The 57,671-nt window shown below is 46.4% G+C and carries 44 protein-coding genes and 3 pseudogenes (1 of these 47 running past the window's edge); 18 read left to right on the top strand and 29 right to left on the bottom strand.

The features are described 5' to 3' along the window. Positions 1 to 190: the 3' end of a molybdopterin-binding protein gene (locus QT973_RS10470; protein WP_333056175.1), read on the top strand. Its footprint begins 1,064 nt before the window's first position; only the last 190 of its 1,254 coding nucleotides appear in the window; its start codon lies beyond the left edge, outside the window; the stop codon is at positions 188 to 190. Between the two features lie 59 nt (positions 191 to 249). On the opposite strand, the gene QT973_RS10465 is transcribed toward QT973_RS10470, so the two are convergent. Beyond that, positions 250 to 378, bottom strand: a complete 129-nt coding sequence (locus QT973_RS10465; RefSeq protein ID WP_333232604.1) for a hypothetical protein — start codon at positions 376 to 378, stop codon at positions 250 to 252. A 25-nt stretch (positions 379 to 403) separates the two neighbouring features. Here QT973_RS10465 and QT973_RS10460 point away from each other — a divergent pair, with 25 nt between their 5' ends. Continuing rightward, positions 404 to 1,036, top strand: coding sequence for a response regulator transcription factor (locus tag QT973_RS10460; RefSeq protein ID WP_333056177.1), 633 nt, complete (start codon positions 404 to 406; stop codon positions 1,034 to 1,036). Between the two features lie 141 nt (positions 1,037 to 1,177). Then, positions 1,178 to 1,819 carry a ribosome maturation factor RimM gene (gene rimM / locus QT973_RS10455; RefSeq protein ID WP_333056199.1) on the top strand — a complete coding sequence of 214 codons (642 nt, stop codon included), beginning with the start codon at positions 1,178 to 1,180 and terminating at the stop codon, positions 1,817 to 1,819. A 76-nt stretch (positions 1,820 to 1,895) separates the two neighbouring features. Here the strand turns inward: rimM and QT973_RS10450 are convergent, their stop codons facing one another. From QT973_RS10450 to QT973_RS10410, 9 genes and pseudogenes are all read right to left on the bottom strand, one after another. Continuing rightward, positions 1,896 to 2,354 (bottom strand): phosphate-starvation-inducible PsiE family protein, encoded by a 459-nt coding sequence (locus QT973_RS10450; protein WP_333056178.1) that lies wholly within the window; start codon positions 2,352 to 2,354, stop codon positions 1,896 to 1,898. Between the two features lie 361 nt (positions 2,355 to 2,715). Next, complete coding sequence (locus QT973_RS10445; RefSeq protein ID WP_015179102.1) at positions 2,716 to 3,024, bottom strand: RNA recognition motif domain-containing protein; 309 nt, start codon at positions 3,022 to 3,024, stop codon at positions 2,716 to 2,718. 623 nt (positions 3,025 to 3,647) lie between these two features. Next, complete coding sequence (locus QT973_RS10440; RefSeq protein ID WP_333056179.1) at positions 3,648 to 5,819, bottom strand: nitrate reductase; 2,172 nt, start codon at positions 5,817 to 5,819, stop codon at positions 3,648 to 3,650. A 372-nt stretch (positions 5,820 to 6,191) separates the two neighbouring features. Next, positions 6,192 to 7,763 (bottom strand): nitrate ABC transporter ATP-binding protein, encoded by a 1,572-nt coding sequence (locus QT973_RS10435; protein ID WP_333232602.1) that lies wholly within the window; start codon positions 7,761 to 7,763, stop codon positions 6,192 to 6,194. A 104-nt stretch (positions 7,764 to 7,867) separates the two neighbouring features. Beyond that, complete coding sequence (locus QT973_RS10430; protein ID WP_333056181.1) at positions 7,868 to 9,892, bottom strand: nitrate ABC transporter ATP-binding protein; 2,025 nt, start codon at positions 9,890 to 9,892, stop codon at positions 7,868 to 7,870. Between the two features lie 178 nt (positions 9,893 to 10,070). Continuing rightward, positions 10,071 to 10,940: a nitrate ABC transporter permease gene (gene ntrB / locus QT973_RS10425; protein ID WP_333056182.1), complete on the bottom strand. Its 870-nt coding sequence runs from the start codon at positions 10,938 to 10,940 to the stop codon at positions 10,071 to 10,073. A gap of 156 nt (positions 10,941 to 11,096) precedes the next feature. Beyond that, the gene (locus QT973_RS10420) at positions 11,097 to 12,419 is read right to left on the bottom strand and encodes a CmpA/NrtA family ABC transporter substrate-binding protein (protein ID WP_333056183.1); all 1,323 of its coding nucleotides are present in this window, start codon (positions 12,417 to 12,419) and stop codon (positions 11,097 to 11,099) included. A 92-nt stretch (positions 12,420 to 12,511) separates the two neighbouring features. After that, the gene (locus QT973_RS10415) at positions 12,512 to 12,838 is read right to left on the bottom strand and encodes a 2Fe-2S iron-sulfur cluster-binding protein (protein ID WP_333056200.1); all 327 of its coding nucleotides are present in this window, start codon (positions 12,836 to 12,838) and stop codon (positions 12,512 to 12,514) included. Between the two features lie 18 nt (positions 12,839 to 12,856). Continuing rightward, a pseudogene (locus QT973_RS10410) lies at positions 12,857 to 14,395 on the bottom strand (ferredoxin--nitrite reductase); the annotation flags it as partial. Between the two features lie 611 nt (positions 14,396 to 15,006). Between QT973_RS10410 and QT973_RS10405 the strand changes: the two are divergent. Further along, positions 15,007 to 15,222: a hypothetical protein gene (locus QT973_RS10405; RefSeq protein ID WP_333056184.1), complete on the top strand. Its 216-nt coding sequence runs from the start codon at positions 15,007 to 15,009 to the stop codon at positions 15,220 to 15,222. A 617-nt stretch (positions 15,223 to 15,839) separates the two neighbouring features. Here QT973_RS10405 and QT973_RS10400 read toward each other — a convergent pair. Further along, positions 15,840 to 16,178, bottom strand: a complete 339-nt coding sequence (locus QT973_RS10400) for an XDD3 family exosortase-dependent surface protein (protein ID WP_333056185.1) — start codon at positions 16,176 to 16,178, stop codon at positions 15,840 to 15,842. A gap of 625 nt (positions 16,179 to 16,803) precedes the next feature. Between QT973_RS10400 and QT973_RS10395 the strand changes: the two genes are divergently transcribed. From QT973_RS10395 to QT973_RS10380, 4 genes are all read left to right on the top strand, one after another. After that, positions 16,804 to 17,316: a dihydrofolate reductase family protein gene (locus QT973_RS10395; protein ID WP_333056186.1), complete on the top strand. Its 513-nt coding sequence runs from the start codon at positions 16,804 to 16,806 to the stop codon at positions 17,314 to 17,316. 95 nt (positions 17,317 to 17,411) lie between these two features. After that, positions 17,412 to 17,831 (top strand): XisH family protein, encoded by a 420-nt coding sequence (locus QT973_RS10390; protein WP_333056187.1) that lies wholly within the window; start codon positions 17,412 to 17,414, stop codon positions 17,829 to 17,831. Beyond that, positions 17,819 to 18,154 carry a XisI protein gene (locus tag QT973_RS10385; RefSeq protein ID WP_333056188.1) on the top strand — a complete coding sequence of 112 codons (336 nt, stop codon included), beginning with the start codon at positions 17,819 to 17,821 and terminating at the stop codon, positions 18,152 to 18,154. The genes QT973_RS10390 and QT973_RS10385 overlap by 13 nt, the downstream gene beginning before the upstream one ends. After that, positions 18,141 to 18,455, top strand: coding sequence for a hypothetical protein (locus QT973_RS10380; RefSeq protein WP_333056189.1), 315 nt, complete (start codon positions 18,141 to 18,143; stop codon positions 18,453 to 18,455). Before QT973_RS10385 ends, QT973_RS10380 begins: the two co-directional genes overlap by 14 nt. A 290-nt stretch (positions 18,456 to 18,745) precedes the next feature. On the opposite strand, the gene ileS is transcribed toward QT973_RS10380, so the two are convergent. Both ileS and QT973_RS10370 read right to left on the bottom strand, forming a co-directional pair. After that, on the bottom strand, positions 18,746 to 22,336 hold the full coding sequence (ileS, locus tag QT973_RS10375; RefSeq protein ID WP_333269744.1) for an isoleucine--tRNA ligase: 3,591 nt from the start codon (positions 22,334 to 22,336) through the stop codon (positions 18,746 to 18,748). A 266-nt stretch (positions 22,337 to 22,602) separates the two neighbouring features. Beyond that, the gene (locus QT973_RS10370) at positions 22,603 to 23,166 is read right to left on the bottom strand and encodes a Uma2 family endonuclease (protein WP_333056191.1); all 564 of its coding nucleotides are present in this window, start codon (positions 23,164 to 23,166) and stop codon (positions 22,603 to 22,605) included. Between the two features lie 469 nt (positions 23,167 to 23,635). On the opposite strand from QT973_RS10370, the gene QT973_RS10365 reads away from it, so the two are divergent. Next, entirely contained in the window at positions 23,636 to 23,776 is a 141-nt protein-coding gene (locus tag QT973_RS10365; RefSeq protein ID WP_333391291.1) for a hypothetical protein, read from the top strand. A 4-nt stretch (positions 23,777 to 23,780) separates the two neighbouring features. Here the strand turns inward: QT973_RS10365 and QT973_RS10360 are convergent, their stop codons facing one another. Further along, entirely contained in the window at positions 23,781 to 24,191 is a 411-nt protein-coding gene (locus QT973_RS10360; RefSeq protein WP_333391290.1) for an Npun_F0494 family protein, read from the bottom strand. Positions 24,192 to 24,283: 92 nt separating this feature from the next. Here QT973_RS10360 and QT973_RS10355 point away from each other — a divergent pair, with 92 nt between their 5' ends. Beyond that, the gene (locus QT973_RS10355; protein ID WP_333391287.1) at positions 24,284 to 27,022 is read left to right on the top strand and encodes a DNA methyltransferase; all 2,739 of its coding nucleotides are present in this window, start codon (positions 24,284 to 24,286) and stop codon (positions 27,020 to 27,022) included. A 16-nt stretch (positions 27,023 to 27,038) separates the two neighbouring features. Here QT973_RS10355 and QT973_RS10350 read toward each other — a convergent pair whose 3' ends face one another. After that, on the bottom strand, positions 27,039 to 27,350 hold the full coding sequence (locus tag QT973_RS10350; RefSeq protein WP_333056195.1) for a DUF433 domain-containing protein: 312 nt from the start codon (positions 27,348 to 27,350) through the stop codon (positions 27,039 to 27,041). Between the two features lie 284 nt (positions 27,351 to 27,634). On the opposite strand from QT973_RS10350, the gene QT973_RS10345 reads away from it, so the two are divergent. The 4 genes and pseudogenes from QT973_RS10345 to tnpA form a co-directional block, all read left to right on the top strand. Next, positions 27,635 to 28,075, top strand: coding sequence for a peroxiredoxin (locus QT973_RS10345; RefSeq protein WP_172192900.1), 441 nt, complete (start codon positions 27,635 to 27,637; stop codon positions 28,073 to 28,075). Between the two features lie 675 nt (positions 28,076 to 28,750). After that, the gene (locus tag QT973_RS10340; protein ID WP_333208483.1) at positions 28,751 to 31,405 is read left to right on the top strand and encodes a C39 family peptidase; all 2,655 of its coding nucleotides are present in this window, start codon (positions 28,751 to 28,753) and stop codon (positions 31,403 to 31,405) included. Between the two features lie 470 nt (positions 31,406 to 31,875). Beyond that, positions 31,876 to 33,080: pseudogene (locus tag QT973_RS10335) on the top strand (transposase). A gap of 168 nt (positions 33,081 to 33,248) precedes the next feature. Continuing rightward, positions 33,249 to 33,479: pseudogene (gene tnpA / locus QT973_RS10330) on the top strand (IS200/IS605 family transposase); the annotation flags it as partial. Positions 33,480 to 33,498: 19 nt separating this feature from the next. On the opposite strand, the gene QT973_RS10325 reads toward tnpA, so the two are convergent. The 12 genes from QT973_RS10325 to QT973_RS10270 form a co-directional block, all read right to left on the bottom strand. Next, entirely contained in the window at positions 33,499 to 34,710 is a 1,212-nt protein-coding gene (locus QT973_RS10325; protein ID WP_333057836.1) for a glycosyltransferase family 4 protein, read from the bottom strand. Between the two features lie 423 nt (positions 34,711 to 35,133). Further along, entirely contained in the window at positions 35,134 to 35,358 is a 225-nt protein-coding gene (locus QT973_RS10320; protein ID WP_333057837.1) for a hypothetical protein, read from the bottom strand. 241 nt (positions 35,359 to 35,599) lie between these two features. Further along, entirely contained in the window at positions 35,600 to 36,313 is a 714-nt protein-coding gene (locus QT973_RS10315; RefSeq protein WP_333057838.1) for a low-complexity tail membrane protein, read from the bottom strand. A gap of 449 nt (positions 36,314 to 36,762) precedes the next feature. Beyond that, the gene (gene infB, locus QT973_RS10310; RefSeq protein ID WP_333057839.1) at positions 36,763 to 39,927 is read right to left on the bottom strand and encodes a translation initiation factor IF-2; all 3,165 of its coding nucleotides are present in this window, start codon (positions 39,925 to 39,927) and stop codon (positions 36,763 to 36,765) included. A gap of 382 nt (positions 39,928 to 40,309) precedes the next feature. Further along, complete coding sequence (locus QT973_RS10305) at positions 40,310 to 40,624, bottom strand: YlxR family protein (protein WP_333057840.1); 315 nt, start codon at positions 40,622 to 40,624, stop codon at positions 40,310 to 40,312. 255 nt (positions 40,625 to 40,879) lie between these two features. Then, complete coding sequence (gene nusA / locus QT973_RS10300) at positions 40,880 to 42,157, bottom strand: transcription termination factor NusA (protein WP_333057841.1); 1,278 nt, start codon at positions 42,155 to 42,157, stop codon at positions 40,880 to 40,882. A 292-nt stretch (positions 42,158 to 42,449) separates the two neighbouring features. Beyond that, the gene (gene rimP / locus QT973_RS10295) at positions 42,450 to 42,917 is read right to left on the bottom strand and encodes a ribosome maturation factor RimP (protein ID WP_333057842.1); all 468 of its coding nucleotides are present in this window, start codon (positions 42,915 to 42,917) and stop codon (positions 42,450 to 42,452) included. A 324-nt stretch (positions 42,918 to 43,241) separates the two neighbouring features. Next, positions 43,242 to 43,457 carry a MoaD/ThiS family protein gene (locus tag QT973_RS27035; RefSeq protein WP_445243017.1) on the bottom strand — a complete coding sequence of 72 codons (216 nt, stop codon included), beginning with the start codon at positions 43,455 to 43,457 and terminating at the stop codon, positions 43,242 to 43,244. Beyond that, positions 43,430 to 43,690, bottom strand: a complete 261-nt coding sequence (locus tag QT973_RS10285) for a hypothetical protein (protein WP_333057843.1) — start codon at positions 43,688 to 43,690, stop codon at positions 43,430 to 43,432. Before QT973_RS10285 ends, QT973_RS27035 begins: the two co-directional genes overlap by 28 nt. Positions 43,691 to 43,762: 72 nt before the next feature. Then, on the bottom strand, positions 43,763 to 45,154 hold the full coding sequence (locus QT973_RS10280; protein WP_333057844.1) for a response regulator: 1,392 nt from the start codon (positions 45,152 to 45,154) through the stop codon (positions 43,763 to 43,765). After that, positions 45,151 to 47,979: an ATP-binding protein gene (locus tag QT973_RS10275; RefSeq protein WP_333057845.1), complete on the bottom strand. Its 2,829-nt coding sequence runs from the start codon at positions 47,977 to 47,979 to the stop codon at positions 45,151 to 45,153. Before QT973_RS10275 ends, QT973_RS10280 begins: the two co-directional genes overlap by 4 nt. Positions 47,980 to 49,051: 1,072 nt before the next feature. Beyond that, a complete protein-coding gene (locus QT973_RS10270) occupies positions 49,052 to 50,503 on the bottom strand; it encodes a hypothetical protein (RefSeq protein WP_445243016.1) in 1,452 nt (483 codons plus the stop codon). Between the two features lie 613 nt (positions 50,504 to 51,116). Here QT973_RS10270 and QT973_RS10265 point away from each other — a divergent pair. Both QT973_RS10265 and QT973_RS10260 read left to right on the top strand, forming a co-directional pair. After that, entirely contained in the window at positions 51,117 to 52,616 is a 1,500-nt protein-coding gene (locus QT973_RS10265; RefSeq protein ID WP_333057846.1) for a GUN4 domain-containing protein, read from the top strand. Between the two features lie 349 nt (positions 52,617 to 52,965). Further along, positions 52,966 to 53,229 carry a hypothetical protein gene (locus QT973_RS10260; protein ID WP_333212631.1) on the top strand — a complete coding sequence of 88 codons (264 nt, stop codon included), beginning with the start codon at positions 52,966 to 52,968 and terminating at the stop codon, positions 53,227 to 53,229. A 129-nt stretch (positions 53,230 to 53,358) separates the two neighbouring features. Here the strand turns inward: QT973_RS10260 and QT973_RS10255 are convergent, their stop codons facing one another. Beyond that, the gene (locus QT973_RS10255; RefSeq protein WP_333057848.1) at positions 53,359 to 53,886 is read right to left on the bottom strand and encodes a P-loop NTPase family protein; all 528 of its coding nucleotides are present in this window, start codon (positions 53,884 to 53,886) and stop codon (positions 53,359 to 53,361) included. A 428-nt stretch (positions 53,887 to 54,314) separates the two neighbouring features. On the opposite strand from QT973_RS10255, the gene QT973_RS10250 reads away from it, so the two are divergent. Continuing rightward, complete coding sequence (locus QT973_RS10250) at positions 54,315 to 54,881, top strand: nucleoside monophosphate kinase (RefSeq protein ID WP_333233939.1); 567 nt, start codon at positions 54,315 to 54,317, stop codon at positions 54,879 to 54,881. 126 nt (positions 54,882 to 55,007) lie between these two features. Continuing rightward, complete coding sequence (gene rph / locus QT973_RS10245; protein ID WP_333391285.1) at positions 55,008 to 55,727, top strand: ribonuclease PH; 720 nt, start codon at positions 55,008 to 55,010, stop codon at positions 55,725 to 55,727. Between the two features lie 391 nt (positions 55,728 to 56,118). Here rph and QT973_RS10240 read toward each other — a convergent pair. Further along, the coding region (locus tag QT973_RS10240; protein ID WP_333391282.1) for a CHAT domain-containing protein at positions 56,119 to 57,671 on the bottom strand (1,553 nt) is incomplete at its 5' end.

The following is a 57,671-nucleotide window of genomic DNA, read 5'->3' as shown; positions in this document are numbered from 1 at the left end:
ACGCGAAACTTATGTTTGGGGTAAACTACATTTAGTTGCCGGAGTCTGGGAATTTGAACCTGCTAGCGGCACCCAAAATTCAGCTAATTTAATTAATCTCGCAAATACGAGTGGTTTAGCAGTTTTGCCACCAGGGGACACCTGGATTGTACCGGGCGAATTCGTGGAGGTTTTAAAAGTTAGTCAGTAGTTAGTGGTTATTGGTTATTGGTTATTGGTTCGGTATAAGTTCATGTAAAATATTAACAACTAAGTAATCTTCCTTCTTCCGACTTCCATCGGACTGACATCCGTTACATCCGTTACATCCGTTACATCCGTTACACAATCCGTTGCCGAACTTCCTTCTTCCTGACATCCGTTACATCCGTTACACAATCCGTTGCCGAACTTTCTTCGTATTATGAAAATTTTAATTGTTGAAGATGACCCGATGATGCAACTGGGATTAGAGCAAGTTTTAGCCGATTCCCCAGACATAGAAATAGTAGGACAAGCAGAAGACGGCTATTTAGGCGTAGCAGCAGCACTGAAACTCAAACCTGATATCATTGTGATGGATATAGGTTTGCCACGGCTCGACGGCATAGCAGCGACGCAGCAAATTAAAGCACAATTGCCAGAAGTTAGAGTAGTAATGTTAACTTCTCACACGGCAGAAACTGAAATTATTGCTGCCCTTTCTAGCGGGGCTGATGCTTATTGCATTAAAGGTGCTTCTGTAGACAGGCTGTTAGCAGCGATTGCAGCCGCCGCAGAGGGGGCTACATATCTTGACCCTCAAATTGCCCGGACTGTCATCGAACACCTCAAACCCCCCATACCTGCCTCTACAACTACTTTTGGTCAGTTGTCGCAGCGGGAATTGGAGGTGTTAAAATTAATGGTGGAAGGTAACAGCAATCCTGAGATAGCAGCGGCGCTTTACTTGAGTCCAAATACTATTAAAACTCACGTTCGCGGTATTATGAATAAGTTGGCAGTGGATGACCGCGTGCAAGCCGCAGTTGTAGCGCTGAGAACTGGATTGGTGTAAAGAAGTAAGTAGTCATTAGTCATTAGTCAGTAGTCATTAGTTATTTGTTGTTTGCTACCAAGGCTTTTCTGCTACCAATGCCCCATGCCCAATTCCCAATTCCCAATTGCCAATTCCCAATTCCCAATTCCCAAAAAGTTTATGTCTGAATGGATAGAAATCGGTAAAATTGTAGCAGCTCAAGGTTTGGACGGGGAAGTGCGAGTCTATCCCGATTCTGATTTCCCGGAAAGGTTTATCGAACCGGGGAAGCGGTGGATTTTGCGCCCTAACAAAAGTGAACCGGAACCGATCGAGTTTTTGGGCGGTCGCTATATTCCGGGCAAAGGGCTGTATGCTGTAGAGGTAGAGGGTGTGGAAGACCGCGATAGTGCTGAGGCGCTGCGGGGCTGTAAGTTGTTTGTTGAAAAGACCGATCGACCTTACCTCGAATCTGATGAGTTTTACGTCCAAGATTTGATCGGTATGGAAGTTTTTAACCAGTTAACCGGGGAAATCCTAGGCAAGGTAAGTGATATTATTCCCGCAGGTAACGACCTTTTAGAAGTAGAAACGAATCTAACTGCGCCGGAAACTGTCGCCGCAGAATTAGAAAAGCCAAAACAGCCTGAAACTCCCCAAGCAAACGCTGACCCCAGAAATACCCGCAAACCACGGAAAATTCGTGTTAAAGAGCCTAAATCCACAAAAATATTGATTCCTTTTGTGGAAGAGATTGTGCCAGTGGTTGACTTAGAACAAGGCAGAATTGAAATTGTGCCTCCTCCTGGTTTGTTGGAATAATATCATGTCCGGTCGCTCGACCGGATATGATATTAGTTATTAACAATGCCCAATCCCCAATTCCCAATTTCCAATATTAATCATTTCCTTTATTTGTATACCGCACTATCAAGTAGCTGATGGAAAGCGCGAAAATTGCAGTCGCCAAACCAATCAAGTCGGCTGCGGTTTTTTTTTCCAAGTCAAGAATAATGATTTTTCTAGATACTGCTATCAAAGAAGTTACAATAACCAGCTCAACTTGAATTACGTGCTTTTTCAGATAAGCTGTAATATTTTCCAATATTTCCAATGCAATTAAAACATTTAAAAATAACCCAAATATCACAAACAACGTGTCTTTTAAAAAATTATCAGTGTGGTTTGCCAATTCTTGTGCTAAAAAAATCACCAAATCGGCAACGCTGACGATAATTACCAAAATCATCGCCAGTGATAAAACTTTCGATATTATTACTTCTACACTTTCTGTAAAATGCAGAAAATTTTCATCATTGCTTAACTTCGCAATTTGCCTAAATATTTTTTTCAGCATACCAGTGATTTAGTCATCATTTTTGATGATTTTGTCATTTTTCGGTACGCTTTGCAAGCGCAAAACTCTCTGATTGCCTGGTTTCACGGTGGCAACCCGGGCACTGGGGAAGGCGACTCTCTCTGCCTGTTATATTTTATAGTTTTTCGTGTCAGCTAGGAATCGATCGCACGCGATGAACTCCTGCTTAATAAATTTTTGCCATAAAAAAGCCTCAAACTATTGTCTAGCAATATTTTGAGGCTTTTAAGGCGCGGTGCTAATACTGAACTAACTATCTATTCTCAACAGAGAATGATGGTTGACTCCCAGCTTGCTCCGACGCAATATAGAAGATAGCTAAAAATTTAGCTCGGGTGGTTTAGTAGCGACGAGAATTGCCACCGCGATCGTTGTTACCCCAGTTACCGCCGCCACTAGGACGTTCTTCACGGGGTTTTGCTTTGTTGACTTTGAGGTCGCGACCCATCCACTCAGCACCGTCAAGAGCCTCAATGGCTGCGGCTTCTTCGGCTTCAGTAGACATTTCTACAAAAGCGAAGCCCCGCATCCGACCTGTTTCCCGGTCAGCAGGCAACTGAACGCGCTTTACTGTACCGTACTCTCCAAAAGTTTGGTTGAGGTGCTCCTGCGTTACTTCGTAGGATAAATTGCCGACATAGATTGACATTGAACATTCTCCAGAATCAGAGGGTGTAGAGATTTAAATCCGGAGGAACGCCGATCGAACGAACTGTACTGCCGAAAATAAAGCCTTGTAAAAAAATCATAGCACCTATAGGTGCAAACTGCAATTGTCTGACTCAATTAATTAAAAATAAGGTAGAAGGCCTTCGCCAGAAGGCATTCTGCGGAAGGAAAAACTCCCAATCAAGAAGGAACAACTCAGAATAAATAAATTTAATATAAATTTAATTTTCCTTGTTTCCGGGCTCTGCCGGGGAAACGCTGTTTTTAGGCTGCGTAATGGCATAACGATTTTAGGTTTTAGATATGGGATTTGGGATTTAAGATTTATGTGTAGGGTATGTCCGGGTTCAAAATTGCTCGATCGAGAGAGGTTGTTATCCTAAAAACGGATACAAGCCCCGGACTCCTGTCGCCAAGAGTGCAAAATTTTAGACTCTTGTTCAAGATCCCAGATTCATCTGTGGAGTAAATCTCCAATCTTTCAACTGAGGGCGATTGACTCAGAGATCCCCGAACGTCAACCACGTTCTTCCCCATGTCGATCGCCCGCTGGTTCCCGCTCGTTCGGCGGTGATGTGTAGCATCCCGTCGTTCGATGGCAGCTCAAGAAGTGACGGCGAGGGTGGATTTTTGCCAATTAAATTCCTCAACTTCTGCGACAGTTTCTGCCCCAACCAGCACCAACTGCACCGCACAAGCTTTTAACTCAGGCTGTTTGGAATCTGGACAGCTTGCAGCATGAGTCATGGCATTGGCTTCAGCGCCTTCGGCCCACAGAGAACCCCAGTGCATCGGTACAAATAGCGTACCTGGGGCGATCGCCTTTGTGACTTTTGCCGGAAACTGCGCCTTGCCGCGGCGCGATCGAACTTCCAGCAAATCCCCCTCCTTAATCTGCAATTTGGCAGCATCACGGGGGTGAATTTCCAAAAACGGATCGGGGTGCAATTGATTAATTTTCTCTGTTCTCCCCGTCCGCGTCATCGTGTGCCAGTGTCCGTAAAGTCTCCCTGTCGTCAACACAAACGGATAATTCGGATCGGGAGGTTCTGCCAGTCCCCGCGAGTGATAGGCCGAAAATCTTGCCCGCGCGTCAGGAGTGTGAAAACGCCTGTCTGTATACAGCCGTTTCGCTTCGTTCGCTGGATGCACAGGCTCGTTTTCCCGGCAAGGCCACTGCTGCGGCCCTTCTTGGCGGATGTATTCGTGGCTCAGGCCGGTCATATCGCAAGGCTGGCCCCGCGTCAACTGCACGTACTCATTAAAAACCTCCGCACTGTTCTCGAAAGCAAAGTGTTGGGCAAAACCCAACCGCCGTCCCACCTCGGCGAAAATGCTCCAGTCGTCGCGGGCTTCCCCGGAGGGAGTGTCGAAACCGGGACAAAAGGTAACGCGGCGTTCGGAATTGGTCATTACTCCGGTTTTTTCGCTCCACTGCGTTGCCGGCAGCAGGATGTGAGCGTAGGCGGAGGTTTCAGTGGGATAGTAAGCTTCTTGATAAATAGTAAAGGGCGATCGCAGCAAAGCGGCTTTCGTGCGTTCCAAATCCGGCATACTCACCACCGGATTAGTAGCTGCAATCCACAGCAACTCAACTTCGCCAGTTTCCAAACCGGTGATCATATCCCAAGCTGTGCGGCCTGGATTCGGGGAAATACTTCCCGGTGCGATTCCCCAAAATTCCTCGACTTGGGTTCTGTGTTCAGCATTTTTCACAAATCGGTAGCCTGGGAGCAAGTGAGACAGTCCTCCCGCTTCCCGCCCTCCCATCGCGTTTGGCTGGCCGGTGAGGGAAAACGGGCCGCATCCCGGTTTGCCAATTTGACCGGTCATCAAGTGCAAATTAATCAGCGATCGCACCTTTGCCGTGCCTTCCGACGACTGATTTATTCCCATCGACCACAGAGACAAAACGCGCTGCGACTGTTCCCAGTAGTTTGCCGCCGTTTCTAACTCGCCCACAGTAATGCCGCAGCGCGAGGCTACAAAATCCGGCGTGTAGCTGCTAATAACCTCAGCAAAAGCTGAAAAATTCGCCGTGCATTCTTCAATAAACTCAGAATCTATTGCTTGCCTGCGTAACAGCAAATATGCAATTCCATTAAGCAAATCTATATCGGTACCCGGTTTAATTGCTAAGTGCAAATCCGCCGCTTCCGCAGTCGGAGTCCGCCTTGGATCTACCACAATCATTTTGACATGGGGATGCTTTTTGTGGTATTTTGCTAATCGATTGAATACGATGGGATGGCATTCCGCTGTATTGCTACCAATAATAAAAGCGCAATCTGTTAATTCTAAATCGTCGTAACAGCAAGGCGGCCCATCCGAGCCAAAGCTTTGAACGTATCCAGAGACTGCTGAAGACATACACAAGCGAGAATTAGCATCAAAATTATTAGTACCCAGACAACCTTTCAGTAGTTTCTGGGCAATATAATAATCTTCTGTTGCGAATTGACCCGAACCGTAAACACACAAAGCATCGGGGCCACTGGTGCTGCGAATTGTTTGGATGCGGTTAACAATTGCATCGAGAGCTTCGTCCCAGCTAGCGCGGCGGAAGGGTTGGTCGAGAGTATCTCGCATCATCGGATACATTAGCCGATCGCTCCGAATAGACTCTGCTACGGTTGCTCCCTTAATACAAACCATGCCCTGACTCGATGGGTGATTGCGATCGCCCCGCACTTTCCAACTTTGTTTTTTGTCGGCAACAACTTCTAGACCGCAACCTACACCGCAGTATGGGCAAAGAGTTTTTATAGTTTCCATCTGGTGATTTTAGATGCTAATTTTTGAAAGCTAATGGGTAATTGGTAATTCGTCATTATAGTCGGAACTGAGAGCTCCTGCAAATAATGTTTTAATCATTACTAACTTACCGCAAAAATGCTTCACAGCAACGGACAATACCCTGACTTAAAATAAACCGCTATCTTCTAAAACTCGCGAGCCATCGGGTTTGTAGTCAGTGGATATTCGCTCCTAAATACCTCTCTAACAGAGGTACTCCTGCCCTAAATCTTGTCACCCCACCTAGGGGAGCGAGGAAGAATTGTTGCAGGACTCAAACAGCGCGCCGATACTACTTTTGACCTTGTTGTTGATAGCAATCTGAGATTTAGTGGGCGAGTATTATGTCGCCTATTTCTGTGTTTTAACTTCTAATACGCCTCCGTTGCTGGGGCTAAAAGTTACTTGGAATTCAGCAGTTTTTTCAGCAGCGCCTGCTGTGGCACCGGCAGGAGTTTGCAAAACCGGCAGAGGAGTTTCTTTGACGAAATCTTTAGCTGCTTTATTTGTGGGATCGAACTGTAGGATATCGCCGTTTTGTTTTACTTTGACCCGATAAGTCAAGCTTTCGGTAAATGTCGGAGTTGTTCTCCATTGTTGGTCGATTTGTGCATACAACTTCTGTCCGATCGCATCGAGTTCGGCTTGGTCAGAAATCTGTGATGTGGCAGCAGCAGCGATGGGTGCAGGACTTGCAGCAGCGATGGGTGCAGGACTAGGATTCGGTGCGATCGAACTTGCTGCGATTGGCGGGCTGGGGGGAGAACTCACAATCGCCCCGGCAGTCGGCGCCGGAGGTGCAGTTTCTGCTAGTTTCGCTTGCTTTAGCTGGCTGGAAACAACCGACATATTGACCGCAGCTAAAGTAAACATTGCGACGAACCACGAGGCTGCCAGGATGCCACGTTTGATCGACGAGGCTTCTGGGGGTTCGGCAGCGTGAGACACAAAAGGTGCAGGTGCAAGAGGCCTGTCAGCAACCGCAGGCTTTTTGCTAGCAGGTAATGGCATCGGTAGCGCGACGGCTTCTGTCTCCGAGTCCGTTTCTTCACCTTCTTCGTGGTGGGCGTAGCGAGAAAACAGGAACTCCAAAGCAAAGTTACGCAGTTCGTAGTATTTCGGGTCTTCCATAATCCGCGCCCGGTTGCGGGGACGGCTGAACGGAATGTGCATATCTTCGCCGATGGAAGCTGCTGGCCCGTTGGTCATCATCACGATGCGATCGGCCAAAAACAAAGCCTCATCAATATCGTGAGTAATCATAATGACGGTAATTTTTTCCTGCCGCCAAATTTTCAGCAATTCTTCCTGCAACTCTTCCCTGGTAATCGGGTCCAGAGCTCCGAAAGGTTCGTCCAAAATCAACAGTTTGGGACGAGTTGCCAGGGCTCTGGCGATCGCCACCCGCTGTTTCATTCCCCCGGACAATTGGCCGGGTCTTTTGTTACAAGCTTCGGTCAGCCCCACTAATTCCAAGTGTTCCTTGACGATCGTATTGTGTTCGTCTGCGGACTTTTCCGGGTAAACATTTTCAACACCGAGGTGAATATTTTCTGTAGCAGTCAGCCACGGTAGCAGCGAGTAGTTTTGAAACACCACCATGCGATCGGGGCCTGGTTCAGTAATCTGCGAACCTTCCAGGGCTACTTCTCCGTTTGTCGGCCCGTTGAATCCCGCGATCATATTCAGCAAAGTTGATTTGCCACAGCCAGAGTGACCTATCAAACAAATAAATTCGCCTTCATTAATAGTCAGGTTTACACCGTCGAGAACGACGTAAGGGCCTTTAGGAGTTTCGTAGACTTTCGATACGTCTTTAATAGTAAGAAAGTCTTGCTTTGGCGTTTGAATTTTGGTTGTTTGGGGAGTTTTGAGAGTTTGCATATTTTCAGGATTTGGATTTTGGGTTGATGAATTAGACATGACAAATTTCGATTGAGAATTTGAAATTAGGGAGTTAGGAAGCGGAAAATGTGGAGTCTTGTTTCCTGATTTCTGGCTCCTCATTCCCTCTTCCTATTTGCTAGTTATGCTGGCAGTTTGATGGAACACTGACTGCCTATTTGTTCAATTAAGATTTCTTCAATGCGGACGGCGCGTTTGATTTTGACATTGTGAAGATAGTCGATCGGGTCGTCGAGATTAAACACAGTGCCGTCAAATAGCTCGATCGTCCGGCGATCTCTGGCAATATCCGGCAAACCCAATTCCCGTACTGCTTGACCGAAAACATCGGGCCGCAAAACTCGATCGACCACTTCCACCCAGTTTTTCGGGAACGGGATCAGTCCCCACCGAGCCATCTGCGCCATCACCCACACCATTTCTAGGCGGTCTGGAAAATTGGTTTTGTCAACAGAGAACTGGTTGAAATTGTAGAGCATTTCTGGTTCTGCCTCCGTACCGGAGTTGTACGGATCGATGAACCCTGGACGGATGTCTTTGGGATCGGCGCCGATGTATTGTTCTTGGCTAATCAATCCTAGGACTTCTTCGCGGTTGCGGCGATCGTCGCAGTATTCGCAGGCTTCCAAAAGCGCTTTGACGAGGGCGAGGTGGGTTTGAGGATATTTCTGAGCCCAATCTTCGCTAACACCGAGAACTTTTTCGATGTGTCCGGGCAGAATATCCAGGGAACGGGCCATAACAAAACCCGTACCACTGTTGACTGCGTGCGAGTTCCAGGGGTCGCCTGAACAGTAGCCGTCAATGTTGCCTGCTTTTAAATTTGATACCATCTGCGGGGGCGGAATCACGGTCAAGCCCACGTCGAGGTCGGGGTCGATGCCGCCGGCGGCCAGCCAGTAACGGAACAGCAGATTGTGCATGGAGGCCGAGTGTACCATGCCCAAGGTGTGAACTTTATCGGGAGTCTTGGCGATCGCAGCTTTGAAATCCTCTAATGTCCGAATGCCTTGTCTGTAAAGGTCTTTGTTGAAAACAATCGAATTGCCGTTGCGAGAGAGCGTCATGGCGCTACAGACGGGTACAGGGGCTTCACCGTCGAGGCCCAACAGCATCCCGATCGGCATTCCTGCGACCATTTGCGCCGCGTCCAGCCGTCCTTCGGCAACTCCTTTGGCGATCGCTTTCCAGCCCGGTTCGCGGCTGAGAGTAACTTCTTCCAACCCGTGGGCTTTGAAAAATCCTTTTTCTTTAGCTACTACTAAGGGGGCGCAGTCGGTGAGGGGAATAAAGCCGATGTCGAGGTTGATTTTTTCCAGGCCGTTGCGGGCGATGACAGCGGGTTGTTGTTTGGCCCGGCGCTGTTTGACCCGCTTTTGCTGGTTGAGGAAGTAAACCATTTCGTTACGCAGCGCGTAGTAACTCGGATGGTTGACAACTTCCATGCGCTTGCGGGGGCGGGGAATGTTCACTTCGAGGATTTGCCCGATTTGGGCTTCCGGGCCGTTGGTGAGCATCACAATGCGATCGCTCAGTAATAAAGCCTCATCCACATCGTGAGTTACCATCACGCTGGTGACTTTGCTTTCCTCGCAAATTTTCATCAACTGGTCTTGCAAACCGCCGCGAGTTAAGGCATCGAGGGCGCCGAAGGGTTCGTCTAGCAGCAGCAATTTCGGGCGAATCGCCAGGGCGCGGGCGATCGCAACTCTTTGTTTCATCCCCCCAGAAATTTCGCCTGGGCGTTTGTCGGCCGCGTGTCCGAGTCCGACCAATTTAATGTGGTGTTCGATCACCAACTCCCGATCTTCTTGAGAGTTACCGCTGTAAATTTCATTTACTGCTAGGGCGATATTTTCGCGCACCGTCAGCCAAGGTAGTAGCGAGTAATTTTGAAACACCACCATTCTGTCCGGGCCTGGATCGCGGACTTCCCGCCCTTCTAAAGTAATCCCGCCCTGACTTGCTTTGTCGAGGCCGGCGATGATATTTAGCAGCGTAGATTTGCCGCAGCCAGAGTGCCCAATTAAGGTGATGAATTCTCCCTTTTTAATTTTCAGTTCGATATTTTTAAGAGCGATGTATTGCTCTCCGTTGGGCAAGTTAAATACGCGGTCAACGTGGTCTACTTCAACAAATACTGACATGGCAATTTTAGGTTAGTTTGTAATTTGTATGATGCTGATTATTAATTGGGAATTGGCCAAACAGGGCATTGGGCATTAATTTACAACTCATTTCTACCAGTTTGTAGTTGGCAACCATTCCCCATTCCCCATTCGCCATGCCCGATGCCCTGTTTGGCCGATGCCCGATGCCCAAATCCTATTTTTGTTCTTCAGGAACAACTTTGGAAGCAATGAAACCAACGATTCTGTCTAAAATCAAACCGACGATTCCTACATAAAGCACTGCTATAATCACTGCGCTGAGTCGAGAACTGTTGTAAGCGTCCCAGATGAAGAAGCCGATGCCGACGCCGCCGACTAACATTTCCGCAGCTACGATCGCCAGCCAAGACAAACCGATGCCAATTCTCAAGCCAGTGAAGATGTAAGGAACAGAAGAGGGAAGCAGGATTTTCCAGAAGTATTTTTGGTTGGGGAGGCGCAAGACGCGGGCGACGTTTCTGTAGTCTTGGGGTATTTGTTGAACGCCTACTGTGGTGTTAATTAGAATCGGCCAAATTGCTGTAATTAAGATTACGAAGAGTGCAGAAACTTCGTTAGCTTTCACCCCCATGCCTTCAAAGGGATTGAACTGTTGAAATACGGCCAGGGCGATCGGCAGCCAAGCCAGGGGCGGGATAGTTCTAAATACTTGAAACAGCGGATCTAAAGCATCGAACATTAGGGAGTTTGTCCCGATCAGGATTCCTAAACTGATGCCGAGAACTGTTGCTAAAGTAAAGCCGATCGCCACCCGCTGCAAGCTAGCCAAAATTTGCCAGAACAAGCCTTTGTCTGTACCGCCGTTGTCGAAGAAAGGATTGATAATTAGATTCCAGCTTTCTTGGACTGTTTTGATGGGTCCCGGCAAGCTGGACTCTGGACTGTTGCAGAGGATTTGCCAGATTATGAGCAGAACTGCAATTGCTACCAGCGGGCGGATGATTTTCCGGCGGTTTTTCTGAACCTGATCCAGAACGAAATTTACTGGATTTTTGCTTTTAGTAACAGCGAGGTTTGTTGCCATTTTTCTTTTTCCAAGATTGTGAATAATCGATTATTTGTAGATACTTTGAAGTGTTCACCGTGTCTGGGGTGGGTTGAGTTAGGAAACCCAACTCCACTCAATTAAAAAATCGGTCAACTATCAAAAGTGAACAGTCAACTGTCAACTGTGCACTAATTATGCTTTTTTGATTGCCAAACTCTTCAGATATTCTTCTGGTTTTTCGGCGTCAAACTTCACGCCGTCAAAGAATGTTTCTACACCGCGAGAACTGCTAGTAGGAATTTGGGCTGCGGGGACGCCAAGTGTTGTCGCTGCTGCTTTCCAAATATCTTCGCGGTTAACTTTATCAACCGTTGCTTTGATATCGGTAGTTGCCGGGATATAACCCCAGCGAATATTTTCAGCTAAGAACCAAGCATCGTGACTCTTGTAGGGATAAGAAGCATTATCTGCCCAAAATTTCATTGCCACAGGGCTGGCGGCTTCAACGCGACCGGTACCGTAGTCAATTTGGCCCTTAGAGCGACTGATAATATCTGCTACTGGCACTTTTAACCACCTATCTTGAGAAATGATTTGGCACATTTCATCGTGATTTTCTGGCTTGTCGCACCACTGCTGGGCTTCCAGTACGGCCATGGTAAGTGCTTTTGCAGCTTTGGGATTTTTGTCAACCCAATCTCCTCTTAAACCTAAAGCTTTTTCAGGATGATCTTTCCACATTTCTCCAGTTATTAAGGCGGTGTATCCTACCTTTTGAGTAACTAGCTGAGCATTCCAAGGTTCGCCTACGCAAAAGGCTTCCATGCTGCCAGATTTCATGTTCGCTACCATTTGGGGCGGCGGTATGGGAATCACGGAAACATCTGTATCTGGATTAATACCGCCTGCTGCTAGCCAGTAGCGTATCCACAAATCGTGGGTGCCGCCGGGAAACGTCATAGCAATAGGAACGTTTTGATTGGCAAAAGCTGCTTTCAGCGGTGCGCTGTCTGTACCTACTTTTAAATCTAGGTATTTTTTGCTGAGCGAAATTGCCTGACCGTTAGTATTTAACCGGGCGAGAATGTACATCGGCACTGGCTGATTGCCTTTGGTAATAGTGCCTAATGTCATTTGGTAAGGCATGGGGGATAAGATGTGGGCCCCGTCAATGCCGCCTTTTTCGGAACCGAGTTCTAAGTTGTCGCGAGTAACTGGCCAAGATGCTTGTTTGGTAACTTGTACGTCTTTCATGCCGTACTTGGCAAATAACCCTTTTTCTTGGGCGATGATTAAGGGTGCTGCGTCGGTGAGGGCGATGAATCCGAGTTTGGCTGCGGTAACTTCTGGGGCGTCGGCGGGATTGATGTTGACTGCTGGGGCGGCGGTGGGCGAAGCGCCGCCGGGAGTTGCGTTAGATGTGGTGGGACTGGAACTGCAACCGTGGGCTAGGAGGGTGCCGGCTGCTGTTGCTCCAGCGGTGATGATGAATTTTCTTCTAGAAAGGTTGCTCATTTGTCTTGAATTGTTGTTGTACTTGGAGATGGTGGAAATGTGAGATGTCAGATTGATTCGCGACCTTCGCATCGCATCTGACATTATTTAGATTAGGCGTCGATCGACACTTTGCCGATCGCCCGCGCGCTGCAAGTTAAAATGAACCCTGGTTCTAAGTCAGCAGCCGCGTCTGGTTTGCTGTCGTAGACTGTTTGGCCTTCTAGGAGTTTTTGCTTGCAAGTGCCACAGCTTCCTGACCGGCAATTGCTGTCAAGTTCGACCCCGGCCCGTTCGGCAACATCGAGAATGTACTCATCTTCGCTGCAAGCAACTTCTTTGCCCGATCGAGCGAAAATGACAGTAGATGTCTGAGGTTGGGCTGCCGAGACTGCTGTTTCGCCCTCCTCAACCGTCAATTGCAGTTGCCGGTTCAGCACAGCTACATCCCCTGTAATCTCTTTAGGAACTGCCCCAAACTGCTCGACTAACAGTTGATGCAGCAGCGGTTTGAGGTCTTCGCAAGGGATGCCTTTTTGGACGCAAGCACCCAAATGAGCGTCTTTGCCAACTGTGCCTCCCATGTAAATGTCTACACCTTCGAGGGTTTTGCCGTTCTTGCGAACTTTTGTTCCCATCAAACCAATGTCTGCTACCTGGGGTTGACCGCAGGAATTGGGGCAACCCGTCCAGTGAATTCTGACCGGTTTGGGTACTGACAGTTCAGCTTCGAGTTCCTCAATCATTGCCACGGATCGGCTTTTGGTTTCGATGAGGGCGAAGTTGCAAAACTTGGCGCCGGTGCAGGAAACCAAGGCTCGTGTCAGCGGTGCGGGCTCGATGGAAAAACGCTGCAACAGGGGTTCTTTGACCAGCGATTCTATCCGCGAGTCGGGAACGTTGGGAATAATCACGTTTTCTTCCACAGTGAGCCTGAGTTCGCCGCTACCGTAAACCTCGGCAATTCTGGCCAAATCGAACAAATCCGATGCCTGCAGCCGTCCGACGGGAACGTGGAGCCCTACATAGTTGAGCCCTGATTGTTTTTGGGCGTAGATGCCGATGTGGTCGCGTTTGTCCCAGGTGATTTCATCTTTGGGCGCGGCGGCGGGCAAAGTGCGCCCTAATTCTTGTTCGACTTCGGCTCGGAATTTTTCGATTCCGAGTTCGTCAATCAGCCACATCAGCCGCGATTTTTGGCGGTTTGCTCTTGGGCCTCGATCGCGAAACACAGTTAAAATTGCTTTGCACAAATCTACAACGTCGCTGGGACTTGCCCATGCGTTGAGAGGAATTGCAGCGTCGCAGCGTTTGGCGGAGAAGAAACCGCCGACTAATACGTTAAAGCCGATGTTGCCGTCTTTGTAAGCGGGTACGAAGGCGATGTCGTTGATTTCTGCGTGGACTGAGTTGTCGCGGCAGCCTGCGATCGCAATATTAAACTTTCTCGGCAAATTTGAAAACGCGGGGTTGCCTTCGCCGTTGTTCGTAATCATGTCTTGGACTTGATTCGCCAGTTCCCGCGTATCTATCAGTTCGTCGGCGTCCAAGCCCGCGACTGGGGAACCCGTGATGTTACGCACGTTGTCCATGCCAGACTGGATGCTGGTCATGCCCGCTTCTTTGAGGCGGCGGAAGATGTCGGGTACGTCTTCGATGCGAATTCCGCGCAATTGCAGGTTTTGTCTGGTGGTGATGTCGGCGCTGCCGTCGTCGCCGTAGCGTTGGACGATTTCTGCTAGGGTTCTGGTTTGATTGCTAGTTATGATGCCGTTGGGCAAGCGCAGCCGCATCATGAATTTGCCCGGAGTTACTGGCCGAAAGAAGATGCCGAGCCATTTGAGGCGGTGCTCGCGATCGATTTCGTCCATTGCTTCCCAGCCGATTGCGGCGAAGTGGTCGAGTTCGCCTTTTAATGCTAAGCCATCTTTTTCGGCTTTGAGTTTTTCAAACTTGTTCAGGCTCGCTTGGGCTTTGGGTTCTACTGTTTGGGTCATCGGTTTACCCTCGCTGCTGGCTTGTGTGGGGAGGTATTGACTTGGAGCATAAAGTGTGTGTTTCCTGCTAACCTTAGTGACTGTATGGATTTAAAACTGTATATTTAGTTACTAGATGGAATTTCTTTTAAGCATGGTTGGTCTTCTGTAAACTTGAGCTTGACTGGGCGCTAGCTCGAACGTCGCCAAACTATTTATGGTTATAGTTGCTACCGATGATTCGGTCGATCGCTCTGTTTCGATGCACCTTTGTTATGAGCTAATGTAAAGCCCACGATTGTAAATATTCGTATCTATTTTTACAAAATATTGAGTTTTATGAATATTTCGCATAATGCCCATGCGTTTTATACATGGGAAATGGGTAAAGAGACCCCCAAAACCGAAAAATCTCTCTAAATCTTTAGATTTAGGAGGGAAAGGGGGAAATTGGAATATCTAAAATTAATTTTGTGATTGCGATCGCAGACTTAAAACGAGATCGTCACAACATTAGAGCGGTCGCTGTCACACAGTTTGCCTCAAAACATCACATTGTGTGCTATGCCAGCGTCACTATTAATTTTCCCAGAACGAGAGATGATATAAGCATCGAATTTAAGGAACGTCTCATGCTTTTAGTTCAACTTATCCCCGGCGCTATTTCCGAAATGCTTGCCTCTGTTACGGAGACGGGTTGTTTGACTTTAGCCGATCGCTACGGCTTGATGGCCGCTGTTTTGGACGACTCTCTCGACGATGAATACAGACATTCGATCAACCGCCTGCTGCGTTCTGTGATCAAGGGAAGAGTCAAGATAGTCAACGAACTGTCGGCGATATATTAACAGGATTTAAAAATTTGATTGATTCATGCAGCGCCTAAGAGTGCAGAAACCACCGAGGGAGTTAGAAGGAACCCACGATGCCTGCAGCGGATGTAGGGCCGGAAGTTGATTGGGTGTTCTAAAAACGTGCGATCGTTCTTGCCGTATGATTTTTTTTGACTATCCAATTCTCGCTTTGGGTGGCACTTACAGAAAAAGTGCTGATTCATGAGAGCCTGTTGGGTTGAACGCTGATGGTAAAATTAGTAAAATTGCTGTGCGCGATCGGCATTTGAAGAGTTTGAGGAATGAAGTCATCCCAACCAAGGTAATTATAATTATTAGACATCTCCAGCAAAGCCTGTCTTGAACAGGCAGGATGCCTGTTCCACAATAATTATTGGAGAGGTATATTGAACAGGGCTGGCGATGAAAGACAATTTATGAAAATTATTAATCAAACAATCGAATTATTAATAGAATCCGGTCTCGGCATCTACAACATCACGCCCCATATAGCAATCCTTGCAGGAGTCATAAATTTTTTACCCCACCCCAGCCCTCCCCGAACCCAAGGGGAGGGAGTAAGAAATTCACAAATGATTTAGGATGGCTATAGCCCGCCCTCAACATACAATTTAAATGCACAACAGCTTACCAAACAAGCTGCCGTTTGCGTTAGCTGTATTGAAAATTTGACCGGAAAAATTGAAGAATAAATCGCCGTAGTTGATGTTGCCCCTTTGAGCTAGTGAGTCGGCATATCCGGCTAAACTTAGATTAGAATTGATGGCGATGAAAGCTGTATCTGATGTTTCTTTGATGGCGATGCCGTAAAATTCAAATTCCCCGCCGCCGATTTGAGCCCCTGTCACGCCGTCGTTCAAGGAATCGATCGCGTAATTCCAGCCGTTAGATAGCGTTGCTGCTGTAGCTTTTTGTTGCTGTATTGCGAAAAGGAGACAGAAACTAGCCACTGAGTAAGTCTAGTGGAGGCTGTTTTTAGCAATGGATTTCATAAAACCCTCCCTGGGAATCATTGTTAAATTGTCAAGTCTGCTCGCTCGACTGTTTTTAATTTTTAGTAAATCATACAGCAGATTCGGTGGTTGATGAAGTACAGTAGCCGCTATATTTATGTTGTGTGATTTTAATATGTAGGGTGCGGATCTGCAACCTTTTAAATAGAACTTGCAGATTGACGGGTGGCGACGCACCGATGCTTACTACAGGATTGTGTGTACTGGGAGCATCTCATATTTGTAAAAACACTTCTTCTGGCTCCTTCCTTCTTCCCTCCTGCCTCAAAACTCCAATTTTTAGCGTGGCTGCTTTCATTGAGATGCTCCCTGATGCGTAGGCCAGAAACCGGGTTTTTGTTGAGAAGACGCATGACAGTGTAGAAACCCCAAAAAACTCGGTTTCTTTGATTGTGACGCGCGGGCTAATCCCCACCCAGTGAAAAATCCTGTCACAATAAAATCAAGACTACCGAGAGACCAAGTGGGTATCGAACTCAAGCTACCGTCAGGACACTAAATCATTTAAAATTAAAGTTGGGGCGACGATCACCCCAATCATTCCCAAAACCTAGGTGTTGCCATGCGTAAAATTGTACTATTCATTGCATCTAGTCTGGACGGTTATATTGGCCGACCGAATGGCGATATTGATTGGCTGTTTACAGACCAAAATTACGGTTATAGTAAATTTTTAGATAGCATCGATACGGTTCTCATGGGTCGGAAAACTTACGAACAAGTTCTAACTTTTGGCGAGTACCCGTACCAGGAAAAAAAGAGTTATGTTTTTACGAAGAATCTAGATTTTCAAGCTACTTCGGATGTCGAAGTGGTAACAAATTTCGAGAATTTTGTCAAGGATTTGCGCTTGCTTGAGGGAAAGAATATTTGGTTGGTGGGAGGTTCTCTGCTGATTCGCGATTTCCTGAATCAAAATTTTGTTGAGGAGCTAATTCTCTCGGTGCACCCGATTATTTTGGGCGAGGGAATTCCTTTATTTGTTAATCCGATAAATACTACAGCTTTGCAGTTAACTGGATGTCAGACATACAGTTCTGGCATGGTTCAGCTATCTTATGATGTCGCGACTTGAGGGCGCGCCCAATTGCTAAGTCGCTTGCAAAAATACTGTCAGTTGGTTATCAAAAAAGGTAAGATAGGAATAAGTAAGTTAGTTATCGATATATTATGTCTGCCAAAGATGTTTTTCATGAAGTTGTCAAAACAGCTTTGCAAAAAGAAGGCTGGCATATTACCCACGATCCGTTTCCGATTAGTGTGGGCGGTGTAGATATGTCGATCGATCTGGGAGCAGAAAGGCTGATTGCGGCAGAAAGGCAAGGCGAAAAAATTGCCGTTGAGGTCAAAAGTTTTTTGGCAAAATCGTCGGCAATCTCGGAATTTCACAGAGCATTGGGGCAGTTCATTAATTACCGAGCAGCACTCAAAGAAAAAGCACCCGATCGCATTTTGTACTTGGCTGTGCCGTTAATAACTTATGAAGAATTCTTTCAACTAGATTTCCCGAAAGCAAGGATCGAGGAAAATCAGGTAAAAATGATTGTTTATGATACAGCAGTTGAGGTTATTGTAGAATGGAAAAATTAATCAAATATCGGCAAATTGTGCAGCAAATGTTACTGGAGTACGGCCAGCACAAACCTGCTCACGGAGACATTGAAGTCGAGACAATTATTGATACAGAACGAGATCATTACCAAATCTTTTATGTGGGCTGGGACAAGCAGACTAGGGTGCATCATTGTAGCATTCACATTGATATCAAGGGCGGAAAAATTTGGCTTCAATGGAATGCGACTGAAGATGATATTGCTGAAAATTTAGTAATAGCCGGAGTTCCAAAAGAGGATATTGTTTGGGGATTTCAGCCGCCCTTTATGCGGAAGTATACGGGTTATGCAGTGGAATAGATCGCAGATGATGAAATGTGTTTGCTACTTTTTGTTATTAATATCTTTTTTCGGGGCCGCCCTTCCTGCTGACGCCTCTGTTTGCCGCAATTATCAAGGAAGCGAGATTTGCATTGTCGATATCAAACGCAGTGCAAAAAATTATTGGGAATACAGGGTAATTCTGAGTGTTGATGGAGTGAAACAGCCTCTGGAAGTCTACAATTGCCGCGATCGCACTACAGTTAAGAAAGATGGAACTGTTTTGACGTTTGGACAAAACAACCCTGGTGAAATCGTCTGCAGTTTTTTTAAGAAATAGCATATTTGTGACGGGCTAGAAGCCCATCCCACTCATTGTTTGATTGATTTAACTGCTTCCAAGGCTCTGCCTTGGAACCCATATAAGCGAGGCTCTGCCTCGGCTGGGAAGATGGAGGCAGAGCCTCCGGATCTGCGTTACCAGGCAGGAGCCTGGTAACGAGTAGTAATCAACTTTTCATGTTTGTTGTGGGATGGGCGTCCCGCCCGTCCTTTCTGGGCGGGCAGGACGCCCATCCCACAAGAAAAAAGGGAAATTATTTAATTCTCATTCCGCAGTACACATTTTAGTTAGAATTTGCCGTCTACTGCTGAAACGCAACGTTCGCAAATTAGCGGATGTTCGATCGACTCTCCGACGTGAGTCGAGTAATTCCAGCAACGATCGCACTTTTGGCCGTCTGCTTTGACTACACCAATCGCCAACTCTGGAGACTGATAACTGTACGGCAATTCCTGCAGGATGGCATTCGATTCTACCAGTTCCACTTCCGAAGTAATGAACAAATAGCGCAATTCATCTACACCCTTGCCGGTCATTGTAGAATGGTGCCCTGCAGCTAGGTCAGCAGGAATTTCTGGTTTGGGTTCGATCGCAACTAATTCTGGTTGCGGGATTTGGGGTGTTTCTACAAACACTTTTTCGGCTGGGGCTGTTTGGGCGATCGCCCCTGTTTCTACAAGCACAAGCGCTGTATCTAATGCCGGTGCGAGGACGATCGCCTGTGTTTCTGCAAGTACAAGCGCCGTACTCCGGCCCACCACATCTGCTGTCAGGAAATCAATTTGTTGTGCAATTTCTTGACGGTTGGCGGCAAACAGCAAGTGACGGAAAGCAAACCAGATTGTAAATAAGATGCCGATGACTTCAAAGAAGCCTCCCAAAAGCGGTATCTGATTCATCGTATCCAAAATCGCCAGCGTTACTCGGCCCGTTATCAACACAGAAGCTAAGAGTCCAAGTGTTACCAGCGCTTGTTGGTATTCTGTAAAAAAGTTGCCTGCGTATTCAGGCAAATTAGCCACAAACTCGGCGGCTTGATCTAAGATTGGCTGCGAATCTGAAGCCGACAGTTCAGGGACAGAATACTCTACTATCTGAGAAGGTCGATCGCTCTTTTGTGCGATCGTTTTCGGCTCAACATAAATTTTGTTTTCTGTCAAGACTTTAGCAACTTTTGCCGCTTGTTCTTCCTGTTTATCTTGTGCTGCTTTTGCTTTCTCCTGGGCCGCTAACTCGATGACTGAATTTTGCGATCGCACATAATCCACCAATTCTTCACTGCTGGGATTCAAAGCTTGCAATTGCTCTCTTTTCTCAACATCGGGAACGTACAATAAAACCTTAGCTTCCAAAGAAGAACCGATCGCCTTTTCAATCCGCGCTTTTTCCAAAACCTTGTTAACTTCGCCCCGCACTTGTCGCAAATACTGCCAGCGAGTAGCCAATTCTGGATTGTGCCATGAAGCATCAATTTGCACCCAGCCGGCTTCAAACACGGACTTGTAAGGAGTCGGATAGGGAAGGTACTGCCAAATATCCTCAGCCATGTGACACAAAACAGGTGCGATCGCCCTTGCCAAATTCTCCACAGCGATCGCAATCACCGTCTGACAACTGCGGCGGCGAAGGGTATCTGTCGCGCTGATGTAAAGTCTATCTTTGGCAATATCCAAGTAAAAATTCGACAAATCCACCGTACAGAAATTCTGCACAGTTTGGAAGAATCGCGAAAATTGGAAGCTTTCAAAAGCATCTTGGACTTCCGCAAAAACTTCGCCCATTCTGTGCAGCATATAGCGGTCTAGTTCCGGCAATTCCTCGTAAGCAACGGCATCTTTTGCCGGATCGAAGTCGTGCAAATTCCCCAGCAAAAACTTAGCTGTATTGCGAATTTTGCGGTAAACATCCGATTGCTGTTTGAGAATGTTTTTGCCCAAAGGCACATCTGCCGAGTAGTCTACCGAAGACACCCACAACCGCAAAACATCGGCTCCATATTCCTTAATTACTGACGCTGGATCGACGACATTGCCTTCAGATTTGCTCATTTTCCGGCCTTTTTCATCGAGCACAAAACCGTGAGTCAAAACTGTTTTGTAAGGAGCAATGCCGTTAGTTGCTACACTGGTAAGCAAGCTGGATTGAAACCAGCCGCGGTGTTGGTCTGAACCTTCCAAATAGATATCAGCCGGATAGTTTAATTCTGATCGACCTTTGGCAACTGCGGCCCAGGAAGAACCCGAGTCAAACCACACATCCATCGTGTCTGTACCTTTGCGGTAAGTGCGGCCGTTATTGCGGTAAGATTCCGGCAGCAATTCATCGATCGACAATTCCCACCAAGCATCGGAACCCTTCTCAGCAAAAAGGGCTTGCACATGGGCGATCGTTTCTTCATTTAACAGCGGTTCGTTGGTTTCTTCATCGTAAAATACGGGAATCGGAACGCCCCAAGTCCGCTGGCGAGAAATACACCAATCGGATCGATCGCCCACCATTGCAGTAATCCGATTTTCCCCTTGGGCGGGAATCCAATTCACACCGGCGATCGCTTTTAAGGCTTCATCTCGGAACCCTTCAACCGAGGCAAACCACTGTTCCGTCGCCCGAAAAATAGTCGGCTTTTTCGTGCGCCAATCGTAAGGATAAGAGTGAGCGTAACTTTCCTCTTTAATCAAACAATTTGCTTCGGCAAGGGCATCAATCACTGCGGCATTGCCATTTCCGAGGACATTTAAACCTGCAAACTGTCCGGCTTCGGCAGTGAAATTTCCGTTCTCATCTACGGGCGTTAAAACTGGTAAACCGCAGCGTTTTCCGACGATAAAGTCTTCTTGTCCGTGCCCCGGTGCGGTGTGAACTAATCCCGTCCCAGAATCAGCGGTAATGTAGTCACCGCCGGCAACAATCGGACTTTCGCGATCGAACAGCGGGTGTTTGTAGATGCAACCTTCTAATTCTTTGCCTTTGAAGGTGGCAAGTATTTTTAATTCAGTGTTAAAAGTTGCCGACAGCCGATCGACCGCATCGACAGCTACTAACATAAATTGTTGTGCGATGTGGGAATTTGCCGGCGGTTCCACCACCGCATAAGTCAGTTCTGGATTAACTGCGATCGCCAAGTTTGCCGGAATTGTCCAGGGGGTAGTCGTCCAAATCGCCGCCCAGAGGCTTGGCATATAGCGCTTGAGCTTCGACTGCAAAGATTTTGACAATTTTCTCACATGGAAGCCGACGTAGATGCTGCGCGACGTGTGACCTTCTGGATATTCCAATTCCGCTTCGGCGAGGGCTGTTTTCGAGCTCGGACTCCAGTGAACCGGTTTAAAGCCGCGGTAGATGTAGCCTTTGAGCACCATTTGACCGAAAACGCCGATTTGAGCGGCTTCGTATTCGGGTTTTAGGGTTAAATACGGGTGTTCCCAGTCGCCCCAAACGCCGTAGCGCTGGAAGGATTCGCGCTGCTGTTCCATTGTTTGCTGCGCGAAGGTGGCGGCTTTGCGGCGGAGTTCGATCGGCGTAAGATTTAGCCGATCGTCCGATTTCATGTTTTGCAATACTTTAAGTTCGATCGGCAATCCATGACAATCCCAACCGGGCACGTAGCGGACTTTTTTGCCGCGCAACATTTGGTAGCGGTTGATAAAGTCTTTGAGGATTTTGTTGAGGGCGTGGCCGATGTGGAGTTGTCCGTTGGCGTAGGGTGGCCCATCGTGGAGGATGAACAAATCGCCTGGGTTATTTTCCGAAAGGCGATCGTAGATTTCTTGATCGGCCCAAAATTGTTGCAATTCTGGTTCGCGCTTGGTGGCGTTGGCGCGCATATCAAACTTGGTTTTGGGCAGGTTTACCGTGTCTTTGTAAGATTTAGCTTCCATTTTTGAGAAACGTTTTATGTAGTTAGTTGTTAGTAGTTAGCGGTTATTTGAAAGATGATATCAAGTCCGGTTAAATAATCATAATTAAGTTGGTAGTGACAACTTTAGTCATCTCTCGTCATTGAAGAGCTGACAACCAGATATTTTAGTATAAGCGATCGACCGCACATTAGATCGAACCAAATCCGTAGAGCTCTCTCTCTTCTCCTCCTCTGCGCCCTCTGCGCCCTCTGCGGTTAAAAAATCCTTCATAAATCAAGGTTGCGCTACTCAGTCAGCCAACTGAACATTTCACCGACGGTGAGATTGAAGGATTCGGCAAAGGTTGGAACGGGGATGCGATCGCCCCGTTCTTCAAAAACTGCTAAAGTGCGATCGGCAAAATAGACAAATACCAGTTCTTCTTCCGGGTCAATCAACCAGCCCATCTGGGTTCCGTGGCCGAGACTGTGGAGAATGTTGCGGACGACTTTAGTTTGACTTTGGTCGGGGGAAAGAATTTCGATTGTCCAGTCGGGGGCGAGGGCGAAAGTGTTGGCTACTTCGCCGTTTTCATCGCGGGGAATGCGTTCCCAGGTAAAGACTGCAAGATTCGGTACTGTCGATCGACCACCAAAGGTACAGCGCAATTCTGAATAGGCGCGGGCGATGCGTTGGGGTTTGAGTACCCGGTTAATGTCAGCACCCAAATCGCTTTGAATTGTGCTGTGTTTTCCTTGGGGCATAGGTTTCTGGATAATCTGACCATCGATGAATTCGCTGGCGGGTTTGGTTTCCGACAGTTGGAGAAATTCATCGAGACTCAAAGGTTTAGAAGCGGTTTGAACCATTATTTTAAGTTGATTTAAGTTTAATTTGTATTAGTTAAGCGATCGGGCATTTAATTTATCAAGAAAATGGGTCTAAAACCCTGTCCTTCGCTTGACGGCTTTAAGGGGTCTAACTCGTTTGACGGCGAGTCCGACAGGGATTGAAATCCCTGTCTCATAGCGCAAGTCCTCTGCAAGAGGACTGAGGAGGTTGATTAACGTGAAATGCGAAACTCAACATCGAGTTAAATTGAGACTTGCAGTCGGTTTTATGCGAAACTCAACATCAAATTGAATTGACACTTGCAGTCCGACAGGGATTGAAATCCCTGTCTCATAGCGCAAGTCCTCTGCAAGAGGACTGAGGAGGTTGATTAACGTGCAATGCGAAACTCAACATCAAGTTAAATTGAGACTTGCAGTCGCTTTTATGCGAAACTCAACATCGAATTGAATTTAGACTTGCAGTCGGTTTTAACCGACTTTCGCTATGAGACAGGGAATTCATTCCCTGTCGGACTGTCGGACTGTCGGACTGTCGGACTGTCGGACTGTCGGACTGTCGGACTGTCGGACTGTCGGATTGTCGGACTGTCGGACTGTCGGACTGTCGGACTGGGACAAGCAATAAACGCTTAAAGAAATACTCCCAATCCGCGGCTAACGGCATTTCCCATACGATCGCACAATGAAGCATCCGGCACTCCCTGTCCTTCCTGTTCCCATTTTTCCACGAGTTGGCGGCCTAGGGGTGTGAGGCGAAAACTGTCAGTAATCCCTTGTCCGTCTACTTCCCGCCGCAAAACGCCGACTTGGATCAGCCAGAGTAGGGAGTTTTCGGCTACGAGTTCGGATACGGGCGATCGGGTGTAGCCGCTTTCGACACCGGAATTTGAGGCGATCGCACTTAGGAAAACACTGTTATCGCGGATGGTCTGGAAGAAGTGTAATTGAAAAGGGGAACAGCGGACGGCGCGATCGGCTCTTTTTACGGTGCGATCGGGATAACTAATAGATTTAAACGCTTCAGATGGAATAAAAGTCATTCAAAAAACCTCTGAACAGGTACTATATTTTTAATTGTTACAGATATCCGAGCGGGCTGATTCACCCTATCGATCCTAATTTTACACTTATTATGACCGATACACTAAATAATATCAACAGGTTTGTTGAATACGTCCGTACTTTGAATGGAGACGAAAAAGGCGAGGCACAGGTATTCTGCGATCGCCTGTTTCAAGCCTTCGGTCATCTAGGCTACAAGGAAGCGGGAGCCGAACTAGAATTTCGAGTAAAGGCGAAAGGCAAAACTACGAAATTTGCCGATTTGCTGTGGCGGCCCAGGTTGTTGCTGGAGATGAAAAAACGGGGCGAAAAACTGGAAAAACACTATCAACAAGCCTTTGAATACTGGCTGGAGCTAGTGCCGCAACGTCCCAAATATGTGGTTCTTTGCAACTTTGATGAATTTTGGATTTATGACTTCGATTTACAACTGCGGGAACCGGTAGATCGCATAAATCTCGAAGAGATACCCGATCGCTTCACAGCCTTAAACTTTCTTTTCCCCGAAAATCGCCAGCCTTTATTCAATAACAATAAAATTGATGTAACGCGAACTGCCGCTGACAAAGTTGCTCTACTTTTTAATCGCTTGGTAGAGCGCGGCGAAAAAGTAGAAACGGCTCAAAGGTTTATCCTTCAGTGTGTAGTAGCATTGTTTGCTGAAGATATCTATTTGTTGCCGCGCGGTTTATTCACCGAGTTTTTAGGTGATTGCCAGATGAATCGAGTTAGTTCCTACGATTTAATTGGGGGATTGTTTCGGCAAATGGGGAGCGATCGCCCCGCACCTAAAGACAGCCGCTATCGAGATGTATCCTATTTTAATGGCGGTATCTTCTCAGTTGTTGAACCCATCGCCCTGACTCGCAGCGAAATCGATCTGCTATTGGAGGCAGCAAAGGAACGGTGGTCAAAGGTAGAACCTGCGATTTTTGGTGCGTTGTTTGAGTCCAGTATGGGCAAAGAGGAACGTCATGCCTTGGGTGCTCATTATACCAGCGAGGCAGACATTCAAAAAGTGGTTTTGCCTACGATTATCCGCCCGTGGCGAGAACGGATTGAAGCTGCGAAGACGCTCAAAGATTTGTTGGCACTGCGGCAAGAATTACTTGATTTCAAAGTTCTCGATCCAGCTTGCGGCAGCGGTAATTTTCTCTATGTTGCTTATCGGGAACTGAAGCGACTAGAGGCACAACTGCTAACTAAAATTCATGAAAATTTCTCTCGTGCTGCTAATGCGATAGGTACGATGTCGCTGGTGAAGACAAGCCAGTTTTACGGCATTGACATCAAACCCTTTGCCGTGGAATTGGCAAAAGTGACGCTGATGCTTGCCAAAAAGTTAGCCTTAGATGAAGAAAACCAGTTGCTCAATACGGTACAGTTGAACCTGGCATTGGAACTAGAGCAAGCATTGCCGCTCGATAATCTCGATCGCAATATCCGCTGTGATGATGCTCTGTTTTGCGAGTGGGAACAAGTTAATGTAATTATTGGCAATCCTCCCTTTTTGGGTGGTAAGCAGATGCGCTTGGTTTTGGGTGATGAATATATCGATCGCATCTTTGCTAAATTTCCTGAAGTAAAAGATTCTGTGGATTTTTGCACCTATTGGTTCCGTCTTGCCCATCAACATTTAGGAGAAAATTGCCGCGCTGGTTTAGTCGCCACCAATTCCATTTCTCAGGGTAAAAGTCGTAAAGCTGCCCTAGATTACATTGCCCAAAATGGCGGCTGCATTTACGATGCCATCTCCACACAACCTTGGTCTGGTGAAGCTAAAGTACATATTAGCATTATCAACTGGCTCAAAACCTCTGATGCTCAAGAATTAACCTACCGTATCGATCACACAATTGTCTCAAACATTAACTCTTCTCTAAAAGCTGAAGTTGATGTTACCCAAGCAGTGCGACTGAAGACAAATTTGAATCGATGTTTTGCAGGTATAACTCCTGTAGGTACGGGCTTTATTGTGTCATTGGAGCAAGCAGAAGCATGGAATAAAGTCAATCCCAAAAATCGGGAAGTAATTCGTCCTTTTCTAGAAGGTAATGACCTCGTAGCCAACAACCCCTACAGAGGTCTAAAAAATTTGATTATCGACTTTAATGACATGAGCATTGAAGAGGCAAGTGAATATGTCCAGCCTTTTCAATGGGTTAAAATGAGAGTGAAACCAGAAAGAGATTTGAATCGTAGAAAGGTTTATCAAAAATACTGGTGGCAATTTGGAGAACGAAGACCCGCAATGCGTCAAGCCCTAAAATCGGTTTCTCAATACTTTGCAGTTACTCAGACATCGAAATGGGCAATTTTTCTTCCTTGTCCTATTGAATGGCTACCTAATGCTAGAACGCGAGTTGTTACCTGCGACGACTTTTATATTTTGGGAATACTCACATCTAGCACTCATCAGATTTGGATGCACGCACAAAAATCAACACTTAAAGCCGATATTTCTTACACTCACAACACCTGTTTTGAAACCTTTCCCTTTCCCCAAAATTGCCCAGAAAAAACCAAAACTGAAATTCGAGCAGCTATGCAGGTTCTCCATAACTATCGTACAGAGTATATGGAGCGCAAACAGTGTGGTATTACCCAATTATACAACGAGTTTTTTAATGAACCTGCCAGCCAACTCGCCAAACTCCACGCCCAATTAGACCAACTCGTTTGCAAAGCCTACGATATCAAAACAAACCAAGACCCCTTAAAGTTTCTATTAGAATTAAACTTTGAAGTTGCACAGCGAGAAACTGAGGGATTACCTGTTGTCGCTCCCTGTTTGCCACCTGTTGTATAAAATCCCAGTGAATTAATTACAGACGATTTTTTAATTTTTGTTGCAAGAGCGATGGGTTTTGAGCTTTCAATTGGCTGGCAAATTCTGCATCTGCTTCGATTGCAGAGCGAATTTCATCTCGACGATCGTGATAATAGGCTAAAGCTGCATAGATATCAGATAAAGTAATACTCGGATAGTGATACAAAATTTCGTCTGGTGACATTCCCATTTGTTCGTGCCAAACAACTATATCCTGAACTCGGATGCGATGTCCGGCGATACGGGGTTTTCTCCCACAGATTCCTGGGGTGATTTCGATATGTTCTTTAATGACGGCGATCGACATGGTAGGGAATTAATATAGGATGTGTCTTCTATTTTATGACAGGCTAGACGAGTTTGGCTGTAAAAGGCATTTTAAGCTATGGTATTTTTGATGGATATTGCGAATTTCCGCCGTCGCCAATGGACTTGAGTCAAGGTGATTGCTTGAACTGGAACTCGAATAACGAGCGTAGCATATTCGAGTTCCAGTTCAAAAAAAGCGATTTCCATCGCCGATAACTTTTTCAATCGCCGAAGCACAAAATCAATTAAAATACATTTATAAATCCCAAGGGAAACAAAACTATGACATTACCAGTTGGGTGCGCCGCCCCTCAGTTTACCGCCAAAGACACCAACGGCAACACCGTCTCCCTGTCCCAATTCGCAGGTAAAACCGTAATTCTGTATTTCTACCCCAAAGATGACACCCCCGGCTGCACCAGACAAGCCCAAAGCTTCAAAGCAGCCCATGAAGAATACAAGGGCAAAGATATAGTAGTTCTCGGTGTCAGCCGCGACAACGAAGAATCGCACCAAAAGTTCACAGAAAAATACGGTTTACCTTTCCAGCTATTAGCAGATGTTGATGGCACGATTACCAAAGCTTACGATGTGGAGAAAGGCGATTATGCCAAGCGCGTCACCTTCGTCATCGACGGTACTGGCAAAATTATTCAGGTTTATGAAGGGGAAACCATGAAAGTTGACACTCACGCTCAAGATATTCTCGTCACCATAGTTTAGTCGAAGTTTAGCCGAAGTTTAGTCGATCGCGCTAACACTCCTGCACGCACCAAAGCGCTAAAAACCCGGTTCCTTCCTAGATGCCTCGTTGCTATAGGCAATATTCTCCTAGGAACCGGTTTTTTTTAGTAAGGAATGAGAATTAAATAACTTCCACTCTTGAAAGTGGGATGGGCGTCCCGCCCGTCCAAAAAGGATGGGCGTCCCGCCCGTCCCACAATAACAATTAAAATTGTAAGTTATTTAATTCGCGTTCCTAAGTCCTGACCGAAAGCATCCAGGATACAAGCCCCCGCATTCATCTCGCGCAAGTCAATGCTTCAATTCTAAAATCTAAAATCTAAAATCTAAAATCGCGCAATCGATTGACTCAGCAAGTGAGGGGTCAAGGGTACAGGGGGAAACAACCGACTCGAATTAAATTCCTTCCCTCAAAACTTGCACCACAAATCAGCTCAACCAGGCATATATTCGGTTAAGGTGCTTATGGTACGTCTAAAGTTAGATTTGTGGCGCAACTCCCGCCAATAGTTAAAAACTTATGCTGGAAAAGGCATTAACCGCCCGTAGGCTGAATCTAGGGGCGATTTTGTCCTGGTTCAGGTCATGGTGTTTAATAAAATCAGAAGTTATCCTTGCTTTAGCTGAATAACTAAGTAGGTAGAGGGATATATAATGACAACCAACAACATTATTTTGAGTTACTTAGGCCCGCGAGAAATTGAGGTCAATAGAGCCGCTGTGTTACTTGGCACTTTTGACACAAATCTAGTGGCAGCGATTTCAGCATTAGAAGGCTCAAATGCCCTGAATGTCGGGAGAAATCTCTCTAGAGGCATTTGGAACATCAGTTTAGAAAAAGGATTCGATAGCGCAGGAACTCGCACAGTGCAGGTGAGGGCAACTGATAAGACTGGCAAAGTTATCGGCCAACAAACAATTAACATCAAAGTTAATCCTGCTTCTGGGGCACCCGCTCAAATTTTCACGTTAATTACTCTCACAGATACCAAATTCAAAGCCGGAACACTGCCCGCCAGCAATCTCAACGATCTGCAAAAAGCGGACATACCAGCAGGGAAAATATATCCAGTTAGCGACTACGAGTTAGAAGACGGACATCTAAATGTTCAACTAAATAATCCAATTTATCCGGTGGGAAAAACCGGCTTTTTCTACGAAAAACACGTACTCATAACCAAAGGCGCAAAAATTCTCATATTCGATCGCGCCGAGTTGCCGACCCCGCCTCCTGGAATGCAGTTACTGTGGGTGATCAAAAAGACCTGGTTAAAGTTCACCCCCGCAGATTCTGGAACTTTAGGCCCAACTCAGAAATTACTATTTAACCCAGGAGAAACTTTCAATCTTCTCGGCTACGCTTGCGTGGAAAACCATTTCAGAGTCGCTTTTGCTCGGGCAGTTCCTAACTTAGGAACTTCGGGATTTCTGTACTGGCTGCACGTCCAAATTTTGCGAGACGGGAGGGGAATTGAGTATGATAGAAATGCAGTTACGATGACAATCATCAAAACAACTGTGTTTAAAAAGCGGCCGATAAATGCCGCTAGCCTGCCACCCCAAGAAAAAATTACCTTGCCGGCGGGAATGATTTACGGAATTGCCGGATTCTTGATCGAACAAAGCCACATTAAAGTCTCGCTGACCGAGAATTTGCCACAATTTGGCAATACAGGCTTCATTTATCCCGATTTTGTGCAATTCAGCCGCGGTGGCAAATCTTTTAATCCCGCTGTGAATTTAACTTATCAAGGGCCGTCAGAAGTTTTAGTAAATCAGCCGATCGTCCTTCGGGGTACTTTTGACCGGCAACAAGCAGCAAAAATTGACGTGATAGCTGAGGATAAATTTCCCCTAACCGTCACTCTAAACCAAGAGACTAGCACTTGGCAAGTTAATTTGTCTAAAGGATTTAGCGTAGCTGGAGCTCGGTGGCTCAGGTTGCGGGCAACTGACAGCAAAGGCAACGTTACTGGCAGCCAAATAATTTACATTGCCGTAACTTCCGATCCGCTAACTGTCGGACGAGGTTTGACCTTAAAGATAGTTTCTGACACTTTGTTTAAGGTAGTTCCTCTTGATTCTTCCAGGCTCAACAATCAGCAAAAAGTTGTTGTCAAAGCAGGCCAGACGTTGGCCGTTAGCAAATACGGATTTATTGACGGGCATCTCAAGGTGGTTCTGGATTCAGCAATTTGGCCGATCGGCACTTTTGGCTATTTTTATGAACCCGACGTTCAGTTGGCAAAAGGTACTCAAATCCTAAGATTTGACCTGGCTGACGTACCCAATAGCAACGGGGGCGCTCAACTTTTGGTAACTCAAACAACTCAGATTAAAGCTAAACCCGAAGATTCATCGAAACTGCCTGCCGATCAAATTGCTGACCTACTTTTAGGCAGCACCTATGCCATTACTGGTTATGCCTGCATTTTGGGGCATTTCCGAGTAACTCTCGCCCAATCTATTCCCGGTTTCGGCAATATCGGATTTATTTATTGGCAGGACGTTAAAATTAAAAAAGACGGCAAAGAAGTTCCCTTTGACGCGGATGCTTTGACGATGACAATCCTGCAAGCAACTGTCTTTAAAAAACGGCCGGTAGATTCTTCTAGCCTGAGCAGTACCGAGAAAACTACGCTGCCTTTAGGTCGAGTTTACGGCGTGAACAGCTACGGTGCGGAAGGATCTCACCTGAAAGTTTCTCTGACTGAAGAACTGCCGAATTTGGGCAATACAGGTTATGTTTTTCCTAGTTTTGTTCAGTTCAAGCGGGGAGATAAAATTTTCGATCCGGTTCCGAACAATGTGGAATTGAACGTGCCGTATTTTTCGCAGCGAGACAATCCGCGTTTTGACTGGTCTACTTGCAACGTAACTTCGATCGCCATGGTGCTTTATTATTACGGCCTTCGTTCTAAGTGGGGCGGACAGTTGGAGGATGAGTTGTTGCAGTGGTGTTTCGACTATGCCGGCCAGGGATCTCAAACGGATCACAGCGTGCTTTCGGCGCTGATTCAGGCCTACGGGTTTAAGACGAGTTTTAGTACGACTCGCAAATGGGCCGAGGTGCGATCGGAATTGCTAAATCGGCGGCCAGTAGTTTTAGCAGGAGATTTTACTGCTGCCGGTCACATTCTTACTGTCATTGGCTACAATTCTCAGGGTTATATCGTGCAAGATCCTTGGGGAGATGCACTCACTGGTTACAGCGATACTGAGGGGAGAAAGTTGATGTATCCCTACAGTTATGTCAATCAAGTTGCTGGGCCAGATGGGAATGTTTGGGCACATTTTATCTATCCATAATTTACTCTACTGTTAGCAAATTGTGAGGCACTGCGGCTATTCGTAAGGTGTGCATAACAGCTATTCGTAAGGTACTTAATGCACACCCTACCTAACTTAGGAAATCTTGCGCTTAGGAATGAGAATTAAATAACTTACAATCTTTATTGTTCTTGTGGCATGGGCGTCCCGCCCGTGCATAAAGGACGGGCGGGACGCCCATCCCACTTTCAATAGTGTAAATTATTTAATTTGCGATCCTTAATTTTGCATTTTGCTGCGCCAATGCCTAAAAAGCTCAACCCTACTAAAGTACCAAACCAAGTGGGAGCATCCCGCTGTTTAACTAGACAGAAATACTTAGGGGTTGCTGAATATATCGCCCGCGTGTTACGTGGCCTGGGTTATTTGATCGCGCGATCGAGAGTAAAGTCGCAGCGATCAACAGGTAGAATAGGTCAAAAGCCGTGCATCACCACCTGCGATCGTGTATAAAAAAGCTGAGCTTGCCCCAAGCCCCCCATCCGACGCAAGAACTCCCCTTTGAAGGAAGATTATCAGAAGATAACCGTTGGGTAAAAATGGCCCAACTAATTCCTTGGTCGAAATTTGAATCAGACGCAAAAAATGAATCAACCAATCAAGGAAAATTAATCATAGATGCCACCTGTGCCCCAGCAGACATTAGCTACCCCACCGACTTAGGACTATTAAACAAGGCAAGAATTCACACAGAAAAAATCATCGACATTCTTTATAAGTCCCTCAAAGTAAAAATTAATAAAAAACCCAGAACCTACCGAAAAATAGCCAGAAAAGACTACTTAGCAGTAGCCAAACAACCACGACCATTACGAAACAAAAAAATCCCAGCCTTGAAAAAATAACGGCAATATATTAAAAGAAACCTCGCTCATATTGAACAGCTAATTGAATCAGGTGCCACCCTACAAAGTATGACCAAAAAGCAATATAAAACCTTGCTAGTTGTCACAGAAGTCTATCGGCAACAACTCTGGTTATTTGAAAATAAAAAACAGAGTATATCGGACAGTTGGGGTAAGTTTAAGCCAACCGCACATCCGTCCCATTGTCAGAGGAAAAGCAGGGAAACCTGTAGAGTTTGGAGCAAAACTATCAGCGAGTTGCAGTGAAGGATATGTATTTTTATACCGGATGAGCTGGGATAATTTTAACGAATCAGGAGACTTAAAAGCACTCATTTGAAGCCTTTAAAAATTACACAGGATACTATCGGTGAATCAGTCCATGCCGTTAGCGAAGCCCTCGAAGAGGATCGCATTTACCGAAATCGGGAAAACCGAGCATGGTGCAAAGAAAAAGGAATTAGAATCAGTGGGCCACCCTTGGGAAGACCCCCAGCAACTGTGAGTAAAGAAAAAAAGAAGCAAGCCTTAGAAGATGAGAGGATTCGTCAGGCAATTGAGGGAAAATTTGGGGCTTGCGTAAACGCAGATTTAGTCTCGATCTCATCATGGCAAAACTTGATAATACTTCACAGACAGCTATTGCTATCACTTTTTTAGTCATGAACCTTTCTACCTGGTTAAGATGGGTTTTTTTTGTGTTTTTATGCCGTTCGTGGAAAACAATGCCCATTTTTGGCTCTAATATAATCTGCGTTTATAACTTGCTCACATTGACGAAGGAAAAACTCATCTTTAACTCTGCTTGAATATATCGTGAGCTCCTGTTCTTAGTTTGCGATCGATTATTCAGCAAGCCCTAATTCGTTCATTGTAACTCAAAAAAGCCTGAAGTGATTACGGATCAATCACTTCAGGCTGGAATTTTTTAAATTTATAACCATCAATTCTATTTAAATACCTGCAAAATGTGGGATGTACATTTATTGGTTAACGTTAACCCGACTGATGTCGCTAGCTTTGTCCTGCAAAGAGTCAAAGGCAGGGCTTCCAGTTACTTAAGAAAAGAGTTTCCTGAATAGTGAAAATTGCCTACCTTGTGGACTCCTAGTTATTTTGTCGGTAGTGTTGGCAATGTCTCAACTGAAACCGTCCGAAAATATATTGAAGAACAGAGAAATAAATACTCCGCAACACTGGTAGCCTAAAGACTACAACTGCGTTTCATCAAGAGCTTGAAATACCGGGGTTCTCACGCGACGCGCTATAGGCTGCAGAAGCTAGTCGTTGTTCAAATAACCACTGTTTGCTTTCAGGAGAATCATCCAGCCAGCGATCGATCAAGTCCGCCCATTTGACAGGCAGACGCAACTCCTGCCAGGTTGAGTGAGAAGCGACAGAAAGATTGTGGTAAAGCGCTGAATCCGAAATAACTTTTTCGATACATTCTGCTAAAGCCAGAGAGTTCCCCGCTTCAAAAATCATCGAATTAATACCGTGTTTTAAGTGGGTTTTAAACATCGGGTGATCTGAAGCTACTATCGGTGTTCTAGTCCGTAAAGCGTGCTGAATAGTCAGGGGAAAACCTTCGGGATACTCGTGCCTGCTAGTAACTAACACGAGATCGGATTCTCTCATTAAAGGTTCTAAACTCTGAGTTGGCACGATTCCCAGAAAATCTACACAATCTTTAATTTGTAACTCTTCGACTCGCTGGGCAAAAAACTCCTCTTCACCTTTACCTGCCATTTTTAAGTGAACTGATATATTATTCCGTTCTCTTAACTTTGCTACGGCTCTCAATATATCACCCACGCCCTTACTTTGTATTAACGAACCAGCGTAAAAAAGTTGAATTTTTTTGATGTCCGCAGGGATTGTTTTCGGCGACAAAGAGCCGGGATTGGTCTCTAAGAGAAAGTCCCAGGGAATTATTTTATCAGCTTTTACTCCTATTTGTTGGAACAATAAAGATGACGTAATGCCGTAAGTTCCAACCCATTCTATTTGCTTGTTATTCAACAATTGGGACAGGAAATAGTTGCGGTATTTATTGCGCCAAGTTGTTGTCGCAATAGATTCTGCAAATACAGCGATGGTTTTAATTTTGTTTTTTATTGCCCACTTAAAAATGTCTGGAAAAGTCGTCCGCATGACTAAATGAGTCGGCTTTTGCTGGGCAATTAACTCGATCAATTTTTGGGTATCAATTTTGTAATTAAATCCGCAACCGATCGCCCGCACGCCGTTTTCTAGAACCCGATCGTTAAATTCGGGTGTCATGCAGCAAATAACCGTTACTGACTCAGCTCGTTTTGCCATCTCGGTGACGGCATCAACAGAATATTTTTGAGCGTAGTATGTTTCGCTTCCACCTTTGGCTAAACGATCAAAGGCTTCTGCGTAATCGCCGGCATACTGAACTATGACTAAGCGCATTTTCCTCAACTCTGGTTGTAAAGTATTTAATAGGACTTACGATGCAAAAGATGTGTAAGTAGGTTGATCGGGACGGTTTGAGGTACCGCCACAACCGCACTATTAATTTTATTTTGCTTCAGTCTTATTATAAAGAGTTTCGGCAACAGCCAGGTCAATAGATAGCGGCCGCAGTCGCTTTGTATTGGGGGTTTCAGGCTAATTTTCTCTTGATGTATCTGAGAGTGTGTTGCAAGTAGAATGCGGGAATTAATCCCGACTAAGTAAGGAGAAATACTGTCCCCTGCAATTTGATCTCCGAAGTTGCGATCGACACTCACTCTCGACACTCACTATCGGTACTCAGTTAGCATATTGGAGGGGATGCCAGCAGAATTGGGCTATAAAGTTCACAAATCGTGACAATATTTGGTTTTACGGCGCTCAATAAGCCAAAGTTTCTAAAGTTTCTCGCAGATAGGAACGAACCTGCTGATCGAGGGTGGCATTTTGGTGCTGACGCTCAAAATTGAGTTCTAGCTGCCAGCGTTGAAATCCTGAACTTGCGCCGATCGCGGATTTGAGACTGCCCCAGATTTCAGAATCTTCGCACAGCTCGATCGGCTCGGCGGCTTGAGGTTCTTGTGCGATCGGTAGATAATTCGCCATATTGTTATACCTCTGTTTTAATCCCCTGTAAGGATTGAAAGCTGACCTTGACACTCTCTATTATAGATTCTTCTCTCCAAAGAGCCAACCTAAAATATCCACAACCTGCGATTAAAAATTAAATATTAAGACTATTAATAATCTCTATCACAAGAGGGGTGTTACCTATTTTCTTCACAGCATACATCTGTACAAATTAAAGTAGCTTAAACTACAATTGTCCCCTTATTAATTTTTTATTTCACTTTTTTTCGATCGACTCTTCGGGTAGAGATGTAACGCCGTTGGAGTCAGCAGGTTTTGGGTTGACAATACTGCCGACTGACGAATTCCCTCTTGTGGATGCTGAACCAATTGACTCTGCCGCTGCAGCCACAGCGGCAGTTGTCTCGGCTGCCAAAGCCGGCAAAAGTCGATCGACTTGCCAAGGCGCGATCGTAAAATCCTGCCGAATTTTTTCTAAAACATGAGGCTGTGTCGCTGCAAATTCTGATTCCGGCGTCAGCAAAACCGCCATGACACTAGCAGACACCTGCAAAAACAAATTGCTAGCTAAAAAAGCAGCAACTGCCAACAACAATCCAGCCCACCGCCAGGAAGGAGGAAAGGGAGCAACCGTTGCCGCGAGGGGAGCCAATCGGTAGAGTTGCCACAAAATTACTGCCAGCAAAACAGCTACAAAAAGAGCGATTCCTTGATTTAACTTAGTTTTAAATCGAGTCAGAAGCCGCTGCTGCACCGAAGTTAAATTCTGCGGTTTCACCGCCACAACTAAAATACTAAAAATGTAAAAAGGGCGGAACCACTGCATCCACAGCACAGGAACAATACCGGCTACAGCCACTAAAAATATTTCTAACCAGACAGGGAGCAGGGGAGAACCCACTGCGAGTCCCAGCAAGCACACTCCTAGGAATATCGGCAGTGCAGCCGCCCCAGAAAGATGAATCCACAAGAAAGGATCTGACCAAAAAGAACGCACTTTAAAAAATAATTATGAGTTATGAGTTTTGAATTTTGAGTTTTGATAGTCGGGGACGCATTCTTAAGCAATAAACCTGGTGCAAAGAGTACATCTCTAGAAGTAACACCAAGCATTTTGGGAGGAAACTCGATTGCGGTGCGTAAGTCTTATTGGAGTTTGAAATTTTGAATTTTTAGCAACAGCCAAGACGATGAGGACGTTGTTAATTGTGGATATATTTGCTTTTCTTACTTCTTCCTTCTCTCCTCGATAACTAAAACCTTCTGCCTTCTGGATTCTTGCTTCTGCTATAAGTTAAAAACAAAAGTTGCGAGTGATGACTTTAGGAGTATTGAGTGAAGAGAAGAGTTGCGAGCGATCGGCAATTTAGTTGCGATCGCTCAAAAATTCTCTTCCCTCTCAACACTCACCACTCAAAACTATTGAGAGAGAGTCCGGCGTTTAGTAACCATCCGGTAGGCTTCAATAATATCGCCATCCGCCCAGTCGCTAAACCCGCTCAAGGAAATGCCGCATTCAAAGCCAGCATTGACTTCCTTGGCATCTTCCTTCATCCGTTTTAGGGAGTCGAGGACACCTTCGTAAACGACATTGTTGCCCCGGCGCACCCGCACCTTACAGTTACGGATGACTTTGCCAGAGAGTACCATACATCCAGCCACAGCCCCGCGACCGATCGCAAAGACAGCGCGCACTTCGACGCTTCCCAAAGGTTCTTCCACCAATTCGGGTTCCAGCAGGCCTTCCATCGCCCCTTGAATGTCATCCAAGAGGTTGTAGATGATGCTGTATTCCCGCACGTCTACGCCAGCTTGGTCAGCCGCGAGGCGAGCGTCGGTGGCCAGAGTAGTATTGAACCCGATAATTACAGCATTACTGGCTGCTGCGAGGTCAATATCCGTTTCTGTAATTTCCCCAGGAGCAGATAGCAGCAGTCGGAGTTGAACTTCTTTTTGAGGAAGTTGAGTCAGAGCGCCGACAATTGCTTCGAGGGAGCCTTGGACATCTGCCTTCAAGATCAAGTTGAGTTCCTTGAGAACGCCTTCCTTAGCTTGTTGAGAGAAGCCGCTGAGGCTGATCCGGCCGCCTTGCAGCAGGCGTGAATCTCGTCTGGAGGTAGCTCTTCCGCTTGCGATCGCCGCAGCTTCTTTTTCGTTTGCGAAGACATCAAACTCGTCTCCGGCGCGAGGAACTTCCCGCAGCCCTAGCACTTCCACCGCGAAGGATGGAGTTGCGTGTTCTACGCGATCGCCCCGGTCATCGATCATTGCCCGCACCTTGCCCAAAGCCGAGCCTGCGACCACAATATCGCCCACTCGCAGAGTGCCGTTCTGAACCAGCAGAGTTGCCACAGGCCCCCTTGCCTTGTCGAGGTGAGCTTCAATCACAGTACCCTTAGCCGGTCGGTGCGGGTTGGCGTTGAGGTCTTCCATTTCCGCGACTGTCAGAATCATTTCCAACAGCGTATCCAGGTTTTCGCCTCGGATCGCGCTGACTGGAACCATCGTGATATCGCCCCCCCAGTCATCTGCCACCAAGCCGTACTCAGTAAGCTCTTGCTTCACCCGTTCCGGCTGAGCACCCTCCTTGTCAACTTTATTGATAGCCACGACAATTGGCACTTTCGCAGCTTTCGCGTGGCTGATCGCTTCAATTGTCTGGGGTCGCACGCCGTCGTCCGCCGCCACCACCAAGATGGCGATGTCCGTAACCCGTGTTCCCCGAGCCCGCATCGCTGTAAAGGCTTCGTGACCGGGCGTATCCAAAAATACCACCTGCTGGCTCTTGCCTTCGTGTACCACATCCACGTGGTAAGCACCGATGTGCTGGGTAATGCCCCCAGCTTCTCCCTGAGCCACCTTGGTTTTGCGGATCGAGTCGAGCAAGGTAGTTTTACCGTGATCCACGTGACCCATAATCGTTACTACTGGGGGACGGCGTTCGAGGTATTCCAAATCCGCTTCGTCCAGCATCTCGATCACTTTGATAGCTGGGGCTACTTTTTCTGGGGTTTCCACCTCTACGCCCATTTCTTCGGCTACCATCCTCACCGCTGGAATGTCCAGGGTTTCGGTAATATTTACCGCAATTCCTTTAGAGAAAAGCCGCTTAATAATTTCGGTTTCGGGAACAGCCAGAGTAACTGCTAGTTCTTGAACGGTCATCGGCCTGCTCAGCAGCAGCTTTTCTGGACGTTCTACCTTAGCTTCGGCTGTTTTGCCCCGGTTGCCGCGTCCCCCGCTCGAACCTGAAGAACTTTTATCGTGAGAAGGGCCTGGTCTCTTATTTTTTCCGCTGCTTCCGGGTGCGCCCGGAGTTGGTGTTGACTTGGGTGCTGCTTGTCCCTTCGCTTTCGCTGGGCGGGCTAGGGACAGGCTGACCGTGACTGGTGCTGGGAGATCCAAGCCGTTTTCTAAGTCATCGTCATCCTCGTCTATGGGTTTGAGGCGAGAACGTTTTGCCTTAACAGCTTTGGCAGCTTTGGCAGCATCTGAGTTTTCGTCATCATCTTCTTCCCAAATGACCGATGTCTTTTTGGCAGGACGAGGGAGGGAGGGCCTTTCGAGGAGAGGAATCTCCAGCAACGGCGTATTATCTTCTTCATTGTCATCAGTGTCATCCCCTAGCGCTCCGGTGCCACCGCCCCGGCTACGCAGCCCGGTAGCTGACGTTGCGGGGGCCAGGCTCCGGCGCGGCCCACCGGGCTGGGGTCGATCGGCCAGTGGAGTTTTGACTGGGCCACCAGGGCCTTCCCGGCGCGGTATGCGCGCGTCGCGAGATTCGGTACCTCCCGGTGCAGGTCTGCTGGGGCGGCTCGGTTTAGCCGGCGCTTCCAGAGTTTCTGACTGTCCTGATTGCTCTTGCTCGGTTTTTGCCAGTTTGAGTACCGGCTTGTTCCCCAGATTTTGTGGGGTACGGCTAGCCGACTCGGACGCCCCTCTGACGGGCGGCGACGTGAGTTTTGCCGAGGGCGCAGGAGGGGCCATCGGCGGTTGCTGGGTGCGTTCTGGAGCCTTGGACGACGGCGGTTGAGGTGCCGCCGGTGCCTGAGCCTGGGCGGTGGTTTCCGGGGCGATCGCACCTACATTTTCCGACACTCTTTCTGACGGAGCCGCCGACACAGCGACATTTGGCTTCGACAGTACAGGTCGATTGATATTTGGTTTAGCTGGAGGCTGGAGTTGTTGAGCAGCAGGCGACTTGGGAGGAGTTGCCACGGTTGCCGCCGGCTGGTTTTTGTTCTCCTCGTTGCCTGCAGGCTGGGAGGAGGCACCAGCCGGCCGTACTTTTGGACTGCGTATTTCTAAAATTTGCTGCTTTTTTTGTTGGTCGTTAGGGTGAGGGCCAGATTCTCTCGATGGCGCGGCTGCTCTTTCGGGTGGAGCTGGCTTGCCGGGGGAAGAGTGGCTACTGGCTACGTATTTTTCCGCCGTTTTGCGAATGCGCTCTGCTTCGGATTCTGTAATTGTGCTGCTGTGGCTCTTGACTGAAATATTGAGCCGCTCGCAAACTGCCAAGATGTCTTTATTATCCAAATTTAGTTCCCGTGATAATTCGTAAATTCTTACTTTGCCGTTGTTCATCCACTCTGCCCTCTTTTGTGCCAACCAGTTTTTACATTGTGATTTTTTGTGCTAATGACGACATCATTCGGTGTGATTGATTCAGTGTCAGGAATCGGGGTTTTGGTACTCGCTCAGCAATTTTATCTAAAAGATGCAACTCGCTGAAGTCTGCGGTTGAAGAATTCTCAAGTCTGTTTGGGAACTTGGAACTCCGAAGTCTGAGTTTTGGCAAAACCCACTCTCTCAAGCTTCAAAGTTTGCCTTTCCACCTTGAGGATACCTCTGCTAGTACCCTACCCTTATCTAATCTGACACAAATCTTTCCAGACTGGTGGGCAGATCGGATTGGGGTTTTATAGCTGGCGCTACCGGTAATTACTGGTAGGGCTGCCAAGAGGGTTTATACAGTCGATGCCGAACTATTGTCGGTTTTTCGTCCGGCTAGGCCCGAGTAAGATGTACAGTCAGATGTGGCTAAACGCTGCCAAAGTGTTTGGTAGAGTTCGTCAGACACAGGCGCTTTGAGCGATCGCCCAAGTCGATTTTTTTTCTGAGCTGCTTTGAGGCATTCGGCTTCCCGACAAAGGTAAGCAGAACGACCCATGCCACGATCTAATTGTACCTGATGAGAAGGATAGAGCCTGACTACTCGCCAAAAAGCTTCCTTAGGAGCTATTTTTCGACAACTTGCACAGCACCGGTAGTTCGGTTTCATTTCTTGTGAGAGGGGGAGTAGGGGACAACTCCTCCTTGTCTGGCGAAGATAGAAAATCTTAGGACAAGGAGTCAGAAGACAGAATTCAGAATTCAAAATACGCCATGCCCCAAGTCAGGGGTAAGGGTTACGGAAAAAATTTTTTGTGTTCCACGATTAAAATCGGGGGCTTTAAAGCTCGATTCTCCATCCTGTCGCACGGAACCCATTCTGGATTCTGAATTCTGAATTCTTCTTCGGTAAATGTCACAGTTTTTAGACAGCGGCTTCGGTTTCCTCCGTAGCTGCTGCCTCCTCTTCCTCAAATTCTGCGGTTTCCTCGTCGTAGTCGCCTGCTTCCTCGTAGTCGCCTTCTAGTTCTTCGAGCCTAGTTGCTTCTGCAGCCAATTTGCTGTCTTCGGCCGCGCGATCGTACTTAGCAATATCTTTGATATCGATTTTCCAACCGGTGAGGCGGGCTGCGAGACGCACGTTCTGACCTTCTTTGCCAATGGCAAGACTCAGTTGGTCTTCAGCGACCAAAATGTGAGCTCTCCTGCCTTCTGGAGCAACTAAACGTACTTCATCTACTCTAGCGGGACTCAGAGCGTTAGCAATATAAGTTGCTGGGTCTGGAGACCAGCGGATCACGTCGATTTTTTCGCCCCGCAATTCGTTGACTACTACCTGAATCCGCGATCCCCGCGCTCCGATGCAGGCTCCTACAGGGTCTACGTCGCGATCGAGAGTATCAACTGCTATTTTAGTCCGGGGGCCGACGTGCCGGGATGGCGGATTTGCCTCCCTGGCTACGGCAACAATTCTCACCACCCCGTCTTCTATTTCTGGTACTTCGTTAGCAAACAGGTAAACCACCAAACCTGCGTCGGCTCTAGAAACAAGTAACTGCGGCCCACGAGTTGAGCCTTCGCCTACTTTTTTGAGATAAACCTTGAATGTAGCGTTGGCCCGATAATTGTCGTTGGGCAACTGTTCGCGCTTAGGGAGTTCGGCATCTACTTCTGGCTGACCGAAGCTGCTGGTGACAGCTAAAATTACCGACTGCCTCTCAAACCTGAGCACTCTTGCTTGAAGAACGGTTTCTTCTAAATCTTTAAACTCTTCTTGAATCATTTTGCGCTGTTGGTCGCGCAGTTTTTGAGCGAGAACTTGTTTGGTCTGGATCGCCGCCATGCGACCAAATTCTTTTTGATTTGGTGTTACGTCTACGAGCACGATGCTCCCAGGTTGAGCTTCCGTGGCTACTTCTTGCACTTCCGTAAGTGAGATTTCGTGATCGGGATTGATGACTTCTTCGACAATAGTTTTGTTGGCTAAAACGCGGAAACCTTCTTGTTCTGCGTCTAGTTCTACATCAAAGTTGTCGAAGTATTCTTCGCTGAAGTGGTCGAGTTTTTGGGTACGGCGGTAGCGTTCGTATCCTTTGAGCAGAGCTTCTCGCAAGGCTGCTTGGACGGCGTGTTTGGGTAAATTGCGTTCTTTGCTAATACCTTCGACCATTTCTTTTAGTCCGGGCAGGGGAACCATTGACATATAAAACTCTCCTTTTTTGCTGTGGTAACAAGTAACTGGTAATCGGTAATTGGTACTGGAAAAATTTCCAGAAAAAGTGATGACGAGGAGTGATGAGTTACTGGATAGGATTAGGGAAGCTAGGTGCAGTAACAATTTATTTGTTGTTCCTCTTCAACCCGCTGCTACAGATGTGATTGTTAAAAATTAACTCGCAGCCAAGCGTTTTCAGCTTGCTGCGAGGCAATCGCAAAACTCAAATCGGGCGGGCACAGGGGCACTGCCCCTACAACTCAAAACTCAAAATTTCCCTTTACATCTCCTTTCCTTCGTCTAGTTCAACTTTGACAATCTGAGGGCGGGGAATTTTAACCTGTCGCCCTTTTTGATTGAGATAAACCGCTGTTTCATCCCGGCCCAGGAGTAGTCCTTTCCACTCTTTGATTCGCGAGTCGGGTTCGGTGGTTTTGGCTGTCACGGGGAAACCTTTAAAGGTAATGAATTCTCGATCGCTGCTGAGCAATCGGGATATTCCGGGACTGGAAATCTCTAGCACGTAGGCATCGGCTATGATGTCGGCTGCCTCTAACTCGGCATCGAGGGCTGTGCTCATGCGCTCGCAGTCGGCTAAACCAGTGTCTTGTTGGAGGTTGCGGATGTCTACCCGCAAGACGGGAGGATTTTGGTTGGTGTGAAACACTGCTCCCACTACTTCCAATCCCAGTGTTTCCGCAACGGGGGTAGCTAAGTCAATGATTTGTGGGATTAGGGGATGAGTCATATCGAATACTTAAGTTAAAACTCCTAAACTCGGACACGGGCAAGGAAAAATTTGTTGTTGAGATTGCTTGGTTTTGAGGTGGTTTGATTAGGTGGCTGCGACTTTCGTCTTCAACTTTGGGACTTACCCAACATCCCAGCAGGGATCTCAAGCGGGGGGATACCCCTACTAAATCAGTCCTCAACTTGCAAGTCAGACGCCCTGAGCTCTTTTCCTGCGACTAATGCAACAAAAAAAGTGGGCTTGACCCACTCCTAGGTAAAACAATTTCTTCCAAGAAGTTTGAGGACTTCTTCCGATCGAAGGGAGGCCTCAGTTCTCAGTTTAGCTCGATCGCCCGCCCGGTGACAAACTGATCGCCATCGGCGGACTGTCCGAGGGCAGAAGGGGAGAGCTGACAGGGGGAATAAGGACGACTTCATCACAGTTTTGGAGTGGGGTGTCGCGTGTGGCAAATTCCTGGTTGATACCCAAGCGGGTGCGATCGATCTGAGATGTTGCACCATTCTCGCTTAACAGGCTTTTCGGCCTGTTCCACAAGAAAATCTACTCTTTGTGGAACAGGCCGAAAAGCCTGTTCCTAAAAAGCTTATTGACAATGGTGCAAGATGTGCGATCGCCCCTAGAACAGGGGGAGGAGTGGCACTCAGGCGTTCTAGGACTTGCGATACGGGAGTTTCTTGGGTAAATTGTAATTTCAGTTCGGACAAGCCCTCTGCTTCTTGATAGGGGGCCAAGAGTTTGACAGTGATGGTGATTGGTAGATTAGACATGGGCGATCGGCAAATTACCAGCTATATTGACCAAACAGCCAAACTAAAATTAACCCTAAAAACTCCCCATTACTAATGCTGAATTGGAAGCTCAATAACAAACTCTACCCCCCATTCGGGCGAGGAAATGCAAGTCAGCTTACCACCATGTTTTGCTTCTACAATCTCACGGCTAATAGACAAACCTAAACCTGTCCCTTTACCTACTGATTTAGTAGTAAACATCGGCGTGAATAAATGCTGCATTACTTCCTGAGTTATGCCAACCCCATTATCAGCAATCCGAATCAAAACTCTGTCGCCCTGAAGCATTTCAGTGCAGATACGAATCTGTGGGTTGTCATTGCTCTGTTGCTTTTCCCCGCAGGGCGGACAACTGCTCGTAGACTCTTCTAAAGCATCAATTGCATTCGCTAATACATTCATAAACACCTGATTGATTTGCCCAGGATAGCACTCTACCAGCGGTAATTCGCCGTACTCTTTAATAACCTTAATAGCTGGGCGAGTGCCTTTACCTTTCAATCGATGACCTAAAATCAACAGGGTACTATCTAGCCCATCGTGAATATTCACTGGCGTTAGTGCCGATATATCCAACCGAGAGAAATTACGCAGTGACATAGAAAGATTGTAAAGTCGCTCTGTTCCGACCGCCATTGAATCAATAATTTTTGGCAAATCTTCCACAATAAAATCTAACTCAATCTCTTGGGACTTCTCCTCAAATTCTGATGTCGAATTAACGTGGTGCTGGCAAAGCCGAGTTATCTCGATCAAATCGGCAATATATTCCTTGGCAATAGGGATATTATTGGAGATAAAACTAACTGGATTGTTAATTTCGTGAGCTACCCCAGCTACAAGTTGACCCAGACAAGCCATCTTTTCACTTTGAACGATTTGCACCTGAGCTTTTTTAAGATTATCCAAAGCTTGAGAAAGTTCAGCGGTTCGTTCTTCCACCCGTTTTTCTAACTCCTGCGCGAGCTGATGTAACGCTGCTTCGGCTGCGATCCTGTCTTCAATTTCCCGTTTGAGAAGCAGATTTTGATCGGCGAGAGTTTTAGTCAAAGAACGCAGTTTTAAATGGAGATTGACGCGAGCTAATACCTCATTTTGTTCAAAAGGCTTAGTAATGTAATCCACAGCCCCTAGATTAAAGCCTTTGACTTTATCTCCTATGTCAGAAAGAGCCGTCATAAAAATTACCGAAATTTCGTTCGTCAACGGACTTGCCTTCAGGCGATGGCAGGTTTCAAACCCGTCAATTCCTGGCATCATCACATCTAAAAGAATCAAATCAGGCTGAGTATATTCAGCCTGTTCGATGGCGGTTTCGCCATCAGTTGCTACCAATATCTCCCATCCAAAACCCGCTAAAGCTTCAGAAAGCACGTCTAGATTGCTAGGATTATCATCGACGATTAAGATGCTACTTGTTTCAATATTTGCTGCCTTCATTCTTTTTCTATCCTGTGGGATGTAATAAACTCTTTAATTTTTTTGACCTGATAGCCTTGGGCTAACTGGCGCAGCTCAACAGCAAAAGACACAAATTTCTGATCCAATTTCTCTAAGTGTTCACTGCGCTTCACAATTCCTTTCACGTTGCCTCTCATCGCCAGTTCAAGTAGGAGTTCCATTTCTCCGGGCGGGGGAGCCACTACAGAGTTCGATTCAGAAAGTGATTGAGGCTCAGAGGAAAAGGCAATATTGCTGATTTTTTCATTTTTTCGTTCCTCATATATCCATTCAAGTTTTAAATACTTTTGCAACATCTCAAATAGCTCTTCTGCCTGCACAGGCTTACCGAGAAAATCGTTGGCTCCCCCCTCCAAACTTTTATGTTGGTCGGTAGCAAATACACTGGCAGATGAAGCAATGATTGCCACGTCTGTATAGTCTGACAAATTTCGGATACGGCGCATCATCTCAAAGCCATCTAACACTGGCATCACTAAGTCAGTGATAATCAAATCGAACTTAAACTCTTCTACTTTTTCTAAACCTTCTTGACCGTTTTTAGCTTCGGTTACTTCAAATCCGAGGGGTTCCAGGAGATTGACAATGACTGAGAGATTTTCCCATTTGTCATCCACAACCAAAACTTTCTGTTTTCTACCTTGGTACCCAACTAGCTTTCTTTGCTTGGCAATCGTGACTGTATTTGCCCAGTCTGCCGCTTCCGGTAAATCCAAATCTAGCCAAAAAACACTGCCTGTTCGTGACTGACTTTTTACTTGAATGGTACTACCCATCATTTCGACAATTTTCTGGCTAATTGTTAAACCGAGTCCGGTTCCTTCCGCCTGACGCTTGCTCTCTCCTACCTGTTCAAAAGGCAAAAATATTTTTTTTAAGTGTTCTGGCGTCATACCAACGCCAGTATCTTCTATTTGAAACCGAATTTTGTGAATTGGTGAGGCTGGCTTTTGCTGATGGCTTTGTACCTTTGCACCTGTCCCCTTTTCCAGATATTCTATCTTAAAAGTCACTCGTCCCGAGTCTGTAAACTTAATTGCATTGCTCAGTAAGTTAATTAGTACCTGTCGCAAGCGTTTTTCGTCAGCGTAGATGCCAGCAGGAATTTCCGAACTGGGTTGATAAACAAAAGCAATTCCTTTTTGTTCGGCTCGGATGCGGCAGATTTCCGCGACTCCCTGCAAAAAGGAAGGAAAATGAAAATCTTTCGCGTACAGTTCCAGTTTCTGGGCTTCAATTTTAGCGAGGTCTAAGATGTCATTGATCAGGGTTAGCAGGTGGGAGCCACACTGGTGAATAATACTGATGCCTTGGAGTTCCTTGGGAGCCATCGTTTTTGAGCGTTCTAGGATTTGAGCGTATCCTAAAATTCCATTGAGTGGTGTTCTCAATTCGTGACTCATATTTGCTAAAAATTCACTTTTAGCTTGGTTGGCAGTATCCGCGATTTGTTTGGCTTCCGTGAGTTCAGCAGTGCGTTCTTGTACTCTGATTTCTAGTTCGGAATTGGTCTTGGCTAGCGCATCAAAGGATTCGCGCAACTGTTGTGCCATTTGGTTGAATGATTGACCCAGAACTTCTAGTTCTTCTACGCCTTTTACTTGCACATTTTGGTCTAAATCTCCACTAGCGATTGCCCTAGAAGCTTCACTCAAGCGAAGAATCGGGTTAGTAATCCAGCGTGCGGTTAATATTCCTAAAACCGTAGCCAGTCCCAAGGCTCCTAAACACAAAAAAATGGTCGTCTGGGTGTTAACATTAATTTGCTCCATGAAGTCAGCTTCGGGAACTGTGATTACAATTAACCAGTCCAAACCGCGATCGTCTTTATAAGGAAGCGCTTGTAGAAATTGTCGTTGGCCATCGATCCAGAAGTCAAGCTGTTCTCGCTTGGTAATTTTTTTTAGGTCGCCAAATTGCTGTTGTAATTGCTTCGTAGCAGAGCTTATTAAGGGATCTGTGCTTTTAGCTGCATTGATGCGTTTAGCTTTCGCATTTTCAACTAAAAATGGCTGCTCTAGGGTAGAGCTGGCAACGATGAGTCCTGAGCGCTCGATGATAAAAGTTTGCCCTGAACGACCGATTTTTATATTTTTGAGAAAGTCACTAATTTGTGTTAGAAAAAAATGATCGGCGAATACCCCAATGACTGCTCCTTTACTATCATTGAGAGCAACACTAGCAGGCAAAACCATTTCTGGGAAAGCGTGATAGGAAAATATTTCGCCCCACACTGGTTTGCCTGCTTGGACGGCAGCCACGTACCAGGGTCGTTCCTCTATCTTGAAGTCGGGCTTTTCCTGAATGAGCCTTATACGCTCTCCGTCTTTAGTCATATCATAAAATCGAATACTTCCCCCTGTGGCTTGGCCGGCTTCCATGATTTGCAAGGTGTCTTTTTTAGGTTTTAATGCCCCAATAAAGCCATCATATTTTTGACTACCGAACATAATGGAACCTGCTGTCGGAAATAACTGTACCTGCTGCACAAAGTAGCGCTCTAGGCGTGGCAAGTCTTGAACGTCAATTTGACCTAGGCGGACAGCCTCAAGATTGATTTGATTGACTAGGTGGGGAGCCTCTAAATATTCGTTAAGCTTCTGATTGATGCGTTCGGAGACTTCACTGCGGAGTTGAGTCGCAACATTATTGACAGCTTCTTGTCCGTTGCGTACCGAGACCCAAGCGGTCAGCCCGACGGCGGCAAAGATTTGCACGACGAATGGCAACACTAGGATCAGGCGAAGTGACAGCTTTTTTTGAGAACGGTTTGACAGAAAAGTGGTGCGAGATGTGTGTGACATTGATTGGTGTTACTCCTGGGGTAACGAGTTGAGGGAAAATCTCTGTGGATTTAGTGAAATGAGACTGAGGAAATATATATTGAAAAGCTATCTATAATAGTTATTGAAACTTTTTAGAAAGTAACTTGCTTGAACCAGCATAGCTACTCTAGGTGTTTACTATGAGAGGGTTATAATTATAGCTGACTAAAGATGCTGAAGGGGAACATCTCAATGAAAGCACCTAAGTTAGAAATTGGATTTTTGAGGCTCTCTTGCTGCGAGGCAGGAGGGAGGAGGCAGGAGGCAGAAGGCAGGAGGAAGAAGAAGTGTTTTTACAAATATGAGATGCTCCCTGCTGAAGCGCCTGATTTTTTTACTAGCATTTGTAAAAAAAAAATTTTTTGAGAAAATCAGCTAGCAATTCTATCTAATAGATTACTTGGTTTACAGCTATTTGTAGTGGTTTTTAACTTTACTTTACAGATGGGCAATAAAAAATATCATTTCATCTAAATTAGATATATAGCAATCCTAAATGATTCGTGTAATTCTTGTAGGGGCTCTCCCCACGCCCGGTTGCCCCGATGCAGGCTGGGGTAGGCACGGGGAGTAGGGGTAGCACTACCCCTACATATTTTTACAAATGATGCGAGGATTGCTATATAGCAATCCTCGCATCAGTTTCAATAACTGGTTAACTTCCAAGCTCTGCCTGGGAACCGATGTAAGCGAGGCTCTGCCTCGGCCCCGACTATGGAGGCTCTTCCTCCGGATCTGCGTTACCAGGCTCTTCCTGGTAACGAGTATAATCATTTAGGATTGCTATATATTGATATAATATACGTCTAAAAAAAATGAGCTTTATCGCTAAAAACGTGAGTTCCCAGACCGCTGAGGACCCTAACGGCGGTCTAACTCACTACCGCGCTGAATGTGGGATGCACAACTCTGCAGATGACTCTGGTAGAGAATGCCGATCGCACATGAAACTTTACAATTCCAGCAAGTTTCATTTGCTGGAGTTAAAGCAGGGTAATTGCTAATTGCTAATTGGGGAAGAAAAAAATAAGTAAAGCGGTGGAGACTTGCGCTAACGCGGGGCTATCCGTTGCAGTTCTTTGGCTTGTTCTAAAATTTTCTCGAAGTCTTCTTCGCTCAACCGCTGAATGTAGTTGATTTTGAACTCTTCTAGGAAATCGCACAGCAGCAGTTGTATTTCTTGCCAGGTTTGCTGCTGTTGCAGTTCGGTGCCTAAAGCTTGCCCGAAATGTTGGACTAGCTGGCTTGAAAGTTTGATGCTTATGGGGTCTTCGCTGGCGATTTTGAAGGCTTCGTAGGCATCTTGGGGGCCGAGGGTGGCTAATTTTGAGAGTTCTGCAACTAATTGCTGTGCTAGCTGTTCGGGCAGGTTTCCCAGACCGGGTACTTGCTTCCATCCTTGATAGAGGGGGGATTGTTTGAGGAAGCTTTCAATATTGTACCGGAGGAGGGCTTCTAGGTCGGGCTGGAGTTGGGGGAGGACTTTGTAGACGGTTATTTGGACGAGATGGGTGGCGATCGCTTCTATTTCATTGATATTGTTGATGTCTAGATAGCGCTGTTTTGGGGATTTAAAGAGTTGACGAGCGAGTTCGCCTGTGGTAATTGATTGTTGCATCTGGTTGATGAGTTGAATTACTACAACTTCGGTCAATTCTTGGGCGAAATTGGCGACGAAACCTCGGCTGATTTGGGTGCGTATGGGTTGGAGATCCGGCATTTTGGCTTGGTGGATGCGAATTGTGACGGGTAATATTCGCAACAGGCGCCAGAATGGGAGCAGCAGGAAGATGTCGTACCATCGCCAGAGCATGGCCGATCGCCAAGTGACGCTGCGGTGGCGGCGGCCGATCGAGTAGGTACGGGCTAGAAATTCGATCGCGAATATGGCAATAAATGGCAGGTCAATTAGCCAGAAGTTATCGGTAAATTCGCCGTTTTCTCCAATCTCGCGGTAATAGTTGGTGGCGATTAATGGCTTGATTTTGGAGTCAAACCACTGGATTTCTTTTTGCCAGTCTTGTTTGTTTAAATAGTCAGGGCTCCAAAATCTTTGGAATGATTGTTTAGCGGAGTCTTCTGGATTCGGGACGCGATCGCGCATCCGGTCTTTGATTTTTTCTAGGGTGCCACTTTTTGATGCTACTCGAAAGGGATCTTCGTCGATCATTTTCGCGCTCAGATTGTTTATTTCCTGCAATTTGGCTGCTACTTGGGGAGAGGGCAATCCTGTTTGCACTACTTGAATTTTTAATTCTTCTAAGGTTTCCAGATATTGCTGGGTGTCTCGGTGGGGTTTAATTCCTTTAAATGGGTCGTATACTTGAGTTAGAACTGGGAGTTGCCGGAAGTAGAAATCTCGTCCGGGGACGTAAGTTATGTCAAATAATACTAGGCTTAAATTTCCTAGGGCGACCAGTGCCATGAACCGCTCGAACCAAGGTACTTTTGGTGATTTTTTGCGGGAGTTTGGAGTTGGAGAGGGCAGTAGTTTTGGTGTCACTAGCGGTTCCTAATTAAGTAGACCGATCGAAATAGATGTAACTGGTAATAGCTGAAAAAAGGAAACAGGGAAAACTGGCTAAGTGTCCGATCGAGTTCGGATGGCGATCGCGGAAGCTAGTCTTTATTTTAACGTGCGTTTGTTGGGGATTTTTGGATTGTTAATTATGCCTGGTTAAGTTAAATATTTTACGGGTAAAATATTTAGGTCGATCGAACTTGACGGAAGCTGTGGCTCCCGTTAGTGTGCTTCTCTCTGGCAATAAAATTATATCTCAGGCGGAATCCTTAGTTTTTTTGGCGTTGCAGTGCTCACGGGGCTGGCAATAAATGACTATTTCTGTTTGATCTACGGGCTATTTGACCGCTAAATCAAATGTATTGCACGCAGCGGAGTCTAAGGTTAGATGTGGACTTCGAGTTTGAGGTCAAACCCTCAAGAGAGTTATACTTGCTCAGGGGTGGCAGTCTGGTGAGAGCGCCCCCTCTGATGGCGAGGGTGGCTGCCGCCTCCGCAAGGTTCGAGGTTTCGCCTCTACAAAAACCAGCTCGCGATCGGACTCTTGAATAATATAAAACCCTTCCTACTAATTTTGTTCGCATTTTTTTAATATATGACATACTGCCTTAATCTCGATTGCCCAAGAGACAAGCGTCAGAACCCACCAGGCACAAAGTATTGTCTTAATTGTGGTTCAAAGCTGCTGCTAAAAGACCTTTATGCAGCAACTGAACCGCTACGCGATGGGGGATTTGGCAGGACTTTCCGAGCTGTTAATCATGGAAAATTTGAGGAATTGTGCGTGATTAAACAGTTGTCACCCCCTCAAGAATTTCAGCGGAAGCCCGGTCATTTTAAAAAATATGTTCGACTGTTTGAACAAGAGGCAAGGCGGTTATACGAACTGAAGCACCCGCAAATTCCTCAGTTAATTTCTTATTTTGAGGAAGATGGGCGCTTGTATTTGGTGCAAGAGTTTATTGATGGCAATAATTTAAAGGATGAGTTAGATAAGTACGGTGCTTATAGCGAAATTAAAACTTGCGAACTGCTGTTAGATTTGTTGCCTTTATTGAAGTTTGTTCATGACAGAAATGTAATTCACCGCGATATTAAGCCGGAGAATGTGATCCGCCGATCGCGCGATCGTAAGTTAGTGCTGATAGATTTTGGGGTTTCCAAACAGGTAGTAGCTGCTGCTCCCACCAAAACAGGAACGAAGTTGGGAACTCCCGGCTACGCGGCTCTAGAACAGCGTCACGGTAGGGCTGTTCCGGCTAGCGACCTTTACAGTTTGGGGGTGACTTGCATTCGCTTGCTGACTTCTGTTATGCCTTATCTGGATATCTACGGGGACATTCACGATGACCTTTACGATCCGCTTGAAGGCCGGTGGCTGTGGAGGGAGGCTTTGCCAAAAGGAACACAAATTAGCGAGGATTTAGGTCAGGTTTTGGATAAGTTAATTCAGGAATATGTTAAAGATCGCTACAAATCTGCTGTGGAAGTTTTGGATGCTTTAAAACCTCCTGTTGTTGTTGTCCCCGTGCTGGAAAAGTCGCAGCAGGCAACTGTTGTTAGTCCTTCGGTTCCGACTCAACCTGTGACTGATACTCTGTTAATTTCTGTGAATTTAGACTCAGAAAAAGGTATTGATTATTCTCACTTGGCAAGGCTGCTGGCTGCTAAAAATTGGCGTGGTGCTGATGAGGAAACTTCTGTGAAAATGCTGGAGGTGATGCAGCAAAATTCACGGGGTTATTTGAGTGAGGAAGATATTAGGAAGTTTCCAGCTAAGGATTTGCAGACTATCGATCGACTTTGGGTGCGGCACAGTCACCGCAGATTCGGTTTTTCTGTGCAAAAGGGTTTGTGGCTCAAGTTGGGGGGAAAGCCTGGTGTTTATGATGCTACAGTTTGGGAGAAGTTTGGCGATCGAGTGGGCTGGCGGGTTAACAGCCAGTGGGTATACTATTCGGAGCTGAATTTTTCTTCTAAAGCAAAGCCTGGACATTTGCCGGGGGGGACTGTTTTTGGGTGGGAAGGCGGGGTTTTGTGCGGTGTTTTGGGTTTGGGTGGGATCTGGTTTCTGCTGTCGCGGCGGGATTTGTAAAACTCACATCTTGCACTATTCTCGCTTAACAGGCTTTCCGGCCTGTTCCACAAAGAGTGAATTTTCTTGTGGAACAGGCCGGAAAGCCTGTTCATAAAAAACTTATTGAGAATGGTGCAATATCTCAGTAAAAGGAAGGTAGAAGGTAGAAGGCAGAATTTATTAGTGAGGCTGCACCCCAAGCGAAGTCGAAGTGTTAGTCATTAAATAGTTTTGAGTTGGGAATTAAAGAGTTAATAAGTGTGGAGTTTAATCATCTGTTCTGTAAAAAGTAGCTCTAAAAAAAGCGAAAAATAAGATATAATCCCAAACTATTTTTTTTGTGCTATGTTCTTAGAGAAGGGCAAGTTTGCAAAGTCAAAAGCCAGTCTTCGGTCGTGGCCAACGAGGGGGACTGGCTTTGGCTCCAATTTACCAAGGAGATTTATCTAGTATGTTGCAAGAAAAACGTCTCAAGCCGTGGACTATAGTTCGCTCGCTTCCAAATGTGGAAAAGGTGGTTGTGGGTGAGTTTCGCAGTTGGTCTGATGCAGACGGTCACTTGAAAATTCTCAAGCGGATGGTGCCGGCAGATCGATTGAGTGTTGTCTTCGATCCGGTAGTTCAAGCGTAACGTCGCTGGTAAATTGATCAGCGTGCGATCGCTCTTTGAGCTAAGCGATCGCCTCTTTTTTTTTGATACTGTTTTTTTACATAAAAAATGCGATCGCTAAACAGGCGATCGCAAATTGAATCATTGTCCTTAACTGCGGCGAATTTCCGTAATTTGGTCGGCAACATCCAAAATTCTTTGGGGCATCGATGGCCCGGTAAAAATCATATCCAAATGATGGGGCTTGTTGTCAATCAATGCCACCACTTCGGCTTCGGGAATCAAGCCCAAATTAACCGCTAAACTCAATTCATCGAGAATAACTAAGGCATAACGACCTTCACGCACCGCATTTTGAACATACTGCCACAATTGTTCGATCGATCGCGTCTCCAGCTCATCTAGATCGGCATTCTCAATACAGCGTGACAAATCGCAGCGCATCCAATCTAAATTTTGCCCCAGCCGCACCGGATGCTGGTGCCCTTGATTAATTCCCCCTTTGAGGAACTGCACCGCTAGCACGGGAGCTCCCTGTCCTGCAATTCTGAGGGCCTGAGCCATGACACTGGTAAAAAAGCAGCGGTGCGGGCCTGTAAAGACTTGCACCAGCCCTTGAACTGTGTAGGGCAAGCTGTGGGTTAAATTGAGTTTAGGGGTTTGTAACTGAGCAACCATAGGGCAATATTTAATCAGCAACTAAGTCTTGAGTGCAGCTCCGACCTTGGTGCGGCTGAAGCCTGCTTGACAATATATAGTGTACTGGGCCGGGTGCACATCCGATCGAACACTATATATATAAGTTGTCAAAAGCTCGCGGCAGTGGCATTCGCAGTCGTTTGTTCGATTTTTGAACTCAATTAGCACTTAGGCAGAAACGGGGTTTTTTACTAAAATACGGCGTGGAGCTTGACATTTATACAGTTATAGGGTGAAAAACCACGGTGATGAGAGCATTTTTTGTAGGAAGTTATTTAATCCACGATCCTTAGATAGTTAGAGGGTGAAAAAGCAAGGCGATGAGAGTCTTGGGAAGTCCAGGACTGTGAAGAAAAAGTACACACATCGCGTAAAATTTGAATGTCGCGGCACTAGGAGCAGGGACTGTGAGAGTGGTGATTCTGGGAGGGCCAGGAGCGGGAAAGGGAACTCAGGCTGAACTACTGTGCAGCAATTTGAGCCTTCCTTTGCTGGCTGTGGGGGATATTCTACGGGAGGCGATCGCAGAAGACACAGATTTAGGCAAGCTGGCGGTGTCTTATGTCGAAAGAGGGGAATTAGTTCCCGACGCAACTATGATTGAATTCTTTCGCCGCCGACTGCTGCTGTGGGATGTCTTTAATGGCTGGATATTGGAGGGCTATCCGCGAACTGCTTTTCAAGCTGAGGAGTTGGATTTTTTATTAGAGGAGTTGGCGCAGGAGCTAGATTGGGCAGTTTGGCTGAAAGTGCCGATCGAGGTTTTGCTGAGTAGGTCGATCGAGCGCGATCGATCGGATGACCATCCTGAAATATTACAGCGTCGGCTGGATTTGTTCCACGAACGCACTATTCCTCTTTTAGAGTATTACGAATACCGCAACAAACTGTTAACTATTGATGGCGCTCAATCTCCACAACAAGTCCAGCAGGATATTCTCAAATTAATCGAGGCTAAGAGCAAATCATTATAGGATTTTAGATTTTAGTAGATTTTAGATTGAATGACTGCATATTTACCGCATCAAAAAAACCGGAATATTAATACCAACTTTTAAAGTTTTAATGCCTAATTACCTATTACCAATCACCTAAATATTATGTCTTTCCAACGTCCAGATGGCAGACTACCAAATCAAATTCGTCCGATTAGTTTCGATCGACAGTTTACCAAATTTGCTAGCGGTTCCGTGCTCGCGAAAAGTGGCGATACTCAGGTACTTTGCAGCGTTACAATCAAGCCGGGAGTGCCTAGATTTCTGGAGAATACCGGACAAGGTTGGCTGACAGCGGAATACCGAATGTTGCCGGGATCTACGCCGCAGCGACAAGAGCGGGAATTTATGAAATTATCGGGACGGACTCAAGAAATTCAGCGGTTGATTGGGCGCAGTTTGCGATCGTGCTTGGATATGCAACTATTGGGAGAACGCACAATACTTGTCGATGCCGATGTTTTGCAAGCTGACGCTGGGACTCGCACAACTTCAATTACTGGCGGGTTTGTGGCTGTGGCTGATGCTTTGAACAAGTTGGTGCAAAAAGGTGATTTGGTGCGATCGCCCCTTATTCGTCAAGTGGCGGCCGTGTCTGTGGGGCTTTTGGAAGGCGAGCCGTTTTTAGATTTGAATTATCTTGAAGATGTGGCGGCTGAAATTGATTGTAATGTGGTAATGAATGGAGATTTGAATATCATCGAAATTCAGGGAACTGCGGAAGCAGGAAGTTTTAGTCGGAGTCAGTTAAATCAAATTTTGGATGTGGCAGAAATAGGGATTCAGGAATTGTTGGAGGCTCAGCGGCAGGCTTTGGTTGAGTAGTCCGGCAGTCCGGCAGGGGTTGAAACCCCTGCCTCAAAGCTAAAGTCCTCTTAAGAGGACTGAGAAGAAGAATTTTTCAACTCATTAGTCCTCTTCAGAGGACTTTAGCTATTAGCCAGGGAATTCATTCCCTGGCGGACTGGCGGGCGGGCGGGAGGACTGGCGGACTGACGATTTAAGTTGACACAAATTGGCCGGGCGCCGTGTTCTCTATATAATAATTCCGGTGCAATCGGAAACGATATCAAGCGATCGGGTGGTGGCGGACTCGGCATAAAAAATAGTGAACAGGCCGATCGCACTCGGAACTTGCTTGCTTGCGGGCGATCGACTTTTCCCGAAAAACCATTAATATCCCACTAATAACAACTCACTAATCACTAATCACCCATCACCAAGGACTCCCAATCATCACAAAAGCCGACCAATAATAAGGATGCGACAACTTTAAATCCGCAAACCCTTGCAGCGAACTCGGCAACTCCACCCCCTCACCCCGACTCGAACCCCGCAATCGGCCACCCTCCAAACGCACATCCCCCCGCAACATCGCAATTTGCGCTTGTCGCAGCGCCGCCCCCTTAATTCGCGCCGTCTTCAACTGCTGGTAAAACTCACTCATCAATCCCAAAGTACCTTCATCACTCACGTACCACAAACTTCCCAAAGCCGTTTGCACCCCCGCTTGCAGCGCCAAACCCCCAAAACCCAACTCGGCCTGTGCATCTCCCACCGCAGTCCGACAAGCACTTAAAACTAACATATTCACCTGCGGATCATTCAATCTCAAATCCCGCAATTGATCCAGTCGCAGCCGACTATTCCACAACTGAATAAAAGAATTATTTGGTGTTCCAGGTCGAAATTCGCCGTGAGTAGCTAAGTGAATAACCCCAAAAGATCGGCTTTGATGCTGTCGCTTCAAATTCTCCAAAGTGAAACCCTCATTCAGAAAACTGACTCCCGGCCACTCTCTAGAAATAGCGGCTATTTCTGCAGGAACTGCAGGCAAAGGATTCAACTCGGAAAATTCCGAGGCACCCATTGCTAAAACTTGAGAATTTCTGAGATCGACGTAGCGGGTATCTGTTAAATTAATGCTGGGCATCAGGCTGAGATTGTACTTTTCCACCAAAAATTGCTGTCCGTCGTGCAAAGCAGCAAAGGGCATACCTCTCAAACCTCGATCGACAACAAAGGAAATAGTATCCGTTTCGCACTTTTTCAAACTGTCCTCTAAAGGCCCAATCATCCACTTATAAAGCTGTTGGGAAGATGGTAGATAACTGGTAGTAGCCCGCACCCCCGGTTTGGTAATCTCACCCCTGAACTCATTTACAACTTTCAGAAGTTCTTGTCGGTTCGCTGACGGCACACTTTTGTGAACCACTTCACCGCAAGAAGTGATCAGCATTAAATTTAATTCTTCGGGCTGCGAGAATAGATAAATTAAGCTGGGTTTTGTGCCGGTTTCTTTACCCGCTGATTCTAACTTTTTTTGAATTTCCTCTGGGGATACCAACTCGTTGCTGATGTTGATGCCTAAATATTCCCCGAATTCTTGGCTGAAAGATTTGTCCAGCAGAGACAAAGCTTCCGATATTTGGCCTGTCTCCAAATTCCTGCCGATGTCGCCGCGAAATGCTGACTGAATAACTGAATCTAGGATATTTGAATTGATGAAATTTCTCACTTCTCTGGGAAATTGCATCCTTTCGCGCGGCATCCTTTCTCCGGGTTTTCCTATATCTCGCGATATTCTGTTTTGATTCTGCCGCTGTTGGCGGCTAAAGGGTTGGTTGGGATCGGGGAAAAGCGATCGCCCTCTATCTAATGCAAATCTATCCCTTGGTAATATTGGCGGCGAATTGGGATTATTAGGATTATTGGGATTATTGGGATTATTGGGATTATTAGGATTATTGGGATTATTGGGATTATTGG

It is taken from the genome of Microcoleus sp. Z1_A1, from assembly GCF_036700305.1.
In the GTDB taxonomy this organism is placed as follows: domain Bacteria; phylum Cyanobacteriota; class Cyanobacteriia; order Cyanobacteriales; family Microcoleaceae; genus Microcoleus.
Note: the sequence above shows the minus strand (reverse complement) of the source record. Positions and strands in the feature narration are given on the sequence as shown.

What these genes read in the sequence shown, in the direction of transcription:
- QT973_RS10460 (WP_333056177.1), top strand. Translation starts at nt 404, where the DNA reads ATGAAAATTTTAATTGTTGAAGATGACCCGATGATGCAACTGGGATTA.
- rimM (WP_333056199.1), top strand. Translation starts at nt 1,178, where the DNA reads ATGTCTGAATGGATAGAAATCGGTAAAATTGTAGCAGCTCAAGGTTTG.
- QT973_RS10450 (WP_333056178.1), bottom strand. Translation starts at nt 2,354, where the DNA reads ATGCTGAAAAAAATATTTAGGCAAATTGCGAAGTTAAGCAATGATGAA.
- QT973_RS10445 (WP_015179102.1), bottom strand. Translation starts at nt 3,024, where the DNA reads ATGTCAATCTATGTCGGCAATTTATCCTACGAAGTAACGCAGGAGCAC.
- QT973_RS10440 (WP_333056179.1), bottom strand. Translation starts at nt 5,819, where the DNA reads ATGGAAACTATAAAAACTCTTTGCCCATACTGCGGTGTAGGTTGCGGT.
- QT973_RS10435 (WP_333232602.1), bottom strand. Translation starts at nt 7,763, where the DNA reads ATGTCTAATTCATCAACCCAAAATCCAAATCCTGAAAATATGCAAACT.
- QT973_RS10430 (WP_333056181.1), bottom strand. Translation starts at nt 9,892, where the DNA reads ATGTCAGTATTTGTTGAAGTAGACCACGTTGACCGCGTATTTAACTTG.
- ntrB (WP_333056182.1), bottom strand. Translation starts at nt 10,940, where the DNA reads ATGGCAACAAACCTCGCTGTTACTAAAAGCAAAAATCCAGTAAATTTC.
- QT973_RS10420 (WP_333056183.1), bottom strand. Translation starts at nt 12,419, where the DNA reads ATGAGCAACCTTTCTAGAAGAAAATTCATCATCACCGCTGGAGCAACA.
- QT973_RS10405 (WP_333056184.1), top strand. Translation starts at nt 15,007, where the DNA reads ATGCTTTTAGTTCAACTTATCCCCGGCGCTATTTCCGAAATGCTTGCC.
- QT973_RS10395 (WP_333056186.1), top strand. Translation starts at nt 16,804, where the DNA reads ATGCGTAAAATTGTACTATTCATTGCATCTAGTCTGGACGGTTATATT.
- QT973_RS10390 (WP_333056187.1), top strand. Translation starts at nt 17,412, where the DNA reads ATGTCTGCCAAAGATGTTTTTCATGAAGTTGTCAAAACAGCTTTGCAA.
- QT973_RS10385 (WP_333056188.1), top strand. Translation starts at nt 17,819, where the DNA reads ATGGAAAAATTAATCAAATATCGGCAAATTGTGCAGCAAATGTTACTG.
- QT973_RS10380 (WP_333056189.1), top strand. Translation starts at nt 18,141, where the DNA reads ATGCAGTGGAATAGATCGCAGATGATGAAATGTGTTTGCTACTTTTTG.
- ileS (WP_333269744.1), bottom strand. Translation starts at nt 22,336, where the DNA reads ATGGAAGCTAAATCTTACAAAGACACGGTAAACCTGCCCAAAACCAAG.
- QT973_RS10370 (WP_333056191.1), bottom strand. Translation starts at nt 23,166, where the DNA reads ATGGTTCAAACCGCTTCTAAACCTTTGAGTCTCGATGAATTTCTCCAA.
- QT973_RS10365 (WP_333391291.1), top strand. Translation starts at nt 23,636, where the DNA reads ATGAGACAGGGAATTCATTCCCTGTCGGACTGTCGGACTGTCGGACTG.
- QT973_RS10360 (WP_333391290.1), bottom strand. Translation starts at nt 24,191, where the DNA reads ATGACTTTTATTCCATCTGAAGCGTTTAAATCTATTAGTTATCCCGAT.
- QT973_RS10355 (WP_333391287.1), top strand. Translation starts at nt 24,284, where the DNA reads ATGACCGATACACTAAATAATATCAACAGGTTTGTTGAATACGTCCGT.
- QT973_RS10350 (WP_333056195.1), bottom strand. Translation starts at nt 27,350, where the DNA reads ATGTCGATCGCCGTCATTAAAGAACATATCGAAATCACCCCAGGAATC.
- QT973_RS10345 (WP_172192900.1), top strand. Translation starts at nt 27,635, where the DNA reads ATGACATTACCAGTTGGGTGCGCCGCCCCTCAGTTTACCGCCAAAGAC.
- QT973_RS10340 (WP_333208483.1), top strand. Translation starts at nt 28,751, where the DNA reads ATGACAACCAACAACATTATTTTGAGTTACTTAGGCCCGCGAGAAATT.
- QT973_RS10325 (WP_333057836.1), bottom strand. Translation starts at nt 34,710, where the DNA reads ATGCGCTTAGTCATAGTTCAGTATGCCGGCGATTACGCAGAAGCCTTT.
- QT973_RS10320 (WP_333057837.1), bottom strand. Translation starts at nt 35,358, where the DNA reads ATGGCGAATTATCTACCGATCGCACAAGAACCTCAAGCCGCCGAGCCG.
- infB (WP_333057839.1), bottom strand. Translation starts at nt 39,927, where the DNA reads ATGAACAACGGCAAAGTAAGAATTTACGAATTATCACGGGAACTAAAT.
- QT973_RS10305 (WP_333057840.1), bottom strand. Translation starts at nt 40,624, where the DNA reads ATGAAACCGAACTACCGGTGCTGTGCAAGTTGTCGAAAAATAGCTCCT.
- nusA (WP_333057841.1), bottom strand. Translation starts at nt 42,157, where the DNA reads ATGTCAATGGTTCCCCTGCCCGGACTAAAAGAAATGGTCGAAGGTATT.
- rimP (WP_333057842.1), bottom strand. Translation starts at nt 42,917, where the DNA reads ATGACTCATCCCCTAATCCCACAAATCATTGACTTAGCTACCCCCGTT.
- QT973_RS10285 (WP_333057843.1), bottom strand. Translation starts at nt 43,690, where the DNA reads ATGTCTAATCTACCAATCACCATCACTGTCAAACTCTTGGCCCCCTAT.
- QT973_RS10280 (WP_333057844.1), bottom strand. Translation starts at nt 45,154, where the DNA reads ATGAAGGCAGCAAATATTGAAACAAGTAGCATCTTAATCGTCGATGAT.
- QT973_RS10275 (WP_333057845.1), bottom strand. Translation starts at nt 47,979, where the DNA reads ATGTCACACACATCTCGCACCACTTTTCTGTCAAACCGTTCTCAAAAA.
- QT973_RS10265 (WP_333057846.1), top strand. Translation starts at nt 51,117, where the DNA reads ATGACATACTGCCTTAATCTCGATTGCCCAAGAGACAAGCGTCAGAAC.
- QT973_RS10255 (WP_333057848.1), bottom strand. Translation starts at nt 53,886, where the DNA reads ATGGTTGCTCAGTTACAAACCCCTAAACTCAATTTAACCCACAGCTTG.
- rph (WP_333391285.1), top strand. Translation starts at nt 55,008, where the DNA reads ATGTCTTTCCAACGTCCAGATGGCAGACTACCAAATCAAATTCGTCCG.